The sequence below is a fragment of the Pseudoalteromonas caenipelagi genome (genome assembly GCF_013140855.1).
GTDB lineage: Bacteria > Pseudomonadota > Gammaproteobacteria > Enterobacterales > Alteromonadaceae > Pseudoalteromonas > Pseudoalteromonas caenipelagi.
Map to the genome: position 1 here is coordinate 519,043 of NZ_JABBPG010000001.1, position 57,671 is coordinate 576,713.

Annotated in this window: 48 protein-coding genes, 3 tRNA genes and 1 pseudogene (2 of these 52 only partly in view); 12 read left to right on the plus strand and 40 right to left on the minus strand. The window is 41.2% G+C overall.

The annotated features are described in order from the left end of the window. The 3 genes from lpxK to HG263_RS02215 all read right to left on the minus strand — a co-directional run. Window positions 1-938 carry the 5' portion of a tetraacyldisaccharide 4'-kinase gene (gene lpxK, locus HG263_RS02205; protein WP_171624444.1) on the minus strand. Its footprint begins 43 nt before the window's first position, so only the first 938 of its 981 coding nucleotides appear in the window; its start codon is at window positions 936-938; its stop codon lies off the left edge, out of view. A 1-nt stretch (window position 939) separates the two neighbouring features. Then, the gene (gene msbA / locus HG263_RS02210) at window positions 940-2,676 is read right to left on the minus strand and encodes a lipid A export permease/ATP-binding protein MsbA (protein WP_171624445.1); all 1,737 of its coding nucleotides are present in this window, start codon (window positions 2,674-2,676) and stop codon (window positions 940-942) included. 131 nt (window positions 2,677-2,807) lie between these two features. Further along, entirely contained in the window at window positions 2,808-4,904 is a 2,097-nt protein-coding gene (locus HG263_RS02215; RefSeq protein WP_171624446.1) for a DNA internalization-related competence protein ComEC/Rec2, read from the minus strand. A 150-nt stretch (window positions 4,905-5,054) separates the two neighbouring features. Between HG263_RS02215 and HG263_RS02220 the strand changes: the two genes are divergently transcribed. Further along, entirely contained in the window at window positions 5,055-5,561 is a 507-nt protein-coding gene (locus HG263_RS02220) for a DUF2062 domain-containing protein (RefSeq protein WP_171624447.1), read from the plus strand. A gap of 63 nt (window positions 5,562-5,624) precedes the next feature. Here HG263_RS02220 and HG263_RS02225 read toward each other — a convergent pair whose 3' ends face one another. The 21 genes and pseudogenes from HG263_RS02225 to HG263_RS02325 form a co-directional block, all read right to left on the minus strand. Continuing rightward, window positions 5,625-7,370, minus strand: a complete 1,746-nt coding sequence (locus tag HG263_RS02225) for a DUF3466 family protein (protein WP_171624448.1) — start codon at window positions 7,368-7,370, stop codon at window positions 5,625-5,627. Window positions 7,371-7,381: 11 nt separating this feature from the next. Continuing rightward, window positions 7,382-9,295 (minus strand): ATP-binding cassette ATPase Uup, encoded by a 1,914-nt coding sequence (gene uup, locus HG263_RS02230; protein ID WP_171624449.1) that lies wholly within the window; start codon window positions 9,293-9,295, stop codon window positions 7,382-7,384. 1 nt (window position 9,296) lies between these two features. Then, the gene (locus HG263_RS02235; protein ID WP_171624450.1) at window positions 9,297-9,527 is read right to left on the minus strand and encodes a glutaredoxin family protein; all 231 of its coding nucleotides are present in this window, start codon (window positions 9,525-9,527) and stop codon (window positions 9,297-9,299) included. Beyond that, entirely contained in the window at window positions 9,520-11,631 is a 2,112-nt protein-coding gene (rlmKL, locus tag HG263_RS02240; RefSeq protein WP_171624451.1) for a bifunctional 23S rRNA (guanine(2069)-N(7))-methyltransferase RlmK/23S rRNA (guanine(2445)-N(2))-methyltransferase RlmL, read from the minus strand. Before rlmKL ends, HG263_RS02235 begins: the two co-directional genes overlap by 8 nt. Window positions 11,632-11,690: 59 nt before the next feature. Next, on the minus strand, window positions 11,691-12,221 hold the full coding sequence (locus HG263_RS02245; protein ID WP_171624899.1) for a cell division protein ZapC domain-containing protein: 531 nt from the start codon (window positions 12,219-12,221) through the stop codon (window positions 11,691-11,693). Window positions 12,222-12,342: 121 nt separating this feature from the next. Next, on the minus strand, window positions 12,343-13,353 hold the full coding sequence (gene pyrD, locus HG263_RS02250; protein WP_171624452.1) for a quinone-dependent dihydroorotate dehydrogenase: 1,011 nt from the start codon (window positions 13,351-13,353) through the stop codon (window positions 12,343-12,345). Between the two features lie 97 nt (window positions 13,354-13,450). Next, window positions 13,451-18,289, minus strand: a complete 4,839-nt coding sequence (locus HG263_RS02255) for an NAD-glutamate dehydrogenase (protein WP_171624453.1) — start codon at window positions 18,287-18,289, stop codon at window positions 13,451-13,453. A gap of 201 nt (window positions 18,290-18,490) precedes the next feature. Further along, window positions 18,491-20,821 (minus strand): efflux RND transporter permease subunit, encoded by a 2,331-nt coding sequence (locus tag HG263_RS02260; RefSeq protein ID WP_171624454.1) that lies wholly within the window; start codon window positions 20,819-20,821, stop codon window positions 18,491-18,493. After that, window positions 20,821-21,819 (minus strand): WD40/YVTN/BNR-like repeat-containing protein, encoded by a 999-nt coding sequence (locus HG263_RS02265; RefSeq protein WP_171624455.1) that lies wholly within the window; start codon window positions 21,817-21,819, stop codon window positions 20,821-20,823. Before HG263_RS02265 ends, HG263_RS02260 begins: the two co-directional genes overlap by 1 nt. A 104-nt stretch (window positions 21,820-21,923) precedes the next feature. Continuing rightward, window positions 21,924-23,291: a DUF1329 domain-containing protein gene (locus HG263_RS02270; RefSeq protein WP_171624456.1), complete on the minus strand. Its 1,368-nt coding sequence runs from the start codon at window positions 23,289-23,291 to the stop codon at window positions 21,924-21,926. Window positions 23,292-23,302: 11 nt separating this feature from the next. After that, complete coding sequence (locus HG263_RS02275; RefSeq protein WP_171624457.1) at window positions 23,303-25,420, minus strand: DUF1302 domain-containing protein; 2,118 nt, start codon at window positions 25,418-25,420, stop codon at window positions 23,303-23,305. Window positions 25,421-25,657: 237 nt separating this feature from the next. Continuing rightward, window positions 25,658-25,879 carry a DUF2835 family protein gene (locus HG263_RS02280; protein WP_171624458.1) on the minus strand — a complete coding sequence of 74 codons (222 nt, stop codon included), beginning with the start codon at window positions 25,877-25,879 and terminating at the stop codon, window positions 25,658-25,660. Window positions 25,880-25,886: 7 nt separating this feature from the next. Continuing rightward, entirely contained in the window at window positions 25,887-28,481 is a 2,595-nt protein-coding gene (pepN, locus tag HG263_RS02285) for an aminopeptidase N (protein WP_171624459.1), read from the minus strand. 44 nt (window positions 28,482-28,525) lie between these two features. Further along, window positions 28,526-29,983: a Na+/H+ antiporter NhaC gene (gene nhaC / locus HG263_RS02290; protein WP_171624460.1), complete on the minus strand. Its 1,458-nt coding sequence runs from the start codon at window positions 29,981-29,983 to the stop codon at window positions 28,526-28,528. 183 nt (window positions 29,984-30,166) lie between these two features. Continuing rightward, on the minus strand, window positions 30,167-32,197 hold the full coding sequence (gene prc / locus HG263_RS02295) for a carboxy terminal-processing peptidase (RefSeq protein ID WP_171624461.1): 2,031 nt from the start codon (window positions 32,195-32,197) through the stop codon (window positions 30,167-30,169). Window positions 32,198-32,209: 12 nt separating this feature from the next. Further along, a complete protein-coding gene (proQ, locus tag HG263_RS02300) occupies window positions 32,210-32,860 on the minus strand; it encodes an RNA chaperone ProQ (RefSeq protein ID WP_171624462.1) in 651 nt (216 codons plus the stop codon). Window positions 32,861-32,872: 12 nt separating this feature from the next. Continuing rightward, on the minus strand, window positions 32,873-33,154 hold the full coding sequence (locus tag HG263_RS02305; RefSeq protein WP_171624463.1) for a hypothetical protein: 282 nt from the start codon (window positions 33,152-33,154) through the stop codon (window positions 32,873-32,875). After that, window positions 33,151-33,612 carry a free L-methionine (R)-S-oxide reductase MsrC gene (locus HG263_RS02310; RefSeq protein WP_171624464.1) on the minus strand — a complete coding sequence of 154 codons (462 nt, stop codon included), beginning with the start codon at window positions 33,610-33,612 and terminating at the stop codon, window positions 33,151-33,153. Before HG263_RS02310 ends, HG263_RS02305 begins: the two co-directional genes overlap by 4 nt. Window positions 33,613-33,753: 141 nt before the next feature. Beyond that, a pseudogene (locus tag HG263_RS02315) lies at window positions 33,754-34,127 on the minus strand (hypothetical protein). Between the two features lie 142 nt (window positions 34,128-34,269). Next, window positions 34,270-34,360, minus strand: a tRNA-Ser gene (locus HG263_RS02320). Between the two features lie 44 nt (window positions 34,361-34,404). Then, window positions 34,405-34,495: transfer RNA gene (locus HG263_RS02325), tRNA-Ser, on the minus strand. A gap of 238 nt (window positions 34,496-34,733) precedes the next feature. Between HG263_RS02325 and HG263_RS02330 the strand changes: the two genes are divergently transcribed. From HG263_RS02330 to HG263_RS02350, 5 genes are read left to right on the plus strand one after another with little or no spacing between them, the layout of a single operon-like run. Beyond that, on the plus strand, window positions 34,734-35,399 hold the full coding sequence (locus HG263_RS02330; RefSeq protein WP_171624465.1) for a Bax inhibitor-1/YccA family protein: 666 nt from the start codon (window positions 34,734-34,736) through the stop codon (window positions 35,397-35,399). A gap of 55 nt (window positions 35,400-35,454) precedes the next feature. Next, window positions 35,455-35,808 carry a sulfurtransferase complex subunit TusD gene (gene tusD, locus HG263_RS02335; protein WP_171624466.1) on the plus strand — a complete coding sequence of 118 codons (354 nt, stop codon included), beginning with the start codon at window positions 35,455-35,457 and terminating at the stop codon, window positions 35,806-35,808. Continuing rightward, complete coding sequence (tusC, locus tag HG263_RS02340) at window positions 35,805-36,161, plus strand: sulfurtransferase complex subunit TusC (RefSeq protein WP_171624467.1); 357 nt, start codon at window positions 35,805-35,807, stop codon at window positions 36,159-36,161. The genes tusD and tusC overlap by 4 nt, the downstream gene beginning before the upstream one ends. Beyond that, a complete protein-coding gene (locus HG263_RS02345; RefSeq protein WP_171624468.1) occupies window positions 36,158-36,430 on the plus strand; it encodes a tRNA 2-thiouridine-synthesizing protein in 273 nt (90 codons plus the stop codon). Before tusC ends, HG263_RS02345 begins: the two co-directional genes overlap by 4 nt. A gap of 3 nt (window positions 36,431-36,433) precedes the next feature. Beyond that, on the plus strand, window positions 36,434-36,763 hold the full coding sequence (locus HG263_RS02350; RefSeq protein ID WP_171624469.1) for a TusE/DsrC/DsvC family sulfur relay protein: 330 nt from the start codon (window positions 36,434-36,436) through the stop codon (window positions 36,761-36,763). Window positions 36,764-36,870: 107 nt separating this feature from the next. Here HG263_RS02350 and HG263_RS02355 read toward each other — a convergent pair whose 3' ends face one another. From HG263_RS02355 to trhO, 7 genes are all read right to left on the minus strand, one after another. Beyond that, window positions 36,871-37,206, minus strand: a complete 336-nt coding sequence (locus HG263_RS02355; RefSeq protein WP_171624470.1) for a zinc ribbon domain-containing protein YjdM — start codon at window positions 37,204-37,206, stop codon at window positions 36,871-36,873. Between the two features lie 360 nt (window positions 37,207-37,566). Continuing rightward, the gene (locus tag HG263_RS02360; RefSeq protein ID WP_171624045.1) at window positions 37,567-37,758 is read right to left on the minus strand and encodes a hypothetical protein; all 192 of its coding nucleotides are present in this window, start codon (window positions 37,756-37,758) and stop codon (window positions 37,567-37,569) included. Window positions 37,759-38,490: 732 nt separating this feature from the next. Further along, entirely contained in the window at window positions 38,491-39,108 is a 618-nt protein-coding gene (gene bamJ, locus HG263_RS02365; protein ID WP_171624471.1) for a BamJ family beta-barrel-assembly machinery protein, read from the minus strand. A 72-nt stretch (window positions 39,109-39,180) separates the two neighbouring features. Beyond that, a complete protein-coding gene (locus HG263_RS02370) occupies window positions 39,181-39,549 on the minus strand; it encodes a hypothetical protein (RefSeq protein WP_171624472.1) in 369 nt (122 codons plus the stop codon). A 51-nt stretch (window positions 39,550-39,600) separates the two neighbouring features. Beyond that, window positions 39,601-39,691 (minus strand) — tRNA-Ser (locus HG263_RS02375). Between the two features lie 68 nt (window positions 39,692-39,759). Further along, a complete protein-coding gene (locus tag HG263_RS02380; RefSeq protein ID WP_171624473.1) occupies window positions 39,760-40,131 on the minus strand; it encodes a hypothetical protein in 372 nt (123 codons plus the stop codon). A gap of 154 nt (window positions 40,132-40,285) precedes the next feature. Next, the gene (trhO, locus tag HG263_RS02385; RefSeq protein ID WP_171624474.1) at window positions 40,286-41,272 is read right to left on the minus strand and encodes an oxygen-dependent tRNA uridine(34) hydroxylase TrhO; all 987 of its coding nucleotides are present in this window, start codon (window positions 41,270-41,272) and stop codon (window positions 40,286-40,288) included. 222 nt (window positions 41,273-41,494) lie between these two features. On the opposite strand from trhO, the gene HG263_RS02390 reads away from it, so the two are divergent. After that, window positions 41,495-42,817: a DEAD/DEAH box helicase gene (locus HG263_RS02390; RefSeq protein WP_171624475.1), complete on the plus strand. Its 1,323-nt coding sequence runs from the start codon at window positions 41,495-41,497 to the stop codon at window positions 42,815-42,817. After that, entirely contained in the window at window positions 42,814-43,647 is an 834-nt protein-coding gene (locus HG263_RS02395; protein WP_171624900.1) for a S1-like domain-containing RNA-binding protein, read from the plus strand. Before HG263_RS02390 ends, HG263_RS02395 begins: the two co-directional genes overlap by 4 nt. A 96-nt stretch (window positions 43,648-43,743) precedes the next feature. Here the strand turns inward: HG263_RS02395 and HG263_RS02400 are convergent, their stop codons facing one another. Then, complete coding sequence (locus tag HG263_RS02400) at window positions 43,744-44,631, minus strand: LysR family transcriptional regulator (RefSeq protein WP_171624476.1); 888 nt, start codon at window positions 44,629-44,631, stop codon at window positions 43,744-43,746. A gap of 150 nt (window positions 44,632-44,781) precedes the next feature. On the opposite strand from HG263_RS02400, the gene HG263_RS02405 reads away from it, so the two are divergent. Beyond that, the gene (locus tag HG263_RS02405; protein WP_171624477.1) at window positions 44,782-45,756 is read left to right on the plus strand and encodes an alpha/beta fold hydrolase; all 975 of its coding nucleotides are present in this window, start codon (window positions 44,782-44,784) and stop codon (window positions 45,754-45,756) included. A gap of 47 nt (window positions 45,757-45,803) precedes the next feature. Here HG263_RS02405 and HG263_RS02410 read toward each other — a convergent pair whose 3' ends face one another. Continuing rightward, a complete protein-coding gene (locus HG263_RS02410) occupies window positions 45,804-47,867 on the minus strand; it encodes a TonB-dependent receptor plug domain-containing protein (protein ID WP_171624478.1) in 2,064 nt (687 codons plus the stop codon). A 183-nt stretch (window positions 47,868-48,050) separates the two neighbouring features. Here HG263_RS02410 and HG263_RS02415 point away from each other — a divergent pair, with 183 nt between their 5' ends. Further along, window positions 48,051-48,323 (plus strand): hypothetical protein, encoded by a 273-nt coding sequence (locus HG263_RS02415; RefSeq protein ID WP_171624479.1) that lies wholly within the window; start codon window positions 48,051-48,053, stop codon window positions 48,321-48,323. A gap of 483 nt (window positions 48,324-48,806) precedes the next feature. Here the strand turns inward: HG263_RS02415 and HG263_RS02420 are convergent, their stop codons facing one another. The 7 genes from HG263_RS02420 to lrp all read right to left on the minus strand — a co-directional run bounded on the left by HG263_RS02420 (window position 48,807) and on the right by lrp (window position 56,220). Further along, on the minus strand, window positions 48,807-49,031 hold the full coding sequence (locus HG263_RS02420) for a DUF1289 domain-containing protein (protein WP_171624480.1): 225 nt from the start codon (window positions 49,029-49,031) through the stop codon (window positions 48,807-48,809). Between the two features lie 410 nt (window positions 49,032-49,441). Continuing rightward, window positions 49,442-50,743, minus strand: coding sequence for a serine--tRNA ligase (gene serS, locus HG263_RS02425; protein ID WP_171624481.1), 1,302 nt, complete (start codon window positions 50,741-50,743; stop codon window positions 49,442-49,444). Between the two features lie 9 nt (window positions 50,744-50,752). After that, window positions 50,753-51,133, minus strand: a complete 381-nt coding sequence (gene crcB / locus HG263_RS02430; RefSeq protein WP_171624482.1) for a fluoride efflux transporter CrcB — start codon at window positions 51,131-51,133, stop codon at window positions 50,753-50,755. A gap of 2 nt (window positions 51,134-51,135) precedes the next feature. After that, window positions 51,136-52,467 (minus strand): AAA family ATPase, encoded by a 1,332-nt coding sequence (locus HG263_RS02435; protein ID WP_171624483.1) that lies wholly within the window; start codon window positions 52,465-52,467, stop codon window positions 51,136-51,138. 2 nt (window positions 52,468-52,469) lie between these two features. Continuing rightward, window positions 52,470-53,108, minus strand: a complete 639-nt coding sequence (gene lolA, locus HG263_RS02440) for an outer membrane lipoprotein periplasmic chaperone LolA (RefSeq protein ID WP_171624484.1) — start codon at window positions 53,106-53,108, stop codon at window positions 52,470-52,472. Continuing rightward, window positions 53,108-55,672, minus strand: a complete 2,565-nt coding sequence (locus tag HG263_RS02445) for a DNA translocase FtsK (protein WP_171624485.1) — start codon at window positions 55,670-55,672, stop codon at window positions 53,108-53,110. Before HG263_RS02445 ends, lolA begins: the two co-directional genes overlap by 1 nt. Before the next feature lie 68 nt (window positions 55,673-55,740). Next, window positions 55,741-56,220: a leucine-responsive transcriptional regulator Lrp gene (lrp, locus tag HG263_RS02450; RefSeq protein WP_171624486.1), complete on the minus strand. Its 480-nt coding sequence runs from the start codon at window positions 56,218-56,220 to the stop codon at window positions 55,741-55,743. Between the two features lie 142 nt (window positions 56,221-56,362). On the opposite strand from lrp, the gene ald reads away from it, so the two are divergent. Continuing rightward, on the plus strand, window positions 56,363-57,484 hold the full coding sequence (ald, locus tag HG263_RS02455; protein ID WP_171624487.1) for an alanine dehydrogenase: 1,122 nt from the start codon (window positions 56,363-56,365) through the stop codon (window positions 57,482-57,484). A gap of 173 nt (window positions 57,485-57,657) precedes the next feature. After that, window positions 57,658-57,671, plus strand: the 5' end (the start) of a protein-coding gene (locus HG263_RS02460) for a Kelch repeat-containing protein (protein WP_171624488.1). Its footprint extends 1,042 nt past the window's final position; only the first 14 of its 1,056 coding nucleotides appear in the window; the start codon lies at window positions 57,658-57,660; the stop codon falls past the right edge of the window.

Consider the following 57,671-nt stretch of genomic DNA (forward strand, 5'->3'; position numbering starts at 1 on the left):
ATGGATGATTGCAAAGCTTCACTTGGCTTTGCATCTACGCGCAAATAGTACCAGTTGTCTCTAGCAAATGCCTGACATTTTACGGCATCTTTCTCTGTCATAAATATAGCGTGGGCAGCATACGCTTTAAAGTCAGCAACAGTGTAGGCGTGATGATCTCTAAAGTGGTGAGTATCCAATATTTTAATGCCAAGTGCTCTAAGGCTGTTTTCAAATCGCTGCGGATTACCAATCGCACTAATCGCAACCCCTTGCTGCGGGTATTGCTCAGCAAGCTTGTTATTACAAACACCGTAGATACCTGTTTGCATCAATGTGTAACTCAACGGTGCGTCGCCACCGTTTTCAACCACCAAATCAACGCTATTCAATCTGCTTGGTAATTCTCTAAGTGGGCCTGCGGGAATTAAACAGCCATTGCCAAAACGGCGCTGCGAATCAACGACACACAGCTCTATGTCGCGGTGCATTTTGTAGTGCTGTAAACCATCATCAGAGATAATAACATCTACCTTGTAGCGCTTTTTTATAAGCGCACAGCTGGCCTGTCTATCAGCACCAATAACTACCGGGCAATCTAATCTTGAAGCGAGCAAAAATGGCTCATCACCCGCTTCTTCTACTGTGCTATCCCGTGTTACCAAAAAGGGATAATACGGTGCTTTAGACCCATACCCTCGGCTGATCACCGCAACTTCCAAGCCTAAAGAGCGTAAATATGGTACTAGCCATAACACAAAAGGGGTTTTACCATTGCCGCCAATACCAATATTACCAACCACAATTACTGGCACATGAGCGCGAAAAGCGTGACTCAATCCGACTTTAAATGACCACCGTCGTAGCGTACTTAGTGCCCAAAATAATGCGCTCAAGGGGAGTAGTAATAAGGTAAGCAAGCTTTTATTCTGGTACCAACTTTTCTCAATAGTACTCACATTAAGCTCCATGCTGCATTTGGCATAATGCTGCGTATGTGCCGCCCGACTCAAGTAATGTTTGATGGGTACCCTGTTCGATAACTTGACCTTGCTCTAGTACATAAATCTTGTCTGACTTTTCAATGGTAGATAGTCGATGTGCAATTACAATAGACGTCTTGTCGGTCATGAGCGTCTCTAGTGCATCTTGGATCAACCTTTCAGACTCGGTATCCAGTGCTGAGGTTGCCTCATCTAATATTAGAATTGGCGCATTTTTAACAATAGCTCTTGCTATTGCGATACGCTGCCGTTGTCCACCAGAGAGCATGACGCCGTTTTCTCCCACAACTGTGTCTAGTCCTTCAGGTAAATCTTTCACGAATTCCCAAACATGCGCTTGCTTAGCCACATCTATGAGCTGCTCCTTTGACAACGGCTGCTCTAAACCATACATGATGTTGTTACCTATGGTGTCGTTAAACAAAACAACTTGCTGAGAAACAACAGAAAACTGACGGCGTAAGTCCTTTAATTTATATTGCTGGATAGGAACATCATCTAGCAATATCTCTCCCAATGAAATGTCGTAATAGCGAGGAAGTAAATTCGATAGCGTTGACTTGCCAGACCCAGAGCGCCCTACCAAGGCGATGTTTTCTCCCGGCTTGATATGTAATGTTAGGTCTCTAATAACCGGTTCCTGCTTAGTTGGGTAACAAAAGGTGAGATTGTTTATTTTTATTTCTCCTTTGCAAGAAGTGATCTCTTTCGTTCCCGTGTCTAGTTCAGTCGGCGTATCAAGTATATCAAATATACTTTGTGCGGCCGCTATACCGCGCTGCAGCTCGCCATTCACATTAGCTAATTGCTTCAGTGGTCTTAGCATCATCATCATGGAAGACAGCAACGCAACAAAGGTTCCCGAGGTTATTGTGTCTATCATCGAAGGCATTGCGATGATAGCTAAAATTAATGCCATTGCGCTTGCTGCTAAAATTTGAATAACCGACACACTCAAAGCTCGTGTGGCATCCATTTTCACGCGTTGTTGGCGGTTGTGATTATTAACCTGCGCAAAGTGGTTGATTTCCTTGCTTTGACCTTCAAAACCATGGATAACTTTGTGCCCTGCCAACATTTGTTCAGATCCCTTAGTCACCTCTCCCATTGCATCTTGAATGCTTTTTGAGATTTTTCTAAATCGCTTGGAAACAACATTCACGATAATTGCAACCAGTGGCACGATGACAAGAAATATAGACGACAGTTGCCAGCTAGCGTCAAACATAACAACTAAAAGAAAAAATACAAACGCGCCTTCTCTTATCATCACTTGTAGCGCTCGCGTGATCGCTTGTTGTACTTGCTCTGTATCAAAGGTGATCTTAGAGATCATATCTCCATTGGAGTGCTGATCATGAAAAGCAACTGGTAGATATAACATGTGTTCATATAACTGCTGTCTGAGTCTTTGTACAACTTGAGAGCCTAAATAACTTAAGCAATAAGAGGCCATATAATTAAATACACCGCGTCCTAGTACGAGCGCAATGACAATGATTGGTGCCCACGTTAACACTTCGGTATTTCGTTGCGTCAAACCATCATCTATAAACGGTTGCATTAACTTAATAAATAACGCATCCATGGCCGCATAGCCCAACATGCCTACGACAGAAAATATGCCTACCATTTTAAAGTCAAATGTATATTTTAATAGCCGTTGGTAGACTTGTTTGGCACTTTGTTGCATAAAAACTCTCTGCGATTGAAAACCCATCTATTGTACTTTGGCACTGCTCAAAAACAAAATGCAATGTCGTCAAACCTTTATTATTGAAGCAAAAATGCTAAAAAGTAAGCAAATTATCGCTATTGCTGTTGTTATAAAAACCAAAATCGGTGACTTTTTCGTGCTGATTCGATCACCAATCCGCTGTTTATAACTTTAATTCTAACTTGACCTTCGCGTGCCGTATCAAGCTGTGTCACTCCTGCTTGGTTATAGCGCTGTACCACTTGAGGGTGTGGTAAATGCCAAATTGAGTAATAGCTTCTTGAATAAATAGCAATGCTGGGGTGCACTGCCGCAATAAACTCATTACTTGAGGAAGTTTTGCTGCCATGATGTGGTACCAGTAATATGTCACTGCTTAATGCGGAACCTGATTGTGCCACTAATAACCGCTCCGCAGCATGCTCTATATCTCCGGTTAAAAGCAACGAATAGTGCCCATCGCTCACTTTTACTACACACGAATTGTTATTATCGCTGGACATTGTTTTAATTGGCCAAAGTGATTCTACGGTTAAGGTATCTGCAAATTTTGTGCGAGTAATATTACAGTTGCTATTCACATCTGCGCTATGAAATACATCTAAAGGTTTTGTGCCCACATACTCAAGCAACTCGTCAATACCACCAATATGATCGTTATCTTGATGACTCAAAATAACCTGAGATAGCACAAGATTGTTGGCCTCTAAATAGGGCTGCACAACACGCTCAAATATTGAAAAACGGTCAAAATATTTAGCTCCTAAATCATATAGTAACGCTTGCTTACCAACGGTTATCATCACGGCCGTGCCATGGCCCACATCAATAACATCTATTTGCCACTTTGCCTGTGGCTGACTAATAGCATTGATAATGCCCATCAAAATTGGAATTATCGCAATAGCACGCCAAATTTTACAATGCGTAAATAACAAGATGCAGACGTAAAAAATGACCAGATATGGCCAAGGGAACGGTTGCGTCTTCAACCAACCTACATCTAACAGGAGTTCGGTTAATTGCTTAAGGATTGCAAATATCACACTATCAATTAGCGCAAACCATCCAGACGTAAGAGCGAATAACAGGCTAATCGTTAGCAATACAAGTGCTGGCAACAACACAAATGTTAATAAAGGAATAAAAATGATATTGGTGATCAACGAAGATATGCTGACGCCGTAAAAATAGTAACTACTCAACGGCGCAAGCAGCCCTCCCAATATCACTTGGAGAAGTAATAACTGTGCAACAAAGTGTTTGGCATTTATTTTGTTAGCCCACACCCTTACGCAACTAAAAATGCCATAAACAGCAATAAATGAAAAATACAATCCGGGGTTTAATACAGAGAACGGGTCCACAAATAACACGCCACACAGTGCAAATAGCAAAACTCGATAATTGAGTACCCGTCTGGCAAAGATATAGGCAATGACCAAAGCACAAAGCATTAACGATGCCCGTAGTGCCGATACGGCTAAGCCACTTAACAGCACATACAGGCTACTCAAGGCTAGACCTGCACATGCGTTATATCTATTCAAATCATACAATTGACTAAATCGTGCACCGAATAAACTAACCAAAAAGAAGCCACATTGGCTCATATAAAATCCCAATGCATAAGCAATACCCACGTGCAGACCTGAAATTGCGAGCATGTGGCTGAGTCCTAACTGTTGCATACGTTGCTTATTCTCAACGCTTATTTTCGATTTATCTCCGCTCAGTAGCGTGTAGTATAACCAAGATAGTTTATAGCCGTTTAGGTTTGACCATAACCACTGACGATAAACAGCAATGGCGTCCACTTTTGCTCTGGACAATGACTGGACCTGAGTCAATCGGCCTTTATAGTGAAGCTTTTCAGTAAATGCATAGACCTCGCTATCGAAACTGTCATAGTTTTTACGACTGCGATAAGGAGCTAGTTTTGCAATTGCCTTAACGCGTAAACCCGCTTCGAGGCTGTATGTTGCATCTTTAACAGAAACATTTGCAAAGACGTTTCGATACCATGGTAATGTTTCGTCTCCTATTTTGATAAACTTGATGCGCAGGTAATCTTCAGAAAAAGCTTTTTCTATCCGAGCTTCGATACTAATTGCCTGTAATTGCTCTTTTTCTAATTCAAGTTGCTTGTAAAAAAGCCAATAATGTACCGATACCGAAAAAATAGCTAAAATAAACCCTAACAATAAGAGCCAAAACGGCTTAAAATAGAGCGCGACAACCAGTAGGAAAAGTAAGCTGCTATAGAATTGCCAGTGTTCGTAAAAAAATACGGTTATCAGACAGCCTACACAAAACCCACACCCAAAGAGAATTGACGTATATGGTTTCACAGTATGGCTAAGAAAACGATCCAACGATTTTTACCCGATCACAATAAGATCAAACAGCAAAAGTCACTCAAAATATTTGGTCGTTTATTGCATGACGCCAACCTCTGGCATTTAAACAGACGTTCTGCACGTGGCGCATTTTCTGTGGGCTTATTCTTTGCATTCATCCCTGTTCCTTTTCAAATGGTATTAGCTGCTGCTTTCGCGATTCCATTTCGCGTAAATTTGCCTCTCTCGGTGGCCTTAGTGTGGTTAACCAACCCTCTCACCATGCCACCAATTTTTTACTGTTCATATTTGGTCGGCGTGTTTGCTCTTGGCCAAGAAACCCAGCCATTTCATTTTGAGGCTAGCTGGGAATGGCTCACTCAAAGCCTGTCAACCATTGGTCCCGCGTTTATGGTCGGCTCCTTGATCTGTGCAAGTATTGCCGCAGTGATTGGTTACTTTGGCATTGACTACTTATGGCGAAGATCAGTTAATAAAGCTTGGTCCTCAAGAAGCAAGTAATAGAGTTAAAATATAGACAATAAAAAAGCCCTTAAGGGCTTTTTTATTGTACTGCGTTGCGCGTTAGCTTTTTGCTAGTTTCAACTTTCTTCTTCGCAACCATGCAAATGGCAGTGTAAGTAAGCTCATAAACAACATGCTTCCCGACTGACGCTCATAAGTTTCAGCCTCTGGTGGTGCACAATTTTCAACTTCACCACCCGTAATTGGTGTTAACAATACAGGTAGAGTCACTGATTCGTACTCAATATTACCGTTACTGTCTTTTTCAATATTACCCAAACGGTCTCTGCGCTCTACCGTTTTAGTTGCAATTGCATAAATATGGTTCGACTCTGTAATTTTAATTGCCTCGGCAATATTGTATGGATAGTTGTTTCCACTACTATCTTTACAAGGCAGTAAATCGTTAATGTTGGTAACTTTGTCATCACCAACTTGGTAGATAAAACCTTCTCTGCGACGGTTACTACTGTTCTTCTCAACTTCTGCCTGACCGATAATAAAGCCAGCATCATTTATATCAGTAGCAACAGCTTTTGAACCTTTAAAGAAGTAAGGTAATTCTACAAATTTCTCTTCATTTAAGTCGTAGTAAAATGCTACCTGTTCACGAATTACATTTCTTACATTTTCAGCCATGTAACCAATCGCGATATTGTTATTGTTAATGTCAGTCGCTTTACCAGTCTCGTACCACTTTTCAAGCGTTTTAAAAGGCTTAAAAGCGCCATCTTTAAAATAGCCTGCAACGTTAAATGGGTATAGGTCATCACCATTTCTGTATGGTGAATAACCTACAGCGATGCCAGCTTTGTTAACAGCTAACGCAGCACTGATAAACGCATCATTTTCATCATCTTTAGGTGTTAGGCCCAGGCCTAAGTCTTGTGAGCTAACGACATTAAAGTTTTCGTCTAACTGCCATATAAACGCTCTTAAATCATAAAATGGTCGGCTAGATGATAATTGTCTTATCCAACGACAAACTTGTAATGGTTCATCTTTATCATCACAGTTATCATCGTAGTTTTTCTGACGGTTCTCTGGGATGCCTATACTTGCTTGCCCAACGACCACATAGCTACCATCATCTAACTTACGGATATCGGTGGCTATGCTATAACCACCGTGTTCAGTAAATGCTGGCTCTAACGTTACCTTTTCACCCTGAGGTGTTAAAACTAAGCCTCTAGCACTCCAATCACGGACAAAAAAAGTCTTTTCTTCAGATTGACCTTCAGGCGTAAAAGTCGTTTTAGAAAATGGTGACGACCCCCATCCAACAATGGCTCCGTCTTCACTAATTGCGGTCAAGTAATTTGAAGTTGAACGAGTCAAACCGTTAGTATCAGTATCGTCGACATCAAATAATACTTGTTCTTGCGCCGACACAGCGTCAATATTAAGCGCTACCCTATCTTGCAGTTTTTGATACTCTGCAGAGTTTGCTCGAGCACCAAGGAAACTCAACATAAAACGGTTTGCATCAGCGTTAGTTGCTGCTGCACCATTTTTAATATCTTCTAACGTAAATGATATCTCTTCGTCTATCTCTTCGTATGAAGTTTTGGCTTGCTCATAAGCATTCTTTATTGTTGCATCGTCAAAGTCGATGTAACTAACATCAATAGGTAGCCCAAATAAGCTTGTGGCAGCGCCGATAATTTGACCGTTATCGTTAACATCTGAGATAAATGTGTATTTACCGCCCTCATAGCGAGGCAACTCTGTTAATTGGTAGGTAGCTGCAAGTGCTTGACTACTTAAGCCTGCAAAAATGCTTACAGCTAAAAATGTGTGCTTCATTTTAATCCTTACTACTGATTTTGTAACGCTTCTAGTTCTTCCCAACGCTCGAACGCGATTTCAAGCTTCGACTCAAGTTCGGCTAATTCGTTCAACGCATTTTGCGTAGTTTCTGCATCTTGCTTGAAAAAGTCTGGCGCATTTACTAGTTCTTGTTGCTGTTCTAGTGCTTGCTCAAGTGCCTCTACTTTACTTGGCAACTGCTCTAATTCAAGTTTTAATTTGTAACTTAGCTTGGTTGTTTTGTTATTACTTGCTTTGCTTTGTTTCGCTTGCTTTTCTGCCTCTTGCTTAACTTGTTTTTCAAGTTCTTTTGCTTGAGCTTGACGCATCGCAACATACTGCTCGTAATCGGTATAACCACCAACAATATCAGTAATTTGGCCATTACCTTCAAACGCCCAAACTGAGTTACAGGTATTATCAATAAACTCACGGTCGTGGCTGACGATTAAGATGGTGCCCTTATACTGGTTGATAATGTCTTCTAGCAACTCAAGAGTTTCAATATCTAGATCGTTGGTTGGCTCGTCCAGTACCAACACGTTGGATGGCTTCAAAAACAACTTTGCCAGAAGTAAACGGTTTTTCTCACCACCCGATAAGGCCTTAACGGGCGTTCTTGCTCTGGCTGGAGGAAACAAAAAGTCTTGCAAATAGCCAAGTACGTGCCGACTTCTGCCACCCATCATCACTTCTTGTTTACCCTCAGCAACGTTATCTTGTACCGTCGCTTCTTCATCAAGTTTTTCACGGTATTGATCAAAATAAGCGACTTCTAAATTTACACCTTGCTTTATGTTGCCACCATCGGCCGCTAAGTCACCAAATAGCAATTTGAGTAGTGTTGTTTTGCCCACACCATTAGGGCCAACAAGGCCAACCCTATCGCCCCTCATCACAATAGTTGAAAAGTCTTTGGCGATAATTTTATCTTTAAACGCATGATGCATATGTTGTGCTTCAAACACCAACTTGCCTGAACGCTCCGCTGTTTCGATATTAAAATCAGTTTTACCAACTTGTTCAACTCGTTGCTTGCGCTCATTTCTAAGTGCTTTTAGTGCGCGAACACGACCTTCATTACGCGTTCTACGCGCTTTGATCCCTTGACGGATCCACGCTTCTTCTTCGGCTAGCTTTTTATCAAATAGAGCATTTTGCGACTCTTCTACTTTTAAATCGTGTGCTTTTTGCTCTAAGTATTTCCCATAGTCACCAGGATAAGAAATTAACTTACCTCTATCTAAATCAAGAATACGTGTTGCAACCGCTCTGATGAACGCCCTATCGTGCGAAATAAACACGATACCGCCTTTAAAATCTTTTAAGAACTGCTCCAACCAAATAACACTGTTCATATCTAAATGGTTAGTAGGCTCATCCAGTAGTAACAGGTCAGGTTCGCTCACTAATGCTTTAGCTAGAGCAACCTTACGTAGCCATCCACCAGAGAGCTTTTCCAAGCGCATATTTGGCTCAAGCTCAAGCTGAGTCAAAACCAACTTAATACGACTTTCAAAACGCCATGCATCCGCAGCTTCAATTTTGTTTGAAAGCTTTTCTAATTTACCTAATAAGGCCGCTGATTGATCTGTTTGCAGAGCTTCACTGACATGATTAAATTCAATCAACAGTTCAGCTATGTTAGGTAACCCATTGGCTACGTAATCAAATACAGAGCCATGAGCACCTTTTGGCGGGTCTTGTTCAAGACGAGAGACTTTTAACTCTCCAACACGGTTGATTTCACCATCATCAAGTAACACTTCACCATCGAGTACTTTTAGTAAAGTTGACTTACCGGCACCGTTTCTACCTACGATACACACTCTTTCACCGGCTTCGATCACGGCATCGGCATTATCCAGTAATGGGTGTGTGCCAAACGCTAACTGCGCTTTTGCTATTCTAATTAAATCCATATTATTCTACGAGTTGTTGAATTTTTTGCTGATCAAAAGGCCAATATAGAACCTGTTCATCAGAGCATCTTTTTATCACTGGAATTGATGTTTGATATGCCACCATTAGAGCTTCATCGCTTAGTATATCAACCAACTCACACTCTTGTGACGGTATGAGTTGCAATATCAATTCAAGTGCTTGTTCACACAAGTGGCAACCTTCTGTGTGGTATAAAACATACTTAGCCATGGGTTATCAACCAGCTGTTATGTATTTGTTTGTTACGCTTAAAGTCTGGCGATAATGTCTCATTAGAGATGTTCTGAGCTTTTAAGCCAAGTCCTATCAAACCAACTTCATCTATTTTAAAACCACGCTTGTTATTTGAAAAAATAAGCATACCTTTTGGACTCAGTATCTTTTTAACCCAAGTAAGTAACTGAATATGATCGCGTTGTACATCAAATACATCTTTCATTCGTTTAGAGTTAGAAAAGGTTGGCGGATCTAAAAATATCAGATCATATTGTCCTTGAGCATGTTCTAGCCACTTTAAACAATCGGCCTGTTCAAAGCGATAACGTGGATTCTTCAAGCCATTTAAGGCAAAGTTCTCTTCAGCCCATTTAAGATAGGTTTTTGACATGTCTACTGTCATAACCGATTTTGCACCACCCAGTGCAGCATGCACCGACGCAGAGCCTGTGTAAGAGAACAAATTCAAAAAACGTTTGTCTTTGGCATTTTGTTGAATGTAACGGCGCGCCAAGCGATGGTCTAAAAAGAGCCCGGTGTCGAGATAGTCGAATAAATTAACTTTAAACTTCGCACCAAACTCTTCTACCGTATCATAACGGTGTTGCTTATCCATCGCAGTATACTGTGATTCACCTTTTTGCTTTTTACGAACCTTAACAGCTATATTCTGTGGCGCTATTTGTAACTGCTCAGCAGTTAGTGTTATGACATCCTGCAAACGCTTTTGTGCAACGTTGTCATCTATTTCTTTCGGTGCGGCATATTCAAAAATAACCGCTGAATCATTATACACATCTACAGCAACATTATATTCTGGAATATCAGCGTCATAGACCCTATACGCGTTGATTTGCTCATTCTTAAGCCAGCTTTTTAAGGCTTGTTTATTCTTTTTCAAACGATTTGCAAAGGCAGTAGAGCCCTCAAAGTTAAGGCCTACTTTCTGTTCGTTTTGCGTTACTTGGCGTTCGTTAAGCTCATACATATTGAGCTCAACATCGATTGGTCCATTTTTAAATTTGTAACGCTTTTCTCTTGATAACTTCAACAACTTGAACAAGCTGTCGTCTGTACCTAGCAAAGCCAATCGCCATTCTTTAAAATGCTTTTTAAAAGAAATTCCCATATTACGGTACAAATTCACCAGCTCTGCCATTGAGCCCAAACGTTCACCATAAGGTAAGTTACTCAGTACCACCCCTGGACGTTTTGCTACTTGACCTAAAGCGTTTGCATCTTTAACACTAAACTGAATGTGTTCGCTTACCCCTGCTCTTTGGGCATTTTGCTCCGCAACATCAATCACCTTTTGATCGAGATCTGATCCGATGATCCACAATTTAGTGTCTTTTTGCGTAGATTTGAGCTCAGTTTTTATCTCATCAAACTTGGCTTTTCTGAAGCTTGGTAGTCTCTTAAACGCAAACTCCCGATTTAAGTTATTGTAGATGTTGTTCGCCATACAGGCCGCTTCTATTAGTAATGTACCTGAGCCACAACATGGGTCAAACAAAGGTCGAGAGGTATCTTCAAGCCAACCGCTACGCTTAACTAAAGCGGCAGCAAGATGTTCGCGAATAGGCGCCTTACCCTGACGCGTACGATAACCTCTATCTGATAAACGAGGTCCAGAGTAGTCAATATACAACGCACACTTATTTCTATTCAGCTTTGCGATAACTCTGATATTGGGATCTGTTTTATCTACGTTGGGACGCTGCTCATACAGATCATTGAAATAATCTACTATGCCATCTTTTATAACTAAACCTGAAAACTGGGTATTTTTTAGCTCAGTATTTGTACCATTAAACTCTATTGCAAATGTTTGCGTAGGACCAAACCAATCTTGCCAAGCTTGAAACCGAGCAAACTTATACAGCGCTGCTTTGTCTTTAATCTCTTCACTTTCGTCAATCATCAACATTACACGAGTGGCGAAACGTGTTGTTAAACAAAACTTTTGCGCGGCTTGATTATCAGCATTAAAACGAATCGATCCAACGCTTTGCTTGACTAATTCGAGTCCTGCTTGTTGAAGTTCTTCCGCTAAGAGATGTTCGATACCAATAGATGTGAGCGCGATAAATTGCAATGTACTAACCCTTTATATTCAATTACCCGCGAGTATAACATAGGTTAGAGACAGCTTGATCACGCCATTTTGGAAATTTTATTACAGCTTAATAATGGATGGACTCGGTTATTGAGTACCTTGATAGCTTGAAACTGTTCTAAGGTTAAGTTTTCATCCAATGCAAATTGCGCACTTAAACTAATACATAAGCAAGCGCCATCAACCTGTTCCACGATGAAAAAGTCGCCTTCTTGCTGTGTTGAACGCAAGCGTACTATGGCTTCAGTGCATGGCTGGTCGCCTGCGTAAGTTTCAAAAAACCAACTTTTTGCTTGAACAGGTAATAAGTAAAACTTTGCAGCAGTTGCGTTAAGCGCTATTTGGCAGCATTGCGGTTCGGACCAAACATTAAAACTACGCAAATATGCAAACACATTTTGATAAAACGCAGCTTCATTAATACTTAGATGGGGGTTTAAATAGGCGTCTTGAGTCAATTGACGCAAACGGAATGGCGTGCAGAGTATTAACTCTTCACCTAAATCTACAAGCAAACGATTTCTCTGGCGACAACTTACCCATTGCCACTCTTTAGAAGCCTGCAAAATGATTCCCCCCGTACTATTTTGATTTATTGAATAGTACGTGGGAGTATAACTAAAAATTCTAAGCTGGGAAAATATTTATAAGAACAAATTGTTTACGATCATTTAGTTATATAACTGATCATTATAAACCGTTGACGATCCTTTTCACCAACGTTGGTCCTTCGTAAATAAAGCCCGTGTAGACTTGTAATAAAGATGCGCCTGCATCCAACTTTTCTTTTGCAGCTTCGGCACTGTCGATACCTCCAACACCAATAATTGGCAGCTTACCCTCAGTTAAACGCTTCAGTTCACCAACAACAAATGTTGATTTCTCGCGTACCGGACGGCCAGATAAGCCCCCCGCTTCAGTGCCATACTGCATTCCTTGAACGGCAGTGCGCTCCAAGGTTGTGTTTGTAGCTATCACCCCATCAATTCTATTTTTTACTAAAGATTCAGCAATTTGAGCCACTTGTACCGCGTCAATATCAGGTGCTATCTTCACTAGCATAGGAACTGATTTACTATGTTTGGCAATCAAGTCCATCTGCTCATTTTTCAGACTTTGCAGTAAATCGTCAAGCGCATCACCATATTGTAAGTCACGCAGCCCTGGCGTGTTTGGGGAAGAAATATTGACTGTAATATATGAAGCATGTTCGAACACCTTTCTCATACAGTGAATATAGTCATCTTTTCCTTGTTCATTCGGTGTATCTTTGTTTTTCCCAATATTGATCCCTAGGATCCCATCATATTTAGCGGCTTTAACATTATTGACCAGGTTATCTACGCCTTTATTGTTAAACCCCATGCGATTAATAATGGCATGTGCTTGCGGTAATCTGAATATGCGAGGTTTGTCATTACCTACTTGTGGTCTTGGTGTAACCGTACCAACTTCAAGAAAGCCAAAGCCCATTTGCGCAAATGCGTCTATACACTCTGCGTTTTTATCTAACCCCGCAGCAAGCCCCACTGGATTTTTAAATTCTAGGCCAAGGAAGTTTACTGGTTTATCCGCGACCGACTGCGACCATGCCATACTCAAAGGGGTATGTGCGAAACGGCGCAAATTATTCAATGCAAATTCGTGTGCCCATTCAGCATCACGGCTAAACATATAGCGACGCGCAATATCATAAAACATGAAAACTCCTAATAGATCCTAAGTAACATAACAATCTGCATAGCACGCAGACAAAAAAATACCCCAGCAAGGCCGGGGTATTTTAACGATTTAAAAATTATTTGGTAGTGTCACAGTTATGGCTTAGCAACATAAGCTCACGTAACGCAACCGAGAACTTCGCAAAATCATGGCTTTGCGACGTTTTGAACTCTTGAAGCATTTGCTGCCAACGATATAACAATGTTGACTGATTATCCATCCACTTCTCAATCAATGCATTAACGTCTTCGTCACCATGCTCGAAGCTATTAAGTACCACCTCTGAAAGAGAGCGCTGCTGCCAATCTAGCTCCTCGCGGTATGAGGCTCTAGCTAAAGCTTGCCAATGGTTAGACACTGGCTGTGCAGTGATCTGATACAAGAACCAGTGTAGGCCCATTTTGGCGCCGAGCTTAAAGTAAGTGTTAGAAACCAATGCAATTTTACGACCTGAGTTGTGTGCAACTTCAGCCAAGTCCATCACAGAGAACAAGCTTGATAGTGAGACAATACGCATTGCAATATCGCTTGGTACACCCTGCTCTTCAAGCTTTTTAGCACTAGCTAAAATTGATGCACTCTCAGATTCCACCATATAGCTGTTAAGGTTGCTACTCACATCCTTAAAGACTGGAGCAAAGAACTCGATGGTCTGCTCAATCGTCTGTGCTTTATTTCGATGACGCAAGAACCAACGTGTTGCGCGACGAATTGTACGACGAAGTTGATACAACATTTCTGTTTGAACCGCCGCGGGGATCTTATTATCAAGCGCAGCAATTGCATTCCACGTGCTCTTCAACTCAAAAATAGCACTTGCAATCGAATAACATAAAGCTATCTCGCTATCACTCGCGCCCGTTTCTTCGTTCATGCGAACCATGAAGTTCAGGCCCATATCATTAACAATATTATTTGCTAACTTAGTGGCAATGATTTCTTTGCGCAGTGGATGGTTATCCATCGCTTTACCAAACTTTTCACGCAGTGGCGCAGGAAACGAATTAACGAGTAGTTGACGGTAATATGGGTTTTCAGATACTTCATCAACAACCAACGACTCTTTGAGTACCATTTTCGAATATGAAACGAGTACTGACAGCTCAGGGCGAGTTAAATCTTTATCTGCCGCAGCACGTTCCGCTAGTTCTTCATCGGTTGGTAAGAACTCAATGGTACGATCTAGTTTGCCATCTTTTTCAAGGGCATGAATAAAGCGTACTTTTTCTTTCAGCGTCGCTGGCCCCTTAGATTTGGTTATCGATAGAGTATGCGTTTGACGGTAGCAGTCTGCTAATACTAGTTGAGCTACTTCATCAGTCATTGAGTATAGTAACTCGTCACGCTGCTTCTTAGTTAAGTCACCTTCTGCAACTAAACCATTAAGTAAAATCTTAATGTTTACTTCGTTATCAGAACAAGCAACGCCACCTACGTTATCAATAAAGTCTGTATTAATACGTCCGCCTTTACTTGCAAACTCAATGCGGCCTAATTGTGTGGCACCTAAGTTACCCCCTTCACCAAAGACCTTTGCACCCAACTCAGCACCATTGATACGCAATGCATCATTAGCTCGGTCACCAACCTCTGCATTGGTTTCTTTAGAATGCTTAATGTAAGTTCCGATACCACCGTTCCAAAGCAAATCAGATGGCATCATTAATAGTGCTTTTATTAATTCATTTGGTGTCATGCTCACTTTTTTCGTATTGAGCATTTTTTTCATTTCAGGCGTAAGCGTAATAGATTTAGCAGCACGCGAGAAAATACCACCACCTTCTGAAATGAGCGACTTATCATAGTCTTCCCACGAAGAGCGCGGTAGTGCAAATAAACGTTCACGTTCAACATATGATTTAGCTGCATCTGGTGTAGGGTCAATAAAGATATGCAGGTGGTTAAATGCCGCTTGCAATTTGATGTGCTTCGATAAAAGCATACCGTTACCGAATACATCTCCGGCCATATCACCAATACCAACAACCGTGAAGTCAGTAGTTTGACAATCAATATCCATTTCACGGAAGTGACGTTTTACAGACTCCCAAGCACCTTTGGCCGTGATACCCATTTTCTTATGGTCATAACCAATTGAGCCGCCTGATGCAAATGCATCCCCAAGCCAGAAGTTGTATTCTAACGCTATACCATTAGCAATATCTGAGAACGTTGCGGTACCTTTGTCAGCAGCGACTACTAAATAAGGGTCATCTTCATCGTGACGAACTACACTTTCTGGCGGTACAATTTCACCGTGAACTATGTTGTCGGTAATATCTAATAAACCACGAATGAAGATCTTGTAACACTCTTGACCTTCTTTAAAGAACGCTTCACGTTCAGTCGGAAGCTGTTTACAAACGAAGCCCCCTTTCGATCCTACAGGCACGATAACTGTGTTTTTAACCTGTTGCGCCTTAACCAAGCCTAATACTTCTGTTCGGAAGTCTTCACGACGGTCTGACCAACGTAAACCACCACGGGCAACTTTACCACCACGTAAGTGAACACCTTCAACGCGAGGTGAGTAAACGAAGATCTCATACGCTGGTAAAGGAAGCGGCATATCAGGAATTTCGCTAGGCTTAACCTTGAATGAAACATAAGATTTATTAGTGCCATCTTGTTCTTTTTGGAAAAAGTTGGTGCGTAGTGTTGCATTGATCATATCAACGTATAAGCGAATGATACGGTCATCATCTAGGTTCGCTACGTTTTCCAACTCTTCGTATATATCAGCAACAACTTTGTCGATGGTTTTTTGCGCCGCAGGCTTTGCCGCAGAGAACTTTTTAACAAATAGGTCGACAATTTTAGCTGCAATGTGTGGATAATGATCAAAGGTACTCTCAATATAGCTTTGCGAGAAAGTAACCCCAATTTGACGCATATATTTTGCGTATGCACGCAAAATTGACGCTTCACGGCCAGTCAAACCACCTAATAAAACTAGGCGGTTAAAGCCGTCATTTTCAAGACGGTTATGCCAAACATTAGTCAGTGCAGCTCTAAAACGAGCAGATACCTTATTGAAATCCGCAATGCCTTTACTATCAAGTAGCATTGAGAAATCCATGATCCAATTTACTTGGCCATCACTAGATTTGATGGCATAAGGTGTTTCACCAATGACTCGTAAACCAAAGTTTTCAAGCATTGGCATCACGTCTGATAAGTGGATGGGCACATCTTTATGGAACAAGCTCAAACGTACGATTTGAGAATTAGCTTCTTCTTGTGGACGGTAAAAAAGCATATCCAGCTTGTTCTCACCGTCAAGTTGCTCTAACTTTTCAATGTCTACTACTGCAGCACTTGGTAATACTTCGTCTTTATATGCGCCAGGAAAAGCAGCCGCATACTTTCTAAATAGCTCGTTGCCACGAGATTCTCCTGCACTTTCTAATAACGCATCATGCAGTTTATCTTCCCAAGTGCGGGCAGCTTCGATTAAATTGTTTTCGATGTCTTTCACGTTATATTCAATATTGTTGTCAGCTACGCGCACTGTGTAATGCGTTCTTGCAAGCGTAGACTCTGAGAAATATGTCGTGAATTCAACTTTTTCTTTTGATTGGAACGCATTGGCCAACAATTGTTGAGTTTCACGTCTAAGTGCGGTGTTATAACGCTCTCTTGGCACATATACCATGCAAGAAAAGAAACGACCGTAAATGTCCTTGCGAACAAACAAACGGCACATGTCACGTTCTTGTACTTGCAATACACCCGTAGCCACTTCTAAAAGTTCGCTTTCTCGCGCTTGCACTAACTCATCGCGTGGGTATGTTTCAAGAATATTTAACACTGCTTTGTATGCGTGCGTTCCTTGCGCAAAATCACACATTTGCATAATGCGGTTGATTTTGCCTCGTAGTACAGGCACATCGGCCGCACTATTGTTGTAAAAACTTGATGAGAATAAACCGATAAAACGGTCTTCGCCGATCACGTTACCTTTTTTATCAAAGCGTTTGATACCAACATAATCTACATATGCTGGACGGTGTACTCGTGACAACGAATTTGTTTTTGTAAGTATCAGAAGATTATCGCTACGCGCCTCTTTACGTGCGACCTCTGGTAATTCTGAAAGTAGTCGCCCTTGTGCGTCTGATGACTTTTTCATCAAGCCTAAGCTTGTGCCAGCCGTGTGCTTAAGCTCGTAGTCACCTTGAACTGGTGTTAAGTCATACTGACGATAACCCATGAAGGTGAAGTTATCTTGAGTTAACCAATCTAAAAACTCGATGGCTTCTTTAACTTCGCTCTCATCGCAGTTGAAGTGGCGTTTCGGCAAGTCTTTAATAACTGACTTAAGTTTGTCTCGGATGGGTAACCAGTCTTGTACCGCCAAAGACACATCTTGTAGTACAGATTCAAGCTCTTTGGTAAAAGCTTCAATCTCTTTTTTATCTGTCTGACGGTCTATCTCAATAAAGAACACAGTTTTAGTCGATGTCGACTCTTGTTCTGCCTTAAGATTTGAAATAGCAGCTATTTTTCCAGCATCATCGCGTTGAATTTTTAGCGGGCAGTGCAAAAGTAGGTGCGATACAATATTTTCGCGATTCATTGCCATGCGTACTGAGTCAACTAAGAAAGGCATATCTTTAGCTATGATCTCTACGATTGTGTGGGATGACTGCCAGCCATCTTTTGCCACCTCAGGGTTGAATACGCGGATCACGGCTTCATCTGAGTTATTATTTTCGAGAGAATTCCAAAGACTAAGTGCAGCGCCATATAAGTCACTATCGTTGCGGTTTGCCAAGTCCTCTTTAGACATATTGCTGTACAAGGCTTTGGCAAATGTTTCAACGAGTGACACGTTCTCTGCATGAACTTTCTTGTGGATCAACTTACATACGTTATCGAGGATAACTGATGCTGGACCTTCATTTTGTGTCATATGTGTTCCTTAATCTATACCACCTTTGAACGGTAGATTATTTGTACAGCTGTTTATTAGCGTGGAGTCAGTAGAATTTTAACCTTTCTGACGCTAATAAACAGCCTTTTCGACGAAAACATTTTAAGCTTTTCAGCCATTTGCTCATCTATTCACAAAATATAGATATAAATAGCCAATACTGGCTATTTAGAAGCACATTTATTCACGATTTTTTTTCTGGTCGGTCCACAGTAGAGTGCCAATTGCAGGCAATAATAGCACTGCGCCAAGCATATTGACTAAAAACATGAACGTTAACAGAATGCCCATATCTACTTGGAACTTCAACGCGGAGAAGATCCAGGTACTCACACCGATTGCCAAAGTGATACCAGTAAACAGCACTGCGCTGCCCCTCTCAGCCAAGGCGTTTCTATACGCAACCGCAAGCGGTACACCTTGTTTTAACTGCCCCATCATTGAGGACAGAATATATATTCCGTAATCAACCCCAATACCTACACCCAACGCAATCACAGGCAAAGTCGATACTGTTAAGCCAATTTCTAGTTTAACCATCAATGCTTGTGCGAGCGTTGATACAATATAAAGTGGCAACACAACTGCTATCGTCGCTTTAACGCTTCTAAAGCTCAATAAACACAGAATAATAACCGCACCGTACACGTAAATCATCATGGGTAGCTGCGCTGCTGAGACAGACTCATTGGTTGCAGCCATTACACCAATTGGACCGGATGCTAGTTTGAACTGTACCTTATCTGTATCTTCTTCTTGTGCAAATTGCTTAATGCTAGAGACAACATGATCTATGGTCTCTGCTTTATGGTCCTGCATAAAAATAATGATTGGCATGACAGAGCAGTCACCATTGAGTAAACCGGTGCTAGTCTCAACGCGAGATGTCGCTTGAACCAATGACGCGCTATTTCTAGGCAACGTTTGCCACTTTTGATTTCCTTCGTTGTAGCCCGCATTCACCGCTTGCGCAACCGAACTTAAAGATACTGCAGATTGCACACCAGCTAGGTTCTCTACCCGCCACTGAAAACGACTGATCCGCTCCATCGTGTCATGCTCAGTACAGGCTGCTGGGTATGCCTCAACAATGACTTTTAGTATGTCTGAAGAAATTGCGTAACGATCGGAAATTAAAAATGTATCTTGGTTATAACGTGCATCTTGATGCAATGCTGGTGCGCCAGCGTGTAAATCACCAATGCGCATATTTTGCGATTGCCAATAGCCGAATGCGAATAGTAACCCTGATACTACCAGAATAACGCTCGCCCACTTTTTATCTGTGGCGCATACCAGTGCTTCTCTCAAATGACTAAACAAGTTATGAGAGGTTGTTTTACCATCATCCACTCGCTTAATTTTACTGGAGTTAAAATACGACGCTAAAATCGGTAGTAAAACAAGATTTGTGAAAATAATAACCGCAACACCTAAGCTGGCAGTGATTGCAAGCTCGCGAATAATGCCAATATCAATTGCTAATAACGTTAAAAAGCCTACCGTATCGGATAGTAACGCGATACCACCAGGGATCAATAAAGCTTTAAAGCTGGCTTGTGCCGCAACTTTACTCGATACACCTTCAGCGACCTTTTTACCAATAGAGTTAATCATTTGGACACCATGACTCACGCCGATGGCAAATACTAAAAATGGTACCAAAATTGACATGGGATCTAAGCCAAAGCCTAAGGTCGACAGCAAACCCATTTGCCATACAACAGCGATTATTGAACAAGCTATGGGTAATAACGTCAACTTAAAGCTCTTACAGAACAGCCAAACCATAATGAAGGTGAAAGCGATAGCAAGGGCAAAGAACAATACAACACCTTTCGCACCGTCGGCTATATCACCCGCCATTTTTGCAAATCCAATAATATGGATACTGACTTTATCTGTACTGAGAGGTTCACGGATCTGAGACTCAAGCTTCTTGGCGAATTCAAGTGTGTCTAACTTTTCTTGCGTTTGAGGGTCGATTTCCATGAGCTGTGCACTCACCATAGCACAGCTGTAATCACTGGCGATCATCCTGCCAACAACATTCGCCTTCTCAATATTTTGCTTAACGACAGCAAGCCCCTGCTCCGTGGCAGTGAAATTTGCGGGGATAATTGGGCCACCAGCAAAGCCGTCTTCAACAACTTCAACAAAACGCGCACTTGGCGAAAAAATAGAGTTGACCAGAGGTCTATTTACACCAGGAATGAAATAGAGTTGGTCGTGAACTGCTTTCAGCTGTTTGAAAAATTCGGGATTAAAAATATCCCCCTCTTCATCACACACTGAGATCAAAATGCTATTTGCACCGCCAAATTGTTTTTCGTGCTTTAAATACAGCTGCATGTACTCGTGCTGCAATGGAATATTTTTATTAAATGATGCATCAAGTTGAATATGTGTCGCTTTATACCCTAATAAAAATGTTAGGAAAGTAAATAGCAACAACACTGCCATTCGATGACGAAATACCACATACTCTAATTTGTTTAAAACGGCTTGCATTACTTCTTAGCCTCCCAAGTTTTTAGCCCCTTTTCAGTGGCTAAAATCAATTTATCTTTAAACGTAACGGCTGATAATATGGCATGACCGCTACTTAACTGTGACGATGTCACCTGGCCGTTGTTGAAACCAAATAAAAAACCGCTATTGGCCAGCATATAAGTGGTACCGTGATAGGACACAAGTGAATTCACAGTAGCCTTAACTGGTGTTTCTATTTTCTTAAACTCTAGGGTATCAACGCTCGCTATAAAGGCATTACCACGTAAACCTGCGACGATAATTTGCTCTTGTGAATAAGGTGCGACCGCAAAAAAAGAACCTGGGTAAAACTCTTCTAGCCGCTCCCAGCTTTTCCCCATGTTCTCACTATGTGCAACCAACCCCATCTCACCCACTAAATAAAGGTGCTCTTCTTGCACTAAAATTCGATTAAAATGAGGTAGTATAAACTTAGTTTCTTCCTCGTAAGCACGAGGATTATCTTCTTTTAAGTCGCGAAGATAATCTTTGTCATCAGGATGCACAAAATCGTCAATAAAGCGTTTGTGCCATGTTTTACCACCGTTTTCGGTTTCATAAAACATGCCATAAGCACCTATTGCAAACCCAACATTCTCATCAACAAACTCAATATCTAAACAAGGTTTTTGCTGTTCAGGTAAATATTGCTGCAGCTGCCATGTTTGCCCTTTATCACTACTAAACAAAATGCTGCTGTCATGGCCACATGCCCAAGTTTTATCGGCACCAACAGCCGTCACAGCAGTTAACAAAGACTGTACCGGCACCTGTGCCTGTTGCCAATGTTGACCATCTTCACTTGTCACGATAGTGCCATGTTTTCCTACGGCTATCAGCGTGCCTTCATTATCAACAATGTCTGTAAAAAGGGTTCTTTGGGGGTGTTTAACTTGCAATGCAGACTCTGGAGCGATTTGCGCACTCGCAAAAGTACAAAACAGTACACAGACACTCGCAATGGATGTTTTTATCATGCTGAAACTACTCAAATAAACGTGACAGGAGGCGAGAACTCGCCAAATAAACAGAATTGCTAGCAGCCGATTTGACCGCTAGCAATGGTTGGTTGAGAGCCGACTTAGCGCTTACCCTCTCGGCGTAATGCACTTTGTGTAAACTCATTGTCTTGGAAAGACTGACTAAAGTCGTACATTTGCTCTTCGTTATCTAGGCCGATAGCCAAATAACGACGAGAGTTTAGGTCGTGATATACGTCTAATGTACTCCAGTGTGTAGGCACTTCGTAATAATTTAAACCATGTGCCATCGCTACGCGGTACATTTGGTCGCGATTATCATACAGGTCCGCAATGTGAATTTGCCAACTATCTTCATCTATATAGAACACACGTTTTTTGTAGATATGACGAGTGCCCTCTTTTAAGTTAGCTTCAACAACCCATACACGGTGTTTTTCATAGCGCACGTGCTCAGGGTTAATGTGACCTGGCTTTAAGATATCGTCATACTTGAGCTTATCGCTGTGAAGCTTGTAGCTATTGTATGGAATATACAGCTCTTGCTTGCCTTTTAGTGTCCAATTATAACGATTTGGTGAACCGTTGAACATGTCAAAGTCATCTGTTGTACGTAAGCTATCCGATGCTGTTCCTGGAGCGTCATATGCTACATTCGGTGCGCGGCGAACACGGCGTTGACCGGTGTTGTAAGTCCAAGCTTGACGCGGCGTTAATATTTGGTCCATCGTTTCATGTACCAACAACGCAGTACCAGCTAGTCGCGCAGGCTCTGTTACCTTTTGCTTAAACTTAAATAGTACGTTTGACTCTTTTAACTCTTCTGGTGTTGCATCTAGCGCTGAATACTTAACTAATAACTTTTCATCAAAGCCAATTAAGTTGTAATCACCTGATTCAGTTGGCATAGCTTGCCCACCAAAGCGTGCAATCGACAATCCGCGATAACGTAGCAAGTGATTCCAAATAGCTTCTAACCCATCTTTTGGAACCGGAAATGGAATACCAATTGCGGTATTTTTAATTCCATTTCCGCCTTCGATAAGTTCAGCCGTTGAGGCATACTTTTTGGTCGCATCATAGACAAATTGCGGATATGACGCACTGCGACGAGTTGGATAAATGTTCATTTTAAACGTATCAGGATACGTTTCAAACATAGCGATTTGTCCAGGGCTTAAGTAATCTTTGTATTTATCGAGGTTTGACTTGTCGATAGTAAACAAAACTTTGTCATCAGCAAATGGGTCTGGATGGTGCATACCAGGCTTATAATTAGCTGGCGGCGCAGTAATACCACCATCCCAAGCTGGGATAGAGCCATCTTTATTGCCTGCTTTTTCAGCACCGATTGGCGTTAAATCAGCACCTAAACGTGATACTTCTTCCGCCGACATTTTTGCCATTGCATTGCTTGCCGATAGCATTGTTATCATTGTTGCGGCAAGTAGTGTAGGTTTTCTAAACATACTGAAAGCCCTTAAATTGAATACTTGATGTTAAAAGACACAAAATCACGGTCTGCGAATGTATTTGTTGCGCCACCACCCCAGAAGGTGTTGTAGCCAAAGTCAAACGACCATGCATTTTGATAATTGAAATTCATGGTGACACCTAAAGACTTACGATCTTCAACAAACAAGAACATAGGATCAGGTGTAATACCATTTACATCGTGTGAAAATACCACTCTTGGAGAAAAATTTACGCCTGCAAATAAGTTATTAAACTCACCCTTAGCGATTAAACGATAACCCCAAGCCGAAGAAGTCGGGAATGGATTCACTTCAGGACCATTTGAAACCGCTTGATGGATCAAGTCATAGCTTTTACCTGAAATGCCTTCAATCGTGCCACTTCGACCAGTCCCTGCAACGTTTAAGCGAAGCTGGTCATAGTTAGGCATATCTTTGATTGTCACAGCACCTAATTCACCAACAACCGCCCAACTATCAGCACCTAAAGACGGACCAAATAGATGAGTAGCAGTAAATTGCGCTTGCAGCGTATCTTTAAGTACATAGCCCTGTGCAATTTCACCCGGCTCAACGTAAGCGACCGCATCACCCTGACTTAACTGCGAGAAACCAGCAAAATCATCGCGACGACCAGCATAGGCTAGCTGCTCAACCATACCGGCATAGAGTAGCTCTACGTCATCAATTTGTAGAGGTTCGTCTTGGCGGTAGGTAAACTCACCTGAAAACGCCGTTTCACCCAAAGCTGTATTAAAGCTAAGACCATAAAGCTTGATGTCTTCTGGGTATTCAATAATACCTTGCGTGAAAGCATTAAGATTGGTGATGTTGTCTTCAGTGATAGTAGTGCCAGCAATATATGCTAAGTCTTGGGCAACAGCCGCGTTGGTAAAGTTTGATGCTTTACCTGAGATCAGTGGTCTGCGGCTATGGTAATTAATGTAATAAAGGGCAAACTCAGTGTCATTTAACTCTGGAGAGTAAATACCTAGGCGCACACCATACTGTCCACCATCTTCTGGCTCATTTTTACCTGCATCACCTTTGCCCTTTAAGGCAACTTTCGTAGGATAAGCTAGATACATTTGCGCCAATAGTTTTTGTGCTGATTCGCTACTTGTCACGCCTGCTTGCGTAACATCTAGACCTTGTGATGTTAATGCACCAAGCCAAGTTGCCTGAAGTGAATTTAACGAGTCAGTTAAATGCTGTAAATCAATGTCTGGGTTAGACGTGAAACCTAATTGGATATTTTGTGAGAAACCATTTGCTGAAGCAAAATCATTGGTAGAAAAATAGCTACCTGATGCAGGTAAGCGCGTTTCATGCCAATCATACTGATAAAAACCTTCTAACGTAACATTCTCTGTAATACCAAGTGACGCCCAAAGCATACCAACTGGGATCAGTGCTTCTTTAACCTCAGAACCTGGGGCTTTTAAGCGATCAATATCAACAGGGTTTACATTGATGCCATGGCTGATAAGCGTACTTTCACCCCAGTTTACAACCTGCTGACCCAAACGGACTGATAATGGATTTTTACCATCGTTAAGATCAAAGTCGGCCCAAACAAACGCATCTAACAAGCGGATATCTGAGCACACCTGCTCTTTTGTTTCATCATATGAACATGGGTCTACTTTCTTACCCGAAACAGGGTTGTTGTATGCAAAGTCACCATCTTCCATCGCAAAGTCATAGAAATACATAAAACGAGAGAAGAACCCGTAATTATCTTTGCTAATAGAAAAGTCATGAGTCCCTTTAACTAGCTGCGAAAAGGTATCGCCCGAGTCAAAGTTTAAATTACCCGCATCGCCGTTGTTTGAATAGGCGCCTGGCGTACCCCACACTTCAGAAGAACTATAAACGGTGTTACCAGTCAATGCGTTGTAACCAGACCAATCGAATCTTGGGTGGTTACTTTTACCTACATATTGAAAATCTCTATCTTCAACACGAATACTCTGTCCGTAAGAAAAAGTCGAGTCGAATGTGATATCAAAATCACCGACTTGAAAGCTTGCAGCAAGTAAAGGTGCACTACTCATAGATAGAGCAGCTGCACTAAGACCGAGCATGATTTTGTTTTTCACAAAAAGCGATCTTTTTATCATTATTTCTCCCCCTTATGGCGGGTATTTTATAATCAAGTAGTTGTTTTTTTGTTGTCGTAACGATAGAAGCGAATTATCAAAATTACAAATGGAACGCGTTCAATCGGTGCTTTTTAGCTTTTAGGTCGCTATTTTACTCTTGGTAAGACGTCCTACCAGATAATTTATAACACGTAATTTAAGTTTATAACAAACCCATTTAACAAAAATACAATACCAGTGGGCTAAAATTCGTGATTAAGCAATTTTTTCAAGCGAAACAAAGTTGTTTTGGCCATCTAGACATAATCTAAAGCGCCCTCTTACACCTAATGAGGAAACAAACTTACGAATATGTGTGGCAGGAAAACGAATTCGCTTCCCACCATCCTCTGTTACCTGAATGTACTTTATACTGCCTTGATAATATTCCATACATTCATCATAGCTAAGGTACATTGAAAAAAAATATTCCTGCACTTTTTACCTAACCTAGTGCTTTTTCAACTTTTTCAAACAAGTCATCGCTAAGATCAGTTAATTGTGACAAACGTTCTAATTGTGCCCGCATGAGTTTACTCCTTTGCTCATCAAGTCGTTTCCAAGACATAAATGGCGTAAGCATTCTAGACGCATTTTGAGGATTGATTGCGTTAAGCTCGATGAGCAAATCACCTAATAGCTTATATCCCTCACCATCAATTCGATGGAACTCTTCTGGGTTGTTCCGCGCAAAGCTTCCGATTAGTGCTCTTACTCGATTAGGGTTTGATTTATCAAAACATGGATGCTCATATAAACTTTTTATCTTGGCAATCGCTTGCTCGCCAATTTGCGTTGCTTGCAATGCAAACCACTTATCCATTACTAACAAATCATGACGCCACTGCGAATCGAAGTTAGCCATAGCATCCTCGGCTGTTGGCAATTGGGCATTAAAAGCGGCCTTGAGCGCACCAAATTTTAATGTCATATTGTCACTTTCCGACTGATTATCAATCCATTTTGTCACTTTATCATCGGCAACCATCGCTAAGTAATACAAACATACATTTTTAAGCGCTCGTGCGGATACTGCGTCGTGCGTAAGCTCTCCGCTTTCTTCACAGGCTTCAAAAGCCTGTTTTAAAGGCTCAACTAATTGACTTGCAATATTGCGCTCGAAACGTTTTATACAGGTATTAAGAGCATCCACAGGAGTTTGCTCAAAGCAACTTGATAAGGTATCAAAACTTGGCACTCTGATCAGTTCGGCTAACAATGCCAAATCACCACGTCTGTCACGCAGTAGCATGCTAAATGTGTCTAGTAGCTCACTTGCAAGGGTTATATCGGAGCCGCTATTAAACTGCTCAACCCCTTTAAAAACTTCTAACTGAAAAGCTTGTTGTGCAGCTTCCCACCGTGCATAGTCGCTACTTGCATGAGCGATAATGTGGATCAATTCCGAAAGATGGTAGTCATACTTAACCAATACAGGTGCAGAGAAGTCTTCTAGCAATACCGCCACTGGTCGTTCAGGTATTCGCTCAAACACCACAGTCTGCTGTTCTTGCGTTACATCGATTACTTTTGATACTCGTTCACCATTTACAATGAGCGGCAAGGCATGACCCGACTTATCCAGCAACTCGATGGCAAAAGGTATGTGCAACGGACTCTGGATTGGATCATTCTGAGCATGCTTTTGTTTGATGCTACACGCATAGGTGTTGCTCTGAGCCCGATACTCTGTCTCTACCGTAAGCATTGGTGTGCCAATTTGCTCATACCATAATTTGAACTGACTTAAGTCAACATTACTGGCGTCTTGCATTGCAGCCACAAAATCATCACAAGTAACAGCACAGCCATCATGACGTTCAAAATATAGTTGCATGCCTTTTTGGAAGTTTTCTTCACCAAGTATGGTATGCATCATGCGTATTACTTCCGCGCCCTTGTTATAGACAGTCACAGTATAAAAGTTATTCATCTCAATAACTTTATCGGGACGGATAGAATGAGCCATTGGACCCACATCTTCTGCAAATTGATGCGTTCTCATCGCCATCACAGCATCAATGCGGTTTAAACCTCTTGAACCTAGATCACTGCTAAATTCCTGATCTCTAAAAACAGTTAACCCTTCTTTTAAAGATAATTGGAACCAGTCGCGACACGTAACGCGGTTGCCAGTCCAGTTGTGGAAATATTCATGGCCAACAATTGACTCTATTGTGTGGTAGTCTCTATCTGTGGCAGTTTGCTGGTTTGCTAGCACGCAAGAGCTGTTAAAAACATTCAAGCCTTTATTTTCCATTGCACCCATATTGAAAAAATCGACTGCAACAATCATGTAAATATCAAGGTCATACTCAAGGCCAAAGCGCTTCTCATCCCACTCCATGGCTCTTTTCAAAGATGCCATTGCATGAGGCGCTTTAGTTAAGTTGCCTTTGTCTACAAACAATACCAAATCAACTTTTCGACCAGAACGTGTAATAAATTCATCTTCAAGAAGGTCAAAATCCCCTGCAACCAAGGCAAAAAGATAACTAGGCTTTTTGAACGGATCGTGCCATTTTGCAAAATGACGTCCATCGGCCAATTGGCCTGACTCAATTTGATTACCATTGGAGAGCAAATGTGGCATGGATTGTTGGCCAATGACCGTCACTGTATAAATAGTTAATACATCAGGCCTATCTAAAAAATACGTGATCTTTCTAAAACCCTCTGCTTCACATTGCGTACAATATGTACCACCTGACAGATATAATCCTTCCAAAGAAGTATTCGTTTGTGGCGATATCTCCGTTTCTATTTCTAGCTCGAAGTCTTTCGGAAGGCCGCTAAGCAATAAATGTTCATGAGTACATTCGTATTGCTCGAACGGTTGACCGTCAACACTTACTGACAACAAGTTTAGATCTACTCCGTCTAGCCTTAACGAAGTTTGTTCATCTGTTGCAGTATAACGAGCTTTTGCTTTAACGTTTGTTTTAGTCGGATGTAAATCAAAGGTAAGTTCTAAACTGGCTACCTGGTGTGAAGGTCCTTGATAGTCCTTTAGATACTTAGCTTGAGGCTTTGTTTGCATGGTTTTTCCTCAAAAAAACGCCCCGAATAAACAGGGCGTGATGATTAAGCTTGTTCTGACATAGATTTTGGCTTTATGCGTAAGATTTTAATGCCCAAATACGCATAGATAACTGCCAGCACTGGATTAATTAAATTAAAGAATGCATATAAGGCATAGTCAAATGGATTGATCAACAATACGCTTTGCATGTATGCGCCACACGTATTCCAAGGTATTAATGGGCTCGTTATTGTACCGCCATCCTCTAAGGTACGTGATAAATTAACGGGCTTCAGACCACGTTTTTTATACTCTTCTTTGAACATTCTGCCAGGAACAACAATGGCAATATATTGGTCTGCAGCAACAATATTTGTACCGATACAAGTTGCTATTGTCGCTGCTATTAATGAACCTGTGCTCTTGGCTATTTTTAAAATGCTGCGAACAAAAATATCGAGTAGCCCTGTTTTTTCCATAATCGCGCCAAACATGAGTGCAGTCATAACTAGCCAAGTTGTATTGAGCATGTTTGACATACCGCCACCACTGAGCAAGTCATCCATTTTGCCGTCGCCAGTCGTTATACTGAAGCCTTCATAAAAAGTAGCCCATACCAGTTTAAAGTATCCGACTACCTCGCCCTGAGACGCATCGACCTGACTGTGAATTAAGTCGCCTTGAAACAGCATTGCCCAGACAGCCCCCACCACTGCACCGATAGAAATAGCAGGAAATGCGGGCATTTTTTTGAACGCCAGCCCCAGCAACACTAACAACGGCACGAGCATCACCGGGTTAATATTAAAGTTACCCTTTAAGATAGTAACAATCTCTTCTATACGGCCAATATCACTATTGACATCTGCACTGAAACCCATAAAAGTAAATATGATCAGAGCGATAACAAAGCTTGGCACTGTCGTCCACAGCATATGCTGAATATGTTCGAACAGGTCGCTTCCAGCTACAGCTGGTGCTAAGTTGGTTGTTTCTGAAAGTGGGCTTAATTTATCACCAAAATAAGCGCCTGATATAACAGCACCTGCAGTAACAACTTGGTCAAGCCCAAGCCCTGTTGCAACCCCAAGCAATGCAACACCAATGGTTGCCGCTGTCGTCCAAGAGCTACCAATGCTCATCGCAACAATACCGCATATCATACAGCTGGCTGCGTAAAACCAGCTGGGACTAATTATCTGCAGGCCATAGTAAATTAATGTAGGCACTGTTCCTGACAACAGCCATGTACCAATCAAGGCACCTACCATCAACAGTATTAGGATTGCCCCCAATGACAAGGTGATCCCTTTGATCATTGCTTCTTCAAGCGTTTTCCATGTGTAACCATTTTTTAGACCTACTAATGCCGCTGTAAAAGTAGCAAATAATAGTGCGATTTGATTAGGACCCGAAGAGGAACTGTCTCCATATAGATAGACTGCTGCACCTAATAAACAGACTAATACTGTGATTGGCACAAACGCATCTAAAAACGAGGGTTGTTTAGGTTGCTTCAAACTGAACTCTCCTATGCATGGGATTCATGCTTATTATTATTTTTTACTCACGACCTTTGGTTGTGGTAATGGTTTTATCGTTGTTATTCGTAAATTAACTGGCGTGAATAATAGCAAATTCATGGCACAAGGCGTAACAAAAAAGGCGCCGTAGCGCCTTTTTATGCCGATTTAGATTAATGTTTATACATCATTTTTCGCTAGTCGGCCAAATGAGATCAGGTCCTGCGTAATAAGCGCAGCTTCTTCTAAGTAAGGATCAAGTTCCGATAGCACTTCGGGTAAATCATCTAAGTTTTCTACCGGTTCCATCCCTAAGCGCTTAAGACGTTCATTATTTCTCACTAATGAGCGCTTTTCAGCCTCATCACGTTCTTTTAATCTTTGCGCCTCGACTAATGATATTTTCTTATCATCTTTTTGTTCTTTATATCGTGCAATATCGTCGTAAACATATTTAAATTCAGGCTCGTTTTTGACTCGTGACTCATGCTTAGCTTTTAAATATTCAACAACCGGTTTTAGATTGTCTAAGCTGCTAAACCTAGCCTGTTTAATGCTGTCCCAAGGTAGTGCATTGTCTTCTTGACTCTCGCCCCACTCTTCAGGCTCAATTGCCGAGGGGAGCAACACGTCAGGGATCACCCCTTTATTTTGTGTACTGCCACCGTTAATACGATAAAACTTAGCAATTGTATAAGTCACACTACCTAAAGCATTACTAAACAAATCATAATTTTTACTCAACCCTCTGTGCTGTTGCACAGTGCCTTTACCAAAAGTTTGTTCACCAATTACAACTCCGCGACCATAATCTTGAATAGCAGCGGCAAAAATTTCGGATGCTGAGGCACTGTAACGATCAACCAGCACCGTCATAGGACCATCATAAAATGTAATACCATCTCGGTCTTGTTGCGCTTCAACACGATTGTAGGCTGTGTGAATTTGTACCACTGGCCCTTGTTCGATAAATAAGCCCGTTAGTTGAGTTGCTTCATATAGTGAGCCACCACCGTTTTGACGAAGGTCGATTACAATGCCATCGACTTTTTGCTCTTTGAGCTTAGCAATTTCTACTTTTACATCTTTAGATAAGTTATTGTAAAAACTAGGTATTTCGATCACACCAATTTTACTAGTTAGATCTGAATATTTGGCCTCGAACACTTCAGATTTAGCAGCTCTGTCTTCAAGGCGAATTTTATCACGTACAATTTCTACAACTTTAGGTGTACCGTGTGTGTCTGAGCCTTTTAAATACTGCAATCTAACCTTAGTCCCTTTGGGACCTTTAATAAGGTCAACCACATCATCTAATCGCCAACCAATCACATCTACAAATTCTTCATTATCTTGTGCAACACCAACAATTCGGTCATCTGGTTTAATTTGCTCAGATTTATCAGCTGGGCCACCCGGTACGAGCGAGCGAATAATCGTGTAGTCTTCATCGTAGCCAAGTACTGCGCCAATCCCTTCTAACTCAAGATCCATATCCATCTTGAACTGCTCGGCGCGACGAGGGGATAAATACGACGTGTGTGCTTCGACACTGCGTGCAAATGAATTCATTACAACTTGGAAAGCATCTTCACTATTAGTTTGCACTAAACGCTTCAAGGTATTGTTGTATCGTTTGGTTAAAATCTCTTTGATTTCTTTCCAATCTTTACCTGTGAGTTTTAGTCGCAATGCGTCTGACTTAACACGCTGACGCCAATATTCATCAAGTTCTTGCTGGGTCTGTGCAAACGCTATATCTTCTCGGTCGTAAAAAAATGCGTCTGGTTTATCAAACGTCATTTCTTTTTCAAGTAAAGATAACGCAAATTGAAAACGTTCGAAACGTCGCTTCATGCTTAAATTAAACATGTCATAGGCAAATTCTAATTTGCCTGCTTTTAACGCATCATCAAACTGCTTTCTGTAGCTATTGAATTTATCAATGTCGCTTTGCAAGAAAACCGACCGATTATAGTCAAGTGAATCAACATAACGATCAAAAATCTTTTCTGACAAAGCGTCATCGAAGCTAAATCGTTTATAGTGCTGGCGAGTAAATAAGTTGGTCACTCGTTTGCTAGCCGTTGTATGTTGAGATTCTGGTGCTAAGACCGGAATATCCTTCTCAGTAACGGTATTTGATGATGCAAATGTTGCCCCAGATAACAATGCGGCAACAATAGGAATGAGTGTCAACTTTTTACTCATACGCACAACTCCTTAAACGATATATAGGCTGTCTGCTTTAGTCTTAACTTGCATGCCAGTAACTAACTCAACGTGAACTTCATCTTTGTTCACTTCAGTTATAGTTGCATTAACAAGTGCTTGGCCTAATTTAACTTTTACTTTGTTATTAACCTTGACCTCATTCGCTGGCAATGGTTCAACTTTACCTGAACTACGCTTAGCTTGTTGAGGCTCTGGCTTCTTGTTAACTCTAGCGTTTTTATCGCCTGAACGAGAATGCGGTGCACCTTTCTTTTTGTAAGATTTTGTTTCGCCATCTTGGCGAGGACGCTGTGGCTTTTTGCGCTTAGCCATTTTTGCACGGCTTTCTTCAAGTGCTTTTTGAGCATGTTCGATGTGCTCTTGCTCTACTTTTTCAGCATCTTTGCCGTCCAGATCGATACGGAACTCATGCTTAGTAACCGCTTCTAGATATCGCCAGTTCGAAGTGTATTTACGCAATGCTTGACGCACCTGCGTTTTACTTACCTTCTCGGAGCCTTCGATTCGCTCAGCAATATCTTTAAAAATACCTACTTTTAATGGCTTTATGCCATCTTTTTGTTTAAAACACTGAGGAAATTCTGAATATAGAAAATCCAGTACCTCATTAATATCTTTTAGCTTGTTTGTGGTTTCCATGTTTGAACCTATTTATGATATCTGCTCATCTAACGATGATTGGATATAGTGTGTTACCCAGTCTGTTAACTCTTCAAATTCAGCCTCAAGTAAGGCTAAATCACCACGAAGATGTTCCCAAATACCGTTTATTACATTATCGATGATTTCGCATTCGAGATCATCTGGTAATTGTTGCCAAGCAAAATGAATCAATTCGTTAAGCGTTTCGGCAACATGTTCTTCTTCGCCTTCCCAGTCACCCACGTCGGCAGTTGAAAATAAGTAGTCTTGTACGTTCAGTAAATCTTTCACGATAAAGTCAACTCAAAGCTTTTTACCAATGCCTCAAGGCCACTCTTGTCGTGTTCGTCAAAGCGAGATAATGACGGGCTGTCTATATCCAGCACCGCAAACACTTTGCCATCTTTAAAGATGGGAATAACGATTTCGGAATTTGACGCTGCATCACAGGCGATATGCCCATCAAAAGCATGTACATCTTCCACTAACTGGGTTTGCTGGGTTTGAGCAGCAGTACCGCAGACACCTTTACCCACAGGAATACGTATACACGCAGGGTTACCTTGAAATGGTCCCAAGACTAATTCATCGGGACTATCGACAAAATAAAAGCCAGCCCAATTGATATCTTCTAACGACGTAAACAGCAAAGCACTTAAATTAGCCATATTAGCCACGATGTTACTTTCTGAGCTAATAAGAGCCTGTGCTTGCTGTGTGAGTGACTGATAAAATTCTTGCTTCTGCATCTACTAAATCACGGTTACAACATACAAAAGTCTAAGGTACTCTTTCACAGAATTAATTGAAACCTTTTGTGGCGAAAAAGTATTAAATATCCGTAAATATAGTGCTACTTGGCTAAATATAGAGCAGCGTTCAATACAAAGTTAAGCAAAACGCCTCAAACCATATAAAAATAACCCAGCAGCTATTGTCGTCATTAACGCATTAACGAGCAGAGCCGGACCGCTGCTTGCAGCAAAAAGAATGCTAAATAACACTCCTCCAAGCATGCCCAATGTCAGTAACACGTCATATCGGACTTTTTGCTTCTTAGCTAAAACCAAGTAACCAGGCAAAACACACAACGCCATAGACAACCCCACCACATGAGCATTAGAAATTGCAGTACTTAACATGCTAAAAAAATGCTAAGGCCTGACCCTTGACTAGATATAGAAAAGTATAGTCCCAGCAAAGAGCCTACAAATATGGGTGACAATAATGATAAAGCAACGCTTTTGGCTAGCTTTTGTTTCATGCAATCTAACACCTTTAATAAAATCAACCCTACTGAGATTGCATGATTATGAAATATTCACTAGTGGACTTTGGTCTAAGTAAGGAATTTTAAGCAAAAAAAAGCCGCTACATCATGTAGCGGCTTACTATTCTTAGAATAGTGGCGGAGAGATAGGGATTTGAACCCTAGAAGGGCTATTAACCCTTGCCGGTTTTCAAGACCGGTGCTTTCGACCACTCAGCCATCTCTCCGAAGTAAGATATAATGCAATAAAACATGCACCATATAAAATTAGTGGCGGAGAGATAGGGATTTGAACCCTAGATACGCTATTAACGTATGCCGGTTTTCAAGACCGGTGCTTTCAACCGCTCAGCCATCTCTCCGCAGCGGGGCGAATATTAGATAATCCCCACCAGAATGTGAAGCTTTTTTTTTAAAAAAAAGTTTAAGTGCTCAAAAAACCTCACTTTTGTTTAAATGTAGAGCAATTTAAGCGATAAAATGGAACTTTCCTCCTTTTAACGACTCTATTTGATCGACAATGTTTGCCGAACCATATAACTCTTGGTAATCTTTACTCAGTCAATATATTAGAACATTTGTTCATAAAGGAGTTTAACCATGGCGTTCAATCATTCGTACGATACCGCTAGACCGGTAATGTCGACCGTTGAAACTAACAAGGTATTAAAGAATACATATTTCTTGCTTGCGATGACACTTGCATTTAGTGCTATCACAGCAGGTATTTCAATGACAATGGCGTTACCACGCTTCACTGGTTTAATCTGTTCTCTTGTTGGGTTAGGCCTAATTTTTGTTATTCATAAAAAAGCAAACTCATCTTCAGCGATTGGCTTGGTGTTTTTGTTCACTGGCATTATGGGTTTTGGCTTAGGACCTCTACTTAACCATTATGCTGCAATGCCAAATGGCGGCATGCTTATTACCCAAGCTCTGGGCTCTACAGCACTCATTTTCTTTGGCTTGTCTGCTTATGCCCTGACGACTAAAAAAGACTTCTCATTTATGGGTGGGTTTTTAACGGTTGGTTTAATTGTCGTTGTTATCGCAAGCTTGGTTAACCTATTTATTGGTAGCAGCGTTGCGTTCATGGCATTAAATGCAGCTGTTGTGTTAATTATGTCTGGTTTCATTCTATATGATACAAGCCGAATCATTAATGGTGGCGAGACGAATTACGTGCTTGCAACGGTTGGTTTGTATCTTAACATCTACAACCTATTTACTTCATTACTCGCTCTTTTAGGTGCAAGTGATGACTAACCAGTTTGTTCTGGTAAAATAAGCCCCTTAATGGGGCTTTTTTTATGGGCGAATTTTGAGCAAATTTGTTTTATCTTTGCATTCGGGCGTTGCCGATCATGACTGTTTACAACGGCTGTCTCGGTTTGCACATGCAGCAGTACACAGTGGTCATCAGATAGCGTGCATTTTTTTATATCAGGACGCTGTTAACCATGCTTCACAGCACTTGCAATTGTCATCAGACGAGCTAAATATCCAAGCGACTTGGCAAGCACTCGCTGATTTAGGTATTCCTCTTATGTTATGTGTCACCGCTGCTGAGAAACGCGCCATAGATACCAATGACACAGGACTATTTACAGTTGCAGGTTTGGCTGAGTTTGCCATGTTAAGCGCAAAAGCCGATAAGTGGGTTCAATTTAAATGAAAAACGTTTTAGTGATAAGTTCTGACAGCCCTTTTGATGGCCAAAAAATACGTGATGCGCTTGATACCACGTTAATATATGCAGCAATAGACCAAAATATCTCTTGGTTGCTAAAAGACTCAGCTGTACTCGCCTTGAAAAAGCAGCAATCTGCAGCACACATAGGCCTAAAAGACTATTTTAAGGCGATAAAAACGCTAGAAATATATGACGTAGAGCAAGTATATGTTTGTGCCGATGCCATGCAGAAGTATCAACTCACTGAAGAACAGCTGATCATCACAGCGCTTACTCTAACTAAACAACAGCAACAATCATTAATTCAACAGCAAGACTTTGTGGTTACCCTATGAGCATCGACACCGTACACATATTTTCCAAACCTGTAAGCTATTATCAAAAGTTACAGATAGAGCAACTCTTAGCACACAATGATGCGGTATTGCTCACGGGTGATGCGTGCTATGATCACATCTCTTACAGCCAATTTTCAGCCAATCTTTATATGCTAACGAGCTGTGCGATTGCCAGAGGGGTATCAACAGACAGTGGATACACTCTATGCTGTGATAACGAATGGGTAAACCTGATAAATAGCGCAAAAAAGTCAATTACTTGGTAAATCATGTTAGAACTAAACAATCAATCGATAGAAACAGATAAGCAAGGTTATTTGCTTGATCACACAAAGTGGAGCCCTGAGCTTGCGCCCATTATCGCCGAGCAAGAAGGTATTACACTGACAGCCGCACACTGGGAAGTCGTTAACTTTGTTCGTGACTTTTATGAAGAATATAACACTAGCCCAGCTATACGCATGTTAGTCAAAGCGATGGCCAAAGCACTGGGAGAAGATAAGGGAAACAGCATGTATTTATATAAACTGTTTCCTAAAGGTCCCGCTAAACAAGCGACTAAAATTGCGGGCTTACCTAAGCCGGCAAGGTGTATTTAGTTTTATAAGCAAAAATGCTCATGCCAGAAATTTGTATGCAGCGTGAGCGTCTGAAAGCTGCGCTTTTGTGTGGATTTGTGTAGCAACCTCAACTTCAGATAAGCTACTTATGCCTTCTTAACAAACTTAGCCGTGACCATCATTTCGCCAACACCATCCACTTTGCAATCAAGTTCATGATCTTTTTTATCCAAAACTCTTCGGATAAGCGCTTTAGTGCCAATTTTAATCACTTGCGTGCTGCCTTTAATTTTTAAATCTTTTATAACTGTGACCTTATCACCATCGGCGAGCAAAGCACCATTGGCGTCCTTCACATTAACAACATCTTCGTCGTTAATTTCTGATGGATTCCATTCATGCGCACATTCAGGGCATACAAAGTTATCTTGATCTTGATACACATACTCTGAGCGACATTTAGGGCAAGGAGGAAAAGACATACAGCACCATTTTTATTTAGAGTTCAAACCGTTCCCTATCCACTTATAAAAGAACGGGAGATATCGCATTAATATATCATCAAGCGACCAATGATGGCACCTAGATATATACTTTTTTGCCACTGTATAGCAGGCATATTGCTAAGAGAAATGTAATTTAATGACTCTTGAGCAAAGATTTTCTCAATAAAAATGGGAAGGTAATAGGAGAGCAATTAAAATTATTCACTTTTGTAGAAATTCCAAAATAATAAAGCAAGTATAAAATTAACAAACAAACCAGCTAGAGTTCAAGAAAAATATAAGAGCCAACTTTACATTATAAAATTAAAGTCAGCTCTGTTTAATTAAGCGTATATATTAACAAGCTCTAGAAGTTAGATTTCCTGGGCACTCTGGACCATCACTAATAAGCTTAGGCGGACATCCGTATGATGCATAGCTACTATCAATATCAACGCCACCCGCAACTTGCGGGGTCATTTTAGCTGGTACTGTTGATTTATCTAAGCTTAGTGTTTTCATTTTCTTCTTATTTAGTTTTAGTAACATGGTTATCTCCTTTAGTTAGTTACAACTACAAACTATATTTAAATTGGAAACATGTAAACCATCAATTTTTTCATGAGTGCAAAATCTTCTCACTTCAACACAAATAAAATTGCAATCTGTTTAATAAAAACAATTGGCACTCACAAGCATATAATTATGCTGCCTATACTTTTATGATTACAAACCTTTAAATGACAATATAAATTTGCAACAATCATTTTTTTGTAAATTTAGACTTTTTAAACAGGCAGGTTTTTAAATGAATAATCTAGGACCATTTTTATTTAGTTGGCGTATTTTATAAAAGAGGATTCTAAGTGCGTGTGCAGACCCGTACCAAATACAACGTATTGGTTTACTTACTCATATGCTCTGCAATACGTGAGTAATGAGCTTCTTTACAGCCTAACAATGTTTTCTTTTGCGATTTAAACAGAGTTATCAGTGGAAGCTGATACCGTTCCTCTTAACTAAGTGATCTATTTTGAAATAAGAAAGCCTTGTCGATAACACCACTACCACGTCCTGCTATCACCAAAGTACATACATCCATGTAGGCAAGGTAAAAATTTTGTGATTTAGTTATTCTAAATGAGAAATGTTTTACGCAGCTAGTGTCAGGTTTAATCCCTCAAAATGAGTGTTATTGTGCATCGGTATTATTTAGAAAAATAAAAAAGCCCAACTTTCGTTGGGCCTTTTCGTGTTTTATTGTAAATCGCTAATGCGCGATTATAAAACTTCTAATAACTCAACATCGAATACTAACGTTGAGAAAGGTGCGATTGAAGCACCTGCGCCACGCTCACCGTATGCAAGCTCGTGTGGGATGTATAAACGCCATTTTGAACCTGGAGTCATTAGTTGTAGTGCTTCAGTCCAACCTTTAATCACGCCATTTACCGGGAATTCAGCAGGCTGACCACGGTCGTATGAGCTGTCGAATACTGTACCGTTGATTAGTGTACCGTGGTAATGAACACGTACTTTTGAATCAGCTGCCGGCTTTTCACCTTCACCAGTGGTAACTACTTCGTACTGAAGACCAGACTCAGTTACTGTGATTTCAGCACGCTTTGCGTTTTCTTCTAAAAATGCAATGCCTTCAGCGGCTAATACTTTTGCTTCTTCTTCACGACGAGCTTGAATTTCAGCATTAATTTTTTCGAATGCAGCTTGGATCTCAGGGATTTCAACACGGAACGCGTCACCCGCGTATGCATCTTTCATTCCCTCAAACACTGAATGCAAGTTTAGCCCTTCAAATGGATTCGCTTTTAATTGCTCACCCATTTGTAAGCCAATTCCGTAGCTTGCTTTTTCAGCATCTGTATTAAATAAATCTGACATAAGTTAATTCACTTTAGTTTCTATTAAAAGACGCGCGCAGTGTAACATAGCCAGTTTTGAGTTTAAACGGACTTACTTGTCCGGATTACGTTGAAGAAGCTTGATTTTTCCTAACAAAAATGTGGCTAGAGGTAAACTTAGACACAACCCTAACCCAAGCTCAAAGCTATACTGTGTAAGGCGCTGCGTAAAATAATAACCAAATCCAACAATGCCAGTTAAGCTGATAACAACCGATGCCAAAAATGGCCACATTTTTTCGTACTTTCTTATCAAGTGGGCAACAAGTAAGCTAAATAAGAAGGTAAGTGAAAGTGTTTTAATTAACGTAGGATCTTGTTGACCGTCAATGGCCAAACGCAACGCCATTTCCAAGCCACTAAGGTAAAAGAAGCCAAACACTATCCATAAACTAGTATGTTTTACAACTAATGCTGACATAACAGCCTCCTAACGAAAAAAACCGCCAATAAGGCGGTTTTGGGAATGAGGTGGCGGAGAGATAGGGATTTGAACCCTAGAAGGGCTATTAACCCTTGCCGGTTTTCAAGACCGGTGCTTTCGACCACTCAGCCATCTCTCCGTTGTTGGCGCGCATATTAGTGGTTTTAGGTGTTGCTGTAAAGAGCAATGTCTAATTTTTTGTAAAATTCAATAATATTGCTTCGGTCTTCTGGCAAACCACGCACAAAAGATGCACAGTAACATGCCAAAGGCTAATACTAATCCGCCTTTTAGTGCTGCAACTGAAAGTTTATCAATAGGTAATAGTGCGTCGAGTAAAGGAGGCAAAAAAGAAAATGTATAAATCAGTATCAGCACTTTAAATGCTCTGAAAAACTCAAAGCGTTTGCTGTAATTCATCCAAATAGCAACGGCTAAAACCAATAAACTAGAGGCAGTAAAGCCCATTATTTGCTGGTGAGTTAAGCTTAAAACAAAACTACTCAAAAGGCAGCCAACTAGGCCCCACATAAACCAAATCCACCAGCGCTCACGCTCTTGTAAAAATAAATTGCCCATGTTTCGCCATCTATTATTGTTATATTGGACACAATTAGCCTAACAAACAATCACCCCTTTCGACAACCCCACAAAAGCATGACATTGGTTGCAAAAGCAACAAAAAAGCCCCAACTAAACGCTGAGGCTTTTGAAAGTTTACGACTATTTAAAGTTAAGCAGATTTTTGTCTTTGCGCTTCTTTTTGGGCTTGTTTTGCTTCCTTACGTTGACGCAAGGTTTCTTGTGCATCGTGGCCAATGTGCCCTTCACCACGAGCCTGTGCTAATTGAATTTGCTTTTGACGCTCAGCAAAGCGTGCACGCTGCTCTTCTGTTAGGCTGTCATGACAATGATGACATGAAACGCCTTCCATATACTCTTCACGTTGCTTTTCTTCTTCAGTGATGGGCATACGACAAGCATGACATTGATCATATGAGCCTTTTTGTAAGTCATGATCAACCGCTACACGGTTATCAAAGACAAAGCACTCACCTTCCCAAAGCGACTCTTCTTTTGGTACTTCTTCTAAATACTTTAAGATACCACCTTCAAGGTGATAAACCTCTTCAAAGCCCTGCTCTTTCATGTATGCAGTAGATTTTTCACAGCGAATGCCACCAGTACAGAACATCGCGACTTTTTTGTGCTTGCTTGGATCTAAATTCTCTTGAGCCCACTGCGGAAATTCACGGAATGTTTTGGTGTTTGGATCGATAGCATGTTTAAACGTACCAATTTCGATTTCGTAGTCATTACGTGTATCTACAACCACCACTTCTGGGTCTGAAATCAAATCGTTCCATTCTTTAGGCTTAACGTAGCTACCCACCACTTTTAGTGGATCAATACCTTGTACACCCATGGTCACGATTTCTTTTTTAAGCTTTACCTTAGTGCGGTAAAACGGACAAGTTTCATCGTATGACTCTTTAAATACAATGTTATCTAAACCTGGCTGCTTATCGAGCCACGCGATTAAGGCATCAATACTTTCACGTTTACCTGCAACTGTGCCGTTAATACCTTCGGCAGCAAGCAACAAAGTACCACGTACTTCGTGTTGTTCCATTACATCATGAAGCGGTTGACGAATTTGTTCAAAGTTTGGCAGTGACACGAATTTATACATGGCACAAACCACAAATGGTTTAGACATAGGTTTTCCTAAATTTCAGCTTTTATTTCGCTTAGGGCATTAAGCACAACGCCAAAAGCATACACATACCGGACCGTAAATCCGGCGCTAGAGCGCGTATTGTACGGATTTTTACTTTAATTGCAAAAATCCAGATACAAAGTACTTTAATGCTAGGAGAGCTTACTAATGCTTTGCTATAATACGCGGTCATAAACAAATTCAGTGTTGGAGAAAAACGCTTTGCATTTTACCGAATTAGGCATAGAAACTCGCCTCGAAAAACAACTTGCCCACCAAGGGATCACAGAGCCTACTGAGATCCAAGCTCAGGCGGTACCCACGGCCATCGCCGGGCATGATGTCTTCGCACAGTCCAAGACAGGTTCAGGTAAAACCTTAGCGTTTTTATTACCAGCAGTGCATCGTGTCATGAAGCAAAAGGCATTAAGTAAGCGCGACCCACGTGTTTTGATTATTGCCCCCACTCGTGAACTTGCCACACAAGTATTTACACAGTGCCGTTTGCTGATAGCAGGCACCAGTATTAATGTGGTTAAAATTTTAGGTGGCGAAAACTTTAATGACCAAATTAAGGCTTTGCGCAAAGATCCACAAATTGTTATTGGTACTCCAGGACGCATAGCTGACCATTTAGAGCAACGCTCTTTGCAACTTGCAGGCCTTGAGCTGTTAATATTTGATGAAGCTGATCGTATGCTCGATTTAGGTTTTGCTGATCAGCTCAACAAAATTAATGACGAAGCGAATCACAGGCTTCGTCAAACATTACTGTTTTCTGCAACACTTGATCATGCACAAGTTGACGTTACATCTCGTAATTTATTACGTGCACCTAAAAAAATAATCCTAAGTGATGCCCATCAGCAGCACGGTGACATTAAACAAACACTATATTTTGCTGATCACTTAGATCATAAAGATGCATTACTAAAGCACTTTGTAAAGCTAGACGATGTGGGCCAATGCATTATTTTTACCGCAACACGCTCAGATACAACGCGTATTAGTGAGCAACTGAACGAATTAGGTATCAAAGCAACAGCACTTGCTGGTGATTTAGTGCAAAATAAACGTCTTGATATTATGGATGCGTTCAGCCGTGGTATTTTTAAAGTGCTTGTGACTACAGATGTTGCTTCACGCGGACTAGACCTACTGAGCGTAACGCACGTCATTAATTTTGATTTGCCTAAGCAAGCAGAAGAATATGTGCATCGAATTGGCCGTACTGGCCGTGCAGGATTTAAAGGCACTGCAATCTCATTGGTTGGCCCAAAAGATTGGAACAGTTACGTTGCTATTAAAAACTATCTAAACGATAAACTTGAATTTGCGAGTATCGAAGGATTAGAAGCCAAGTTCAAGGGTTTTAAACCTGTAAAACCTAAAACTGTAAAACCACAAGTCGCGAAGCCCATCGCTAAAAAGCAGCTGAAAAAGCCGACTAAGCCAAAAGCAAAAGCTAAAAAAGCGATCCCTGCACCATTTGATGTGGATGGCAACACCCCTCTTCGTCGTAAACCTAAGCCTTCAGAGGAATAATCATGTTAGGTCATATTGAAACATTAATGATAAGCGACGTGTGCGCTGAAGGTGCTTACCTTGATGGTAAAGACTTAGGCGAAGTATTTTTACCTGCCAATGAGCTGGAAGAACACTTAGAAGCAGGTGACAGCGTACAAGTATTTATTTATCAAGATTCGCAAGGTCACCCAACAGCCACAACAAAAACACCTATTGCTCAAGTTGGAGAGTTTGCACTTTTGCGTGTAAAAGAGTTGAGCACTGTCGGCGCGTTTATGGATATCGGCATTGATAAAGACGTGCTGGCGCCATTTAACGAACAAAAGCCAAAAATGCGTGAAGGTTACAGCTACTTGGTTAAGCTGTATTTAGATAATGCCAGCAAACGTATATGTGCCTCGAGCAATCTCAACAAGTTTGTCAACAAGACCGAACCTAGTTACGAAAAATTTCAAGAAGTTGATCTTATTGTCGCCGCTAAAACTGACATTGGTTACAAGGTTATTATTAACGAACAACACTTTGGTGTGGTGTTTTTTAATACCGTGTTTAAGCGTATGTTCGTTGGTCAAAAGCTCAAAGGCTACATTAAAGTAGTCCGCGATGATGGCAAAATTGATGTAGTGTTAGATAAACCCGGCATGGGTAAAGTTGTTAGCCTTGGCGACCAAATCATCCAAGCGTTAAAAGAAAACGGTGGCTACTTACCGCTGGGCGACAAATCTGATCCCGAGCAAATCAAAAAAGCGTTTTCTACTAGTAAAGCGAACTTTAAAAAAGCCATTGGTGGTTTGTTTAAACAAGGAAAGATTAGCATCGAAGCTAAGTCTATTTCCTTAAAAGAATAAAGTAAGGTGAGCATCGCTCACCTTTTCAATTCTTAATTGCTTTTCTATAAAAGTCATTGCGATACCAATGTGCAACTAAGTGCAACCTGTTGATGATCAGCTCAGCTTTTCTCTTAAAAAATCAATAAACACTTTTACTTTTTGGGCAACATATTCTCGATGAGGGTAAACGGCTAATAAATCAAATTGGCAGACATCATAATCTTCTAATAATTGCACCAAGTCACCTTTACTCAAGTCTTCTTCAACTACAAATATGGGACACAAAATCACGCCTCCCCCTTTTTTCGCGACCTCTTTTGAAGCGCTCGGACTATTTAAACTCAGTTGGCTTTTCACTTCTATATTGTGCTTGCGCTGTCCATTACGATGTACAAACGGCCACGTTGAACCCAGCTTATAGTTACTATCGATGATACACATTGCTTTACAAAGATCTTCAGGGTGGTTAATGCCCCCTACGCTTTGCAAATATTTGGGGGAGCAGCATACAACCAGCGGATATGTAGATATTTTGCGAGCAATTAACGAAGAGTCGCTGAGCTCACCGACCCGCAATCGCACGTCTATTCCTTCTTCAACCACATTCACATTGGCATTAGATAGTACCACCTCTACCTTAAGATCAGGATGTGCCAGAATAAACTCAGGTAAAATTTGCGCCAACTTGGTTTCTCCCAAAGCGAATGGGGCACTCACTCTTAAGGTGCCAATTAGAGAATTGTTCATCGCTCGCGTATTATCTAGCATTTCTTGGTACCGTTCGAGTACTAACACTGCGTGGTTATAAAACTTTTCTCCAGCTTCTGTTAAATCAACGCGCCTTGTTGTGCGGTTAAACAAACGCACATTTGCCTGTTGCTCAAGTTGCGCTACGTATTTACTCACCAAAGACTTTGAAAGCCCAAGCCGCTCACTCGCTGTTGTAAACGAATGGGTTTGCGCTACAGCAACCATAGCCTTTAAACCATCAATTGTATCCATTAAAACTGTCAACATTTTGGAATTAGTTAATCAACAATATAGCCATTTATCACCAAAATAGAAATAGTGATAATACGCCCATCGCTCACAAGGCAGGCTTAAAAATACTGCTGATGAGTTTTTAAGTTAAAAATAAATAGGAATACAAAAATGACTCAATTGAACAGTTCAACCGTTATCAAACAAATAAAGAAAAGTATGGTACTTGCAACTGCAGCGCTTGCAGTAAGTGTGGGCAATGTTGAAGCATCTCCTACATTGCACAAAACAATTAATGTAGACAAACAAACTATTTTCTATCGTGAAGCAGGTGATAAAAGTGACCCAACAATATTACTACTACACGGTTTCCCTACCTCTTCGCATATGTACAGAAATTTAATTCCTAAACTTGCTGATAACTACCATGTTATCGCACCCGACTACCCTGGGTTTGGCAATAGCTCAATGCCTTCGTTGAACGAGTTTGAGTATAGCTTTGACAATCTAGCAAAGATCACCGAGCACTTTTTAAACCAAGTTGGTGTTAAAAAATTTACCATGTACGTCATGGATTACGGCGCACCAATTGGTTTTAGAATCGCCCACGCTCATCCTGAAAAGGTCGAAGGTTTAATTATTCAAAATGGCAATGCATATGACGAAGGGTTACGTGATTTTTGGCAGCCTATTAAACAGTACTGGGCCGATAAAAGCGATATAAACAAGCAAGCACTTGCTGATGCGTTATTAACCATTGACGCAACTAAATGGCAATACACAAATGGTGCGCGCAATAGTGAAACCATTAGTCCAGATAACTGGCTTGTAGACCAAGCGCTACTAGACAGACCTGGAAACAAAGAAATTCAGTTAGAACTATTTTATTCATATGGTACTAATCCAGCTCACTACTCAGCTTGGCAAAAGTATTTTCGAACACATCAACCTCCTACGCTGCTGGTATGGGGTAAAGGTGATTATATATTTCCTGAAGAAGGCGCTCACCCGTACAAACGTGACCTAAAAAACATCGACTTTAATATTCTAGACACGGGTCATTTTGCACTAGAAGAAGAGTTAGATGTCATTTCACATAAAATTCTCACGTTCATGCAAGAGCGTGTCCATATCAAGGGAAAATAATTTAGAAGGTCGTTCAACTGACACTCTATAAACCTATCAAGCAAGCACTAAAATTTATAGCTAAATTGCAGACGAATATTTCTTGGTGCTTGCAAATATTTTATGGGGGATGTTCCCCTACCATTGCTGTGAAAGTACTCAGTATCAAATACATTTTCGATATAAATACCATAGGTGTACCGATCTGTTTGCCTAAAAAGATGCATATTCAACGTGGTCCACGCTGCTATCTTTTCTATTCCAGTACCATTTCCTGCAAGCAAGTTCGATTCAGTAAAGGTTGCAGCCCAGTGATCAGCAAACCCTGCGATACGCCATGTATCATTCAAACGATAAACTAAACCTAGTTTGAGCTTGTATTTGGGCACATCGAGTATCTGCGATTCTGTGCCAACGCGCTCCTCATCTGGTTTGATATACCTGTAACTCAATTGACCTTGCCAATCATGGGCTTGAAATTTGAGCTGTGTCTCAAGCCCATAAATGCGATGTTCACCAGTTATTTCGGTCTGCCATATACCTCTAGTCGGATCTAGTATTTTTTCATAAAAGTTTTCAGCTTTCATATGATACAGTGCGGCGATACTTGCAAACTTGATGCCTTTGAAAACAAAGCTCTTACTCCAGTTTAGCTCGGTCATTTGCATCGTTTGAGACTCTAGTTCATCGTCAACCACTAAGTCGAATTCGAATATGGTTGGCGGTCTAAACGCTTCCCCATAGGTTAGCTTTATCGCTTGGGATTCATCGCTTTGGTATACCAAGCTCGCCCTTGGCAAGTAGGCAGAATTAGTAAAATCTTGCTGGTTGTAGCGCAATCCTGCGCTCAACTTTAAGCTCTTTGTATCCCATATAAATGTTTTAGAATACTGAGTGTACACCGCATGCTTGGTAGATTTTTCTTTTTCCTTTGCCCATTCTGCTGGGGTGAATAACACAATGTCACCATTAACATCCCGATACTTTATTTTTCGACCTATCACTGTTCGCCAACCATCATAGCCAAATATAAAGTCTGCACTTTCATTCACGTTATATTGCCACTGGGTTGCTAACCTTGCTCTGTCTGAAGGGCCAATGTCTTCACGCTCATTGTATTGGATAAGATCTTTGTATCGAGTTGCGCCTTCAGGCACTATGGTGGTCAATCGGTCTTTCTCTTTGTATTCTCTAAAATAACTTAATTCAATATTACCTTGCCACCGCGAACTCACTTCGATATTTTTACCTAAATAATAGTTGGCATATCCACGCCTTGAATCATCACCAGTGATATAATCATAGGTAACCGCCTCAATACCGCTGACATTCTCAGATCTACTGATATTTGCGCCAAAATATAAACCTTGATAGCTAAGCCTTGTATCTACTGTATAGTTTTGCTCGTTGTTTCTAAATGCACTTGGGTCTAAGTTTCGCAATGCGTCTTTACTGCTGCGACTAAACTCTGAGGTGTTCACCACAAACTCTCTGAGTTGTTTATAGTCTTGATCACTTTCAAAATAGCTAGCACTAAGAGATGCCGAAAAATCGCCATTTTTGTGATTTAACAATAAATGACCATGCCTAGTGCCAACTTCGCCCCCTAGCACGTGAAGCTCATTTTCATCGTGTTCTAATCGCGTTATAACGTTAATGACTCCCTGTGCTGCATTGCCGCCATAAAGTGTAGAGTTTGGCCCCTGCAATACTTCAACACGCTCAATTCTGCTAGATGGAAAGTTGTTCATTATAAATGCTTCGTTTGCGAGCAAATTTTGCACTTCACGACCATCTATTAACATCAAAGTGCCCGACATATTACCAGTAAACCCTCTTTGCCCACCGGGTAACCAGCTCCATTGATAGAAGTAATCCATGTTAGGAATACTAGCGAGTATTTCTTTTAGATCTCGCCAACCGTAGTTTTCGATATCACTGCGACTAACCACATACACAGTACCTGATGACGACAGCCAAGGTTCGTTTTTTCTCGCTGCAACCGTGACCTCAAGATCAAGTAATTCTTCAACGGGCAACGAAAACAAGCTTTCCTGCTCATCATCTGGGCCAGCTAAAACGCAGCTACATACAAATAGGGATAACCAAACAACTGTGCGAAGCAAAGTCATAGAGTACTTAGTCAATGAAGTCTTATCAAAAAGTGTAGTACAAACGCATCAATTCTAAAGGCTTGTGAGATAATTGATATTTTAATCATACCCACTTGAGTGCTATCAACTACAGTTATCTTGCTGTCACATTCAAAGCCTGATGTACGAACTTTGCCAGAAAATAACACAAAGGAACTCACCATGTTAAAAATCATGAACTGTGTACTGCTGTGGCTTGGTGTATGTTTAGGGCCACTCAGCTTCAGTGCCCTGTATGCGGCACAAACACCTTCAAGTACCTCGAAAAATGATGAGAAAAATGCTGCTCCATTGATTCAGTGCCCTGTTAATCCAAATGCTTACAATCGCTTTGCTCTATGCGCAATGGCAAGCTGTTGGACCTTAGATGGCGTCGCATATTGCAAGTGTGAGGTGCAGAATGAGCAAAGTACATCGATTACATTTGATTATTGAGAATAAAAATGTTTGCGATCTGCTATTAGAGGGTAAAGACAACGGATTTACCGTTAGTACCTAAGCAACACCTAGGCAAATAGAGGCCAATTACGACCCAAAAGAAGAAAAGTTCGGTCCTCCTATGGGTTTTTATACCTGCTCTAGCCAAAACAGCAATCCGCATACAGCGCACAATGTGATGGCGGAATATACTTCAATAACACCCAAGGTAATAGCTTTGCTGGATTGGGTCACATTACAGATAATAAAATTGTGTCCCAAAATCCCACAAAACGCTTGTGTGAGTCTGGTGCAAGTAATGATAACAATGAGTGTTGTGACCAAGATTTTTACAATGAAATGTGCTCGGTAACGAGCCTGTCTAATACTGGCGCTCAATTAAAAGTCGGTGCGCCAGCGGGAAGTGCGCTCACACTGTCTAAAATATTAGATGGCAACATACCCAAATTAAATGCATGTAGATTTAAGTAGTACACAACTTTAGGTATCAAGGCTACGCAACTTATTTATGCTAAACGGTAGTCTTTTTAGTTTGCGCTGTTCGCAGCGCGCCAAGATCTTACGGCGTAACGTGGTGTCGGCCTTACTCCAAACTAAAATTTCCGACAACGTTCTAAAGCAGCCAACGCAAATATCCTTATCATCAAGGCAACAGTGCCTGATACATGGGGAGTCTACCACTTCATCTGTCGATTTATCACTCATAGTCACACCTCTAGTTTAACTATAATTGGCTTGCTGAAATTTGAAAACGATAAACCGAGCCTAGGTCTGTTTTTCTTTCAAGTTTTTTTGCAGCAGTTTAATTTTCTATGTGAGTCTGGCGATAAAGACTTTGTGCTTCTGCAAAGTCACCTTATCTCACCTTCATATGGAGCAACACAATAGAAATACCGATCAAGCACTGCCCTTTGAGGAACGATATGAACCGCAAAGATCAACAGGTCCTAGTTGGGCTTGTAAAGCTTATTGATGCGACACATTAAATTAATGATATTAAAGTAAACGCATTCACTGAAAAAAGTGTATAACCGAAAGGGGAAGTCGATGTGAATAACACAAACAAAAAACGCCCGTACTTAGCGGGCGTTTTAAAATATGCTTTAGAAGCTGAATTAACTTATTACTTCTAAGCCACCCATATATGGGCGAAGAATTGCTGGCACGACTACACTACCATCTTCTTGTTGGTAGTTCTCTAAAATAGCAACAAGGGTACGACCAACAGCCAGACCAGAACCATTCAGTGTATGCAGTAACTCAGGCTTTTTCTCACCTTGACGGCGGAAACGCGCTTGCATGCGACGCGCTTGGAAATCCCACATATTTGAACATGATGAGATCTCACGGTAGGTGTTTTGTGCCGGTAGCCACACTTCTAAATCATAAGTTTTCGTGGCGCCAAAGCCCATATCGCCTGTACATAGCACAACTTTACGATAAGGTAATTCTAGTGCTTGAAGAATTTGCTCAGCATGGTTTGTTAGCTCTTCAAGTGCTGCCATTGAATCTTCAGGTTTAACAAGCTGTACCAATTCAACTTTATCGAACTGATGCTGACGAATAAGACCACGAGTATCACGACCATAGCTACCCGCTTCGCTTCTAAAACAAGGGGTATGTGCAGTCATACGAATTGGTAGGTCTTTCTCGTCGTATATTTCATCACGCGCACAGTTTGTCAATGGAACTTCAGCAGTTGGAATTAAGCTAAAGCCGTCCTGTTCAACGCCATCATCACTAACAAGACCTTTGGTGTGGAACAGGTCTTCGGCAAACTTAGGAAGCTGGCCTGTACCAAATAAGCTATCTTTATTAACCAGTAACGGCACATACATCTCGGTATAACCGTTTTTGTCTGTATGCGTGTCAAGCATAAACTGAGTAAGAGCACGATGCATGCGCGCAATACCGCCACGCATCACGGTAAAACGTGAACCACTTAATTTAACGCCAGTTTCAAAATCCAGACCTTTTCCTAGCGCTTCACCTAAATCAACGTGATCTTTTACTTCAAAATCAAATTGCTTAGGCTCGCCCCACTTTAAAACTTCAACATTGTCATTTTCATCTTTACCTTCTGGCACATCCTCAGCAGGTAAATTTGGTAATGACATTGCAATATCGTTCAATTGCGCAAGAATACTGTCTTGCTCAGCTTTAGCAGCGGCAAGTTGGTCTCCAAGGTTTGCAACAGCATCTAACAAAGGTTGTACATCTTCACCCTTTGCTTTTGCTTGACCGATGGCTTTGGAACGGCTGTTACGCTCACTTTGTAGTTCTTGAGTTTGAGTTTGTAGTGCCTTGCGCTTTTCTTCTAGCGCATTGATTGCTTCAACATCCAGAGCAAAGCCACGCTTCGCTAAGCGTGCCGCTGCTTCTGCAATGTCTTGACGTAAGTATTTTGAATCTAACATTTGCTATTTTTAACCTTTTTGCATGACCAAGCAAAGGCCCAACCAAGCCATAAAAATACACACAACCACGTTGAGTGTGACATTAAGAGCCATTTTCAAAAACTGACCCTGTTGCAACAACAGCACAGAGTCCATCGAAAATGTTGAAAACGTTGTTAATGCGCCCAAAAAACCAATGCCCACTAAGGTCTTGGCTGGGCTGACGGTAATAACTTGTTTTTCTATTAAACCGTATAGAATGCCCATTAACAGTGAACCGAGAATATTAACGGTCAATGTACCAAAAGGGAATCCCTTACCCAAGAGTTTTAGCATTATATCATTAATGAAAAACCGCAAACAGGCACCCAGGGCACCACCAAAAGCTATTGTTAGGTACATTTTAATCATTTTTAATATCTTTTTAGCTCACTTTGTTGGTTTTGCTGCTGCAGATACTCCAACTTTGCTTTAATTTGCTTTTCTAGGCCGCGATCCGTAGGTTGGTAATACTGCCTATCTTTAATTTGCTCTGGAAAGTAGTTTTCTCCTGCCGCAAAAGCCCCCGATTCATTGTGCGCATAACGGTATTCATCGCCATAGCCGAGCTCTTTCATTAACTTGGTTGGCGCGTTTCGAAGGTGTGCTGGTACTTCATAGTCAGGGTCACTCATCGCATCTTGCTTTGCCTGATTAAATGCCATGTAAACCGCATTGCTTTTTGGCGCACTCGCAAGATATATCGTGGCTTGGGCGACTGCTCGCTCTCCTTCGCTAGGCCCAACTCTTTGATAGATATCCCATGCATTGAGCGCTACTTGCATTGCCCTTGGATCGGCATTACCAATGTCTTCTGTTGCAATCGCTAACAAGCGCCTTGCAACGTAGAGTGGATCGCCGCCACCAGCTAAAATACGACAGTACCAATATAATGCCGCATCAGGGCTACTTCCTCTTACCGATTTATGAAACGCAGAAATCAAGTCGTAATAGAGATCTCCACCTTTATCGTATTTTGCCAAATGGCTCGGTAAAACATGTAGTAATACTTGTTCATCGATTATCACTTGATTATCGACTCGCTGCGCCAAATCGATAGCTTGTTCTAGCAGGTTAAGCGCTTTTCTGGCATCTCCTGAGCTGGCTTTTGCTAGTGCCATAAGTGCTTGTTCACTCATGGATACATCAAGTTGCCCTAGTTGCTCATCATGCTCTAGTGCGCGATTGAGGACCTTCACTAATTCATCATCAGTTAGCGGTTTTAGCGTATAGACGCGCGCCCGAGATAGAATTGCATTGTTTAACGCAAAGCTTGGATTTTCAGTAGTCGCGCCAATAAAAATAAACGTACCATCTTCGATATAAGGCAAAAACGCATCTTGCTGCGATTTATTAAAACGATGCACTTCATCGACAAATAACAGTGTTCTGCGACCTTGCGATAAGCGATTTTTTGCTTCCAAAACAGCTTCGCGTATTTCTTTAACACCAGAGGCAACTGCTGAGAGCTTGGTTAAGTCAGCATGTGCATGGTGCGCTATCACTTGTGCAATGGTGGTTTTACCCACTCCAGGTGGACCCCAAACAATCAAGCTATGACAACGCCCTTGTTCAATTGCTTTATAAAGAGGCTGATCAGCACTTAAAATATGTGACTGACCGATGTATTGAGATAAACAAGTTGGCCGCATACGTGCGGCCAAAGGTCTTACATCAGGAGCAAAATCAAAACCGAGAGTACTCACCGCTATAACTCACTTTGAGTCTGATCGTCAACTATAACCCCTTTAGGTATTATAAAGCTGAAAAGATCAGTGGCTAATAAGTTGTTCAACTTTGCATCGCTAAAAATAAAGCTAGAAACTTGTCCAGAAACATCTTTCACTCTTACTTCTTGCAAGTTATTATTATCTGAAAATTCAATCTCCAGCATCTCTACTTGTGATTCAACACCGTCGTTTGGGGTTATTTGGTAACCCCCTTCAGTTTGTGTTACTTGATATTTTGCCCATTGCTCTTGAGCGCGTGAGGTTAATAAAACAAATGGCGTTGTATCAATTAAAGAAGCCGTATTCATGACCGTCACTTGCTCAGCGAATGTGTCGTAGTAATAGGTTTTATCTCCGTCAGAGACAAATAATGTTTCGTCTGGCTGTACCTGTTGCCAATAAATTTTCAGTGGATGCGCAAGGGCTATTTTTCCTGTGCCCTGTTGTAATACATTTCCTTGTTCATCCAATACGCTTTGTGAGAATTGGGCTTCAAAAGTATTAATATTACTCAGCTTCTCTTTTAAATCACTCGCCGCATCTGCCATAGCGTTAACACTTAAGGTTAAGCCAATTATCAGTGCACTACATTTGGTCAATTTATTTAAAAAATTCATTAATTTGCTCCACCTCTTGGTACGAGTACTTCTCGAGCACCGTTATGTCCTGGTGCACTAACTACACCAGACGCTTCCATTTGCTCAACTAATCTTGCCGCACGGTTATAGCCAACACGCAACTTACGCTGCACACTTGATACCGACACTTTACCTGACTCAATAACAAAGCCTACAGCCTCATCGTATAGAGGATCCGATTCATCATCTCCCCCTTCAGGTGCCTCACCTGGCAATAAAATATCTTCGGTAGCATCACCACATAAAATCTCTTCAATATAGTTTGGTTTGCCTCTTGCCTTCCAATCATTAACCACGGCATGTACTTCGTGATCATCAACAAACGCACCATGCACACGTATCGGGACACTTGTACCGGATGGCAGATACAGCATGTCACCCATGCCGAGTAAGTTTTCTGCACCTTGTTGGTCTAAAATAGTTCTAGAATCGATTTTACTAGATACCTGAAACGCCATACGAGTTGGTATGTTGGCTTTAATCAAACCAGTGATCACATCAACCGATGGGCGCTGCGTTGCAAGTACCAAATGGATACCCGCAGCACGTGCTTTTTGCGCAATACGTGCGATTAATTCTTCAACTTTTTTACCAACAATCATCATCATGTCAGCAAATTCATCTATCACTACAACAATACTCGGTAGCTTATCTAATTCTTGTGGGCCTTCAGCCATGCCATCCGTGTCTTTAAACAGCGGATCCAAAATTGGCTGCCCAGCCGCTTTAGCATCTAACACTTTTTGGTTGTAACCTTTTAAGTTACGCACTCCTAAGGCAGACATCAGCTTGTAGCGACGCTCCATTTCACCCACACACCAACGCAATGCATTTGCCGCCTCTTTCATATCAGTGACCACTTCACACAATAAATGTGGAATACCTTCGTACACTGACAGTTCTAGCATTTTCGGGTCAATCATGATCATGCGGACATCTTCAGGCGGTGACTTGTACAGCAAGCTTAATATCATAACATTAACGCCAACTGACTTACCCGAACCGGTAGTACCCGCTACTAACAAATGGGGCATTTTAGCTAAGTCTGCAACAACAGGTTGTCCTGCAATGTCTTTGCCCAATACCATAGTCAGCGGAGAAGCGTTTTGTTCAAACTTAGGAGCGTTAATAACTTCAGATAAACGCACTATCTCACGGTGTTTATTTGGTAACTCTAGTCCTACATAGGTCTTACCGGGGATCACTTCAACTACACGCACGCTTACTGCAGAAAGCGAACGTGCCAAGTCTTTTGCAAGACCGGTAATTTTTGCCACTTTTATACCTGGCGCTAAATCCAGTTCGAATCTAGTAACAACAGGCCCAGGATAAACCCCAACAACGCTAGCTTGAATATTAAAATCAAGTAATTTTACTTCGACTAATCGCGAAACCGCGTCCAATTCTTCTTTCGAAATTGGGTTTTTCTGTTTGTCTGGGCGGTCAAGCAAATCAAGTGATGGAAGCGGGTCCATTGGCGGACGCTCTTCGAGTAACGCTTCAAATTTCTCTTTTGCTGACGGCTGGGGTTTAAAAGTTGATTGTGGTTGCTCGGTCTTTGGTTTTAATGGCCTCGCAGGAGACACCACGGTTGTTTCTTTAGGACCTTGAGGTAAATTATCTGGTGTGGCAGCTGACTCATCTAGCGCGTTAAGCGCCGACGCAGTATCAAACTCTTCATCATCAATTGCTGAAAAATTGATTTCCTGCTCCAAAATATCGTCTAACTCGTCAAATACATTTGGTTGTACTGATGGCTCCTCATCAGCCGCTTTAACGTCCTGCACATTGTCAGATGAGAAAAGCTTGTCTTTTAGGTTCAATAATTTAGATTTATTCTGTTGCGGTGTCGGCACATCTTCCGGGGCTTGCGGTTGTTCTTGCTCATCAGAATAGTCTGAAGTACCATTTAATAAGTGTTGTTGTTGATTATTTTCGACAGACACGACTTTTTCATTGTATTGTTCAAATTTCGTCATCAACCATTTAAAAAGCTGAACAACTTTTGCGCCTAGATAGTCTACAAATTCAACCCAAGAAACACCGGTTAATAGCGTTAAGCCAGCAAAGAAGAAGCACAGCAACAAAATTGAAGTGCCAGTAAAGTTAAAAGCAGGCATCATTGCACCCGCAACAACATCACCCACTACCCCACCGGATGAGACGCTAAAAATATCATCAAAATTGATACTGCTGATAGCGCTGGCTGAGGTAATAAACAAAGTCAGTCCGATAACTCTCAGCCCTAAAGTTGTGTAGTCGAGCTGCAAAATTTTGTGTGGTTTTTTAAATAATAGGTAGCCTAAAATCTGAATTGCAGCCGGCACCAAAAAGGCGAGCCAACCTAAGCTAACTAATAGAATATCAGCAACCCATGCACCGGCAGAGCCCGTTATATTATTTACTTGAACGTATTCGCTTGTTTGTGACCATGCGGGATCGGCTGGATCAAAGCTTATCAATGCACACAGTATAAAAATGGCCGCTGCAGTGCTGATGATTAATCCAGTTTCAAGGAGGCGTTGTACACCATTTAGACGCATACTGGCGTTTTCCTCTATTTTTGTTCTTTTATTAGCAATTTACTAGGCACACCTTAGCAAGAAAAGGCTCATGGTGCATAGGGTTTTATTATTTCACCCTCTTCACCTTTTACCTCTTCCATCACGACATAAGTGCGACTTTCACTGACGTTAGGTAATTTTAATAAAATTTCGCCTAATACGCCTCGGTATTCAGACATATCTGTTACACGCGTTTTAAGTAAAAAGTCAAAGTTACCTGAAACCAAGTGGCATTCAATAATCTCGTCATGTTGGCGTACAGCCTGATTAAACTTATCAAAAACATCAGGAGAATTTTTGTTTATAGTAATTTCGACGTAGACAAGTAGACCTTGACCTAGTTTAGCAGGATCCACTACCGCTTTATAACCTCTTATAAAGCCTTCACGTTCAAGTTTTTTTACCCTTTCTAAGCATGGTGTTGCGCTCAAGCCTATGCGGCGTGCGAGTTCTACATTAGAAATCCGCCCATCTTTTTGTAATTCGACTAATATTTTCCTGTCGATTCGATCTAATTGTTGGTGCATTTTAGATAGTTTTTTCTACTGTTTAAGATTAAACATCAGTGTATAACACTACCACAACCATGTAAATTGGTAGGACACACTAGTTAAGCATGCATATAATAGTCGAAAATTTTATCCCGTTCTATTTTAGAGGCGATTTATTATGATTATCGGTGTACCTAAAGAAATTAAAAACCACGAGTACCGCGTAGGTATGGTTCCTGCTAGTGTTCGTGAGCTAATTAACCACGGCCACCAAGTTATCGTTGAAAACAATGCTGGTATTGGTATTGGTTTCACTAACGAAGATTATGTTGAAGTAGGCGCAACTGTATTAGAGACTGCTGCAGAAGTATTTGCACAAGCAGATATGATCGTAAAAGTTAAAGAGCCTCAAGCTGTAGAGCGCGCTATGCTACGTGAAGGTCAAATTTTATTTACTTACCTACACTTAGCACCAGATCTTCCGCAAACAGAAGACCTAGTTAAGAGCAAAGCTATCTGTATCGCATACGAGACTGTGACTGATGCACGTGGTGGTTTACCACTTCTTGCGCCAATGTCAGAAGTTGCTGGCCGTATGTCAATTCAAGCCGGTGCACAAGCACTTGAAAAATCTCGTGAAGGTCGCGGTATGCTATTAGGCGGCGTTCCTGGTGTTGAACCTGCTAAAGTTGTAGTTATCGGCGGCGGTATGGTAGGTCGTAACGCAGCACAAATGGCTGTTGGTCTAGGTGCAGATGTTACGATCCTTGACCGTAACATTGATGTACTTCGTGCACTTAACGCACAATTTGGTAGCCAAGCAAAAGCGCTGTATTCAACTGCTGATGCACTCGAAAAGCACGTATTAGAAGCTGATCTTGTAATTGGTGGTGTACTCATTCCTGGTGCTGCTGCGCCGAAATTAGTAACTGCAGAGCATATCAAAGCGATGAAGCCTGGCGCTGCAATCGTTGACGTAGCTATCGACCAAGGCGGTTGTATCGCGACATCAAAACCAACAACACACGCTGAGCCTACGTACATTGTGGACGAAGTTGTTCACTACTGTGTTGCTAACATGCCAGGTGCCGTGCCACGTACTTCAACGTTTGCTTTAAATAACGCGACGTTACCGTACATCATCAAGTTAGCGAACAAAGGCTATAAAGCAGCACTACTTGAAGACAAACACTTTATGGATGGCTTGAACGTACTCAACGGTAAAATCACTTGTAAAGAAGTTGCTGAAGCTTTCAACATGGAATATGTTGATGCTCGTACAGCACTTGAAAATGCTTAATTAAAAATAAGTCTTTTTATAGCCCACTTTTTAAGTGGGCTTTTTAATACCCCAAATGCTGCTATAACATAAAACACACATTTCCATCAGCTTGTTTACAATTCATGACAAAACCTTATTGTAAACCCCCCTAATTTTGCTATCTTTCCATTGTGTACCCAAAAAGGATAACCATGGAACGCCGTGT

Bases quoted from the DNA above. Each gene is read 5' to 3' on its own strand.
- msbA (WP_171624445.1), bottom strand. From the start codon at position 2,676: ATGCAACAAAGTGCCAAACAAGTCTACCAACGGCTATTAAAATATACA.
- HG263_RS02220 (WP_171624447.1), top strand. From the start codon at position 5,055: ATGGCTAAGAAAACGATCCAACGATTTTTACCCGATCACAATAAGATC.
- HG263_RS02225 (WP_171624448.1), bottom strand. From the start codon at position 7,370: ATGAAGCACACATTTTTAGCTGTAAGCATTTTTGCAGGCTTAAGTAGT.
- uup (WP_171624449.1), bottom strand. From the start codon at position 9,295: ATGGATTTAATTAGAATAGCAAAAGCGCAGTTAGCGTTTGGCACACAC.
- HG263_RS02235 (WP_171624450.1), bottom strand. From the start codon at position 9,527: ATGGCTAAGTATGTTTTATACCACACAGAAGGTTGCCACTTGTGTGAA.
- pyrD (WP_171624452.1), bottom strand. From the start codon at position 13,353: ATGTTTTATGATATTGCGCGTCGCTATATGTTTAGCCGTGATGCTGAA.
- HG263_RS02255 (WP_171624453.1), bottom strand. From the start codon at position 18,289: ATGACACAAAATGAAGGTCCAGCATCAGTTATCCTCGATAACGTATGT.
- HG263_RS02260 (WP_171624454.1), bottom strand. From the start codon at position 20,821: ATGCAAGCCGTTTTAAACAAATTAGAGTATGTGGTATTTCGTCATCGA.
- HG263_RS02265 (WP_171624455.1), bottom strand. From the start codon at position 21,819: ATGATAAAAACATCCATTGCGAGTGTCTGTGTACTGTTTTGTACTTTT.
- HG263_RS02270 (WP_171624456.1), bottom strand. From the start codon at position 23,291: ATGTTTAGAAAACCTACACTACTTGCCGCAACAATGATAACAATGCTA.
- HG263_RS02275 (WP_171624457.1), bottom strand. From the start codon at position 25,420: ATGATAAAAAGATCGCTTTTTGTGAAAAACAAAATCATGCTCGGTCTT.
- pepN (WP_171624459.1), bottom strand. From the start codon at position 28,481: ATGCAAACAAAGCCTCAAGCTAAGTATCTAAAGGACTATCAAGGACCT.
- prc (WP_171624461.1), bottom strand. From the start codon at position 32,197: ATGAGTAAAAAGTTGACACTCATTCCTATTGTTGCCGCATTGTTATCT.
- proQ (WP_171624462.1), bottom strand. From the start codon at position 32,860: ATGGAAACCACAAACAAGCTAAAAGATATTAATGAGGTACTGGATTTT.
- HG263_RS02310 (WP_171624464.1), bottom strand. From the start codon at position 33,612: ATGCAGAAGCAAGAATTTTATCAGTCACTCACACAGCAAGCACAGGCT.
- HG263_RS02330 (WP_171624465.1), top strand. From the start codon at position 34,734: ATGGCGTTCAATCATTCGTACGATACCGCTAGACCGGTAATGTCGACC.
- tusC (WP_171624467.1), top strand. From the start codon at position 35,805: ATGAAAAACGTTTTAGTGATAAGTTCTGACAGCCCTTTTGATGGCCAA.
- HG263_RS02345 (WP_171624468.1), top strand. From the start codon at position 36,158: ATGAGCATCGACACCGTACACATATTTTCCAAACCTGTAAGCTATTAT.
- HG263_RS02350 (WP_171624469.1), top strand. From the start codon at position 36,434: ATGTTAGAACTAAACAATCAATCGATAGAAACAGATAAGCAAGGTTAT.
- HG263_RS02355 (WP_171624470.1), bottom strand. From the start codon at position 37,206: ATGTCTTTTCCTCCTTGCCCTAAATGTCGCTCAGAGTATGTGTATCAA.
- HG263_RS02360 (WP_171624045.1), bottom strand. From the start codon at position 37,758: ATGTTACTAAAACTAAATAAGAAGAAAATGAAAACACTAAGCTTAGAT.
- bamJ (WP_171624471.1), bottom strand. From the start codon at position 39,108: ATGTCAGATTTATTTAATACAGATGCTGAAAAAGCAAGCTACGGAATT.
- HG263_RS02370 (WP_171624472.1), bottom strand. From the start codon at position 39,549: ATGTCAGCATTAGTTGTAAAACATACTAGTTTATGGATAGTGTTTGGC.
- HG263_RS02380 (WP_171624473.1), bottom strand. From the start codon at position 40,131: ATGGGCAATTTATTTTTACAAGAGCGTGAGCGCTGGTGGATTTGGTTT.
- trhO (WP_171624474.1), bottom strand. From the start codon at position 41,272: ATGTCTAAACCATTTGTGGTTTGTGCCATGTATAAATTCGTGTCACTG.
- HG263_RS02400 (WP_171624476.1), bottom strand. From the start codon at position 44,631: ATGGATACAATTGATGGTTTAAAGGCTATGGTTGCTGTAGCGCAAACC.
- HG263_RS02405 (WP_171624477.1), top strand. From the start codon at position 44,782: ATGACTCAATTGAACAGTTCAACCGTTATCAAACAAATAAAGAAAAGT.
- HG263_RS02410 (WP_171624478.1), bottom strand. From the start codon at position 47,867: ATGACTTTGCTTCGCACAGTTGTTTGGTTATCCCTATTTGTATGTAGC.
- HG263_RS02415 (WP_171624479.1), top strand. From the start codon at position 48,051: ATGTTAAAAATCATGAACTGTGTACTGCTGTGGCTTGGTGTATGTTTA.
- HG263_RS02420 (WP_171624480.1), bottom strand. From the start codon at position 49,031: ATGAGTGATAAATCGACAGATGAAGTGGTAGACTCCCCATGTATCAGG.
- serS (WP_171624481.1), bottom strand. From the start codon at position 50,743: ATGTTAGATTCAAAATACTTACGTCAAGACATTGCAGAAGCAGCGGCA.
- crcB (WP_171624482.1), bottom strand. From the start codon at position 51,133: ATGATTAAAATGTACCTAACAATAGCTTTTGGTGGTGCCCTGGGTGCC.
- lolA (WP_171624484.1), bottom strand. From the start codon at position 53,108: ATGAATTTTTTAAATAAATTGACCAAATGTAGTGCACTGATAATTGGC.
- HG263_RS02445 (WP_171624485.1), bottom strand. From the start codon at position 55,672: ATGCGTCTAAATGGTGTACAACGCCTCCTTGAAACTGGATTAATCATC.
- lrp (WP_171624486.1), bottom strand. From the start codon at position 56,220: ATGCACCAACAATTAGATCGAATCGACAGGAAAATATTAGTCGAATTA.
- ald (WP_171624487.1), top strand. From the start codon at position 56,363: ATGATTATCGGTGTACCTAAAGAAATTAAAAACCACGAGTACCGCGTA.